The sequence below is a fragment of the Bradyrhizobium sp. genome (assembly GCF_035935975.1).
Taxonomy (GTDB): domain Bacteria; phylum Pseudomonadota; class Alphaproteobacteria; order Rhizobiales; family Xanthobacteraceae; genus Bradyrhizobium.
In genome coordinates, this window is sequence record NZ_DASYWN010000009.1 from 1 (window position 1) to 55,961 (window position 55,961).

The 55,961-nt window shown below is 65.8% G+C and carries 48 protein-coding genes, 1 tRNA gene and 1 pseudogene (1 of these 50 running past the window's edge); 33 read left to right on the forward strand and 17 right to left on the reverse strand.

What is annotated here, in order from left to right:
* The 11 genes and pseudogenes from cpsB to VGR99_RS03260 form a co-directional block, all read left to right on the forward strand.
* Positions 1-154, forward strand: a pseudogene (gene cpsB, locus VGR99_RS03210) (mannose-1-phosphate guanylyltransferase/mannose-6-phosphate isomerase); the annotation flags it as partial.
* Positions 155-336: 182 nt separating this feature from the next.
* Positions 337-1,341 carry a Gfo/Idh/MocA family oxidoreductase gene (locus VGR99_RS03215; RefSeq protein WP_326896858.1) on the forward strand — a complete coding sequence of 335 codons (1,005 nt, stop codon included), beginning with the start codon at positions 337-339 and terminating at the stop codon, positions 1,339-1,341.
* Positions 1,342-1,351: 10 nt separating this feature from the next.
* Positions 1,352-2,539 carry a DegT/DnrJ/EryC1/StrS family aminotransferase gene (locus VGR99_RS03220; RefSeq protein WP_326896859.1) on the forward strand — a complete coding sequence of 396 codons (1,188 nt, stop codon included), beginning with the start codon at positions 1,352-1,354 and terminating at the stop codon, positions 2,537-2,539.
* A gap of 47 nt (positions 2,540-2,586) precedes the next feature.
* The gene (murJ, locus tag VGR99_RS03225) at positions 2,587-4,113 is read left to right on the forward strand and encodes a murein biosynthesis integral membrane protein MurJ (protein WP_326896860.1); all 1,527 of its coding nucleotides are present in this window, start codon (positions 2,587-2,589) and stop codon (positions 4,111-4,113) included.
* A 262-nt stretch (positions 4,114-4,375) separates the two neighbouring features.
* Complete coding sequence (locus VGR99_RS03230) at positions 4,376-4,774, forward strand: DUF1127 domain-containing protein (RefSeq protein ID WP_326896861.1); 399 nt, start codon at positions 4,376-4,378, stop codon at positions 4,772-4,774.
* A 98-nt stretch (positions 4,775-4,872) separates the two neighbouring features.
* The gene (locus tag VGR99_RS03235) at positions 4,873-5,397 is read left to right on the forward strand and encodes an N-acetyltransferase (RefSeq protein WP_326896862.1); all 525 of its coding nucleotides are present in this window, start codon (positions 4,873-4,875) and stop codon (positions 5,395-5,397) included.
* A 200-nt stretch (positions 5,398-5,597) separates the two neighbouring features.
* Positions 5,598-8,330, forward strand: coding sequence for a helix-turn-helix transcriptional regulator (locus VGR99_RS03240; RefSeq protein WP_326896863.1), 2,733 nt, complete (start codon positions 5,598-5,600; stop codon positions 8,328-8,330).
* Between the two features lie 146 nt (positions 8,331-8,476).
* The gene (locus tag VGR99_RS03245; RefSeq protein ID WP_326896864.1) at positions 8,477-9,463 is read left to right on the forward strand and encodes an alpha/beta hydrolase; all 987 of its coding nucleotides are present in this window, start codon (positions 8,477-8,479) and stop codon (positions 9,461-9,463) included.
* 216 nt (positions 9,464-9,679) lie between these two features.
* Complete coding sequence (locus tag VGR99_RS03250; RefSeq protein ID WP_326896865.1) at positions 9,680-11,989, forward strand: xanthine dehydrogenase family protein molybdopterin-binding subunit; 2,310 nt, start codon at positions 9,680-9,682, stop codon at positions 11,987-11,989.
* 131 nt (positions 11,990-12,120) lie between these two features.
* The gene (locus tag VGR99_RS03255) at positions 12,121-12,567 is read left to right on the forward strand and encodes a c-type cytochrome (RefSeq protein ID WP_326896866.1); all 447 of its coding nucleotides are present in this window, start codon (positions 12,121-12,123) and stop codon (positions 12,565-12,567) included.
* Between the two features lie 256 nt (positions 12,568-12,823).
* Complete coding sequence (locus VGR99_RS03260) at positions 12,824-14,107, forward strand: cystathionine gamma-synthase family protein (protein WP_326896867.1); 1,284 nt, start codon at positions 12,824-12,826, stop codon at positions 14,105-14,107.
* Between the two features lie 7 nt (positions 14,108-14,114).
* On the opposite strand, the gene VGR99_RS03265 is transcribed toward VGR99_RS03260, so the two are convergent.
* Positions 14,115-14,504, reverse strand: a complete 390-nt coding sequence (locus tag VGR99_RS03265) for a VF_A0006 family four-cysteine protein (protein WP_326896868.1) — start codon at positions 14,502-14,504, stop codon at positions 14,115-14,117.
* 90 nt (positions 14,505-14,594) lie between these two features.
* On the opposite strand from VGR99_RS03265, the gene VGR99_RS03270 reads away from it, so the two are divergent.
* Positions 14,595-14,819 (forward strand): hypothetical protein, encoded by a 225-nt coding sequence (locus tag VGR99_RS03270; RefSeq protein ID WP_326896869.1) that lies wholly within the window; start codon positions 14,595-14,597, stop codon positions 14,817-14,819.
* A gap of 125 nt (positions 14,820-14,944) precedes the next feature.
* Here the strand turns inward: VGR99_RS03270 and VGR99_RS03275 are convergent, their stop codons facing one another.
* Complete coding sequence (locus tag VGR99_RS03275; RefSeq protein WP_326896870.1) at positions 14,945-15,361, reverse strand: CHRD domain-containing protein; 417 nt, start codon at positions 15,359-15,361, stop codon at positions 14,945-14,947.
* Between the two features lie 154 nt (positions 15,362-15,515).
* On the opposite strand from VGR99_RS03275, the gene VGR99_RS03280 reads away from it, so the two are divergent.
* Complete coding sequence (locus VGR99_RS03280) at positions 15,516-16,445, forward strand: c-type cytochrome (protein ID WP_326896871.1); 930 nt, start codon at positions 15,516-15,518, stop codon at positions 16,443-16,445.
* Between the two features lie 78 nt (positions 16,446-16,523).
* Here the strand turns inward: VGR99_RS03280 and VGR99_RS03285 are convergent, their stop codons facing one another.
* Positions 16,524-16,769, reverse strand: a complete 246-nt coding sequence (locus tag VGR99_RS03285) for an Lrp/AsnC ligand binding domain-containing protein (RefSeq protein WP_061878884.1) — start codon at positions 16,767-16,769, stop codon at positions 16,524-16,526.
* Between the two features lie 130 nt (positions 16,770-16,899).
* A complete protein-coding gene (locus tag VGR99_RS03290) occupies positions 16,900-18,879 on the reverse strand; it encodes a PAS domain S-box protein (RefSeq protein WP_326896872.1) in 1,980 nt (659 codons plus the stop codon).
* 206 nt (positions 18,880-19,085) lie between these two features.
* Between VGR99_RS03290 and thiD the strand changes: the two genes are divergently transcribed.
* From thiD to VGR99_RS03310, 4 genes are all read left to right on the forward strand, one after another.
* Entirely contained in the window at positions 19,086-19,886 is an 801-nt protein-coding gene (gene thiD, locus VGR99_RS03295) for a bifunctional hydroxymethylpyrimidine kinase/phosphomethylpyrimidine kinase (protein WP_326896873.1), read from the forward strand.
* Positions 19,887-20,103: 217 nt separating this feature from the next.
* Positions 20,104-20,916, forward strand: coding sequence for a UDP-2,3-diacylglucosamine diphosphatase (locus tag VGR99_RS03300; RefSeq protein ID WP_326896874.1), 813 nt, complete (start codon positions 20,104-20,106; stop codon positions 20,914-20,916).
* Complete coding sequence (locus tag VGR99_RS03305; RefSeq protein WP_326896875.1) at positions 20,916-21,959, forward strand: glycosyltransferase family 1 protein; 1,044 nt, start codon at positions 20,916-20,918, stop codon at positions 21,957-21,959. Before VGR99_RS03300 ends, VGR99_RS03305 begins: the two co-directional genes overlap by 1 nt.
* Before the next feature lie 64 nt (positions 21,960-22,023).
* Positions 22,024-23,007: a threonine/serine dehydratase gene (locus tag VGR99_RS03310; protein WP_326896876.1), complete on the forward strand. Its 984-nt coding sequence runs from the start codon at positions 22,024-22,026 to the stop codon at positions 23,005-23,007.
* A gap of 254 nt (positions 23,008-23,261) precedes the next feature.
* On the opposite strand, the gene VGR99_RS03315 is transcribed toward VGR99_RS03310, so the two are convergent.
* The gene (locus VGR99_RS03315) at positions 23,262-25,031 is read right to left on the reverse strand and encodes a caspase family protein (protein WP_326896877.1); all 1,770 of its coding nucleotides are present in this window, start codon (positions 25,029-25,031) and stop codon (positions 23,262-23,264) included.
* A 186-nt stretch (positions 25,032-25,217) separates the two neighbouring features.
* On the opposite strand from VGR99_RS03315, the gene VGR99_RS03320 reads away from it, so the two are divergent.
* A complete protein-coding gene (locus VGR99_RS03320) occupies positions 25,218-25,661 on the forward strand; it encodes an RbsD/FucU family protein (protein WP_326896878.1) in 444 nt (147 codons plus the stop codon).
* Here VGR99_RS03320 and VGR99_RS03325 read toward each other — a convergent pair.
* Positions 25,654-26,040: a glyoxalase gene (locus VGR99_RS03325; RefSeq protein WP_326896879.1), complete on the reverse strand. Its 387-nt coding sequence runs from the start codon at positions 26,038-26,040 to the stop codon at positions 25,654-25,656. The genes VGR99_RS03320 and VGR99_RS03325 overlap by 8 nt on opposite strands.
* 147 nt (positions 26,041-26,187) lie before the next feature.
* Between VGR99_RS03325 and VGR99_RS03330 the strand changes: the two genes are divergently transcribed.
* Positions 26,188-26,547: a hypothetical protein gene (locus tag VGR99_RS03330; RefSeq protein WP_326896880.1), complete on the forward strand. Its 360-nt coding sequence runs from the start codon at positions 26,188-26,190 to the stop codon at positions 26,545-26,547.
* 360 nt (positions 26,548-26,907) lie between these two features.
* Here the strand turns inward: VGR99_RS03330 and VGR99_RS03335 are convergent, their stop codons facing one another.
* Positions 26,908-28,329, reverse strand: coding sequence for a hypothetical protein (locus tag VGR99_RS03335; RefSeq protein WP_326896881.1), 1,422 nt, complete (start codon positions 28,327-28,329; stop codon positions 26,908-26,910).
* Between the two features lie 75 nt (positions 28,330-28,404).
* On the opposite strand from VGR99_RS03335, the gene VGR99_RS03340 reads away from it, so the two are divergent.
* Positions 28,405-29,601, forward strand: a complete 1,197-nt coding sequence (locus VGR99_RS03340) for a major facilitator superfamily domain-containing protein 6 (RefSeq protein WP_326896882.1) — start codon at positions 28,405-28,407, stop codon at positions 29,599-29,601.
* Here VGR99_RS03340 and dgcA read toward each other — a convergent pair.
* Positions 29,571-30,566 (reverse strand): N-acetyl-D-Glu racemase DgcA, encoded by a 996-nt coding sequence (gene dgcA, locus VGR99_RS03345; RefSeq protein ID WP_326896883.1) that lies wholly within the window; start codon positions 30,564-30,566, stop codon positions 29,571-29,573. The genes VGR99_RS03340 and dgcA overlap by 31 nt on opposite strands.
* A 134-nt stretch (positions 30,567-30,700) precedes the next feature.
* On the opposite strand from dgcA, the gene VGR99_RS03350 reads away from it, so the two are divergent.
* The 3 genes from VGR99_RS03350 to VGR99_RS03360 are packed head-to-tail and all read left to right on the forward strand — an operon-like array spanning position 30,701 to position 33,511.
* Complete coding sequence (locus VGR99_RS03350) at positions 30,701-31,834, forward strand: ABC transporter permease (RefSeq protein ID WP_326896884.1); 1,134 nt, start codon at positions 30,701-30,703, stop codon at positions 31,832-31,834.
* Between the two features lie 2 nt (positions 31,835-31,836).
* Positions 31,837-32,619, forward strand: a complete 783-nt coding sequence (locus VGR99_RS03355) for an ABC transporter ATP-binding protein (protein WP_326896885.1) — start codon at positions 31,837-31,839, stop codon at positions 32,617-32,619.
* A 16-nt stretch (positions 32,620-32,635) separates the two neighbouring features.
* Complete coding sequence (locus tag VGR99_RS03360; protein ID WP_326896886.1) at positions 32,636-33,511, forward strand: MlaD family protein; 876 nt, start codon at positions 32,636-32,638, stop codon at positions 33,509-33,511.
* A gap of 361 nt (positions 33,512-33,872) precedes the next feature.
* On the opposite strand, the gene VGR99_RS03365 is transcribed toward VGR99_RS03360, so the two are convergent.
* Positions 33,873-39,653 carry a negative regulator of septation ring formation gene (locus tag VGR99_RS03365; protein ID WP_326896887.1) on the reverse strand — a complete coding sequence of 1,927 codons (5,781 nt, stop codon included), beginning with the start codon at positions 39,651-39,653 and terminating at the stop codon, positions 33,873-33,875.
* Positions 39,654-40,052: 399 nt separating this feature from the next.
* On the opposite strand from VGR99_RS03365, the gene VGR99_RS03370 reads away from it, so the two are divergent.
* Entirely contained in the window at positions 40,053-40,427 is a 375-nt protein-coding gene (locus tag VGR99_RS03370) for an Hpt domain-containing protein (RefSeq protein WP_326896950.1), read from the forward strand.
* A 175-nt stretch (positions 40,428-40,602) separates the two neighbouring features.
* On the forward strand, positions 40,603-40,923 hold the full coding sequence (locus VGR99_RS03375) for a 2Fe-2S iron-sulfur cluster-binding protein (protein WP_008143731.1): 321 nt from the start codon (positions 40,603-40,605) through the stop codon (positions 40,921-40,923).
* A 50-nt stretch (positions 40,924-40,973) separates the two neighbouring features.
* Here VGR99_RS03375 and VGR99_RS03380 read toward each other — a convergent pair whose 3' ends face one another.
* Positions 40,974-41,441, reverse strand: coding sequence for a thioesterase family protein (locus VGR99_RS03380; RefSeq protein ID WP_326896888.1), 468 nt, complete (start codon positions 41,439-41,441; stop codon positions 40,974-40,976).
* Between the two features lie 182 nt (positions 41,442-41,623).
* On the opposite strand from VGR99_RS03380, the gene VGR99_RS03385 reads away from it, so the two are divergent.
* Positions 41,624-42,652 (forward strand): NAD(P)/FAD-dependent oxidoreductase, encoded by a 1,029-nt coding sequence (locus VGR99_RS03385; protein ID WP_326896889.1) that lies wholly within the window; start codon positions 41,624-41,626, stop codon positions 42,650-42,652.
* Positions 42,653-42,776: 124 nt separating this feature from the next.
* On the forward strand, positions 42,777-43,382 hold the full coding sequence (locus VGR99_RS03390; RefSeq protein ID WP_326896890.1) for a DUF2147 domain-containing protein: 606 nt from the start codon (positions 42,777-42,779) through the stop codon (positions 43,380-43,382).
* A 491-nt stretch (positions 43,383-43,873) separates the two neighbouring features.
* On the opposite strand, the gene VGR99_RS03395 is transcribed toward VGR99_RS03390, so the two are convergent.
* Together VGR99_RS03395 and VGR99_RS03400 are read right to left on the reverse strand one after the other, a co-directional pair.
* Positions 43,874-44,914, reverse strand: a complete 1,041-nt coding sequence (locus tag VGR99_RS03395) for an IS110 family transposase (protein ID WP_326896891.1) — start codon at positions 44,912-44,914, stop codon at positions 43,874-43,876.
* 204 nt (positions 44,915-45,118) lie between these two features.
* Positions 45,119-45,574 (reverse strand): SRPBCC domain-containing protein, encoded by a 456-nt coding sequence (locus VGR99_RS03400; RefSeq protein ID WP_326896892.1) that lies wholly within the window; start codon positions 45,572-45,574, stop codon positions 45,119-45,121.
* A gap of 100 nt (positions 45,575-45,674) precedes the next feature.
* On the opposite strand from VGR99_RS03400, the gene VGR99_RS03405 reads away from it, so the two are divergent.
* Positions 45,675-46,769, forward strand: a complete 1,095-nt coding sequence (locus VGR99_RS03405) for an adenylate/guanylate cyclase domain-containing protein (protein ID WP_326896951.1) — start codon at positions 45,675-45,677, stop codon at positions 46,767-46,769.
* 89 nt (positions 46,770-46,858) lie between these two features.
* Here the strand turns inward: VGR99_RS03405 and VGR99_RS03410 are convergent, their stop codons facing one another.
* The 4 genes from VGR99_RS03410 to tsaD all read right to left on the reverse strand — a co-directional run bounded on the left by VGR99_RS03410 (position 46,859) and on the right by tsaD (position 50,664).
* On the reverse strand, positions 46,859-47,272 hold the full coding sequence (locus tag VGR99_RS03410) for an EVE domain-containing protein (protein ID WP_326896893.1): 414 nt from the start codon (positions 47,270-47,272) through the stop codon (positions 46,859-46,861).
* 103 nt (positions 47,273-47,375) lie between these two features.
* On the reverse strand, positions 47,376-48,491 hold the full coding sequence (locus VGR99_RS03415; RefSeq protein WP_326896894.1) for an alpha/beta hydrolase: 1,116 nt from the start codon (positions 48,489-48,491) through the stop codon (positions 47,376-47,378).
* 116 nt (positions 48,492-48,607) lie between these two features.
* Complete coding sequence (locus VGR99_RS03420) at positions 48,608-49,588, reverse strand: NAD(P)H-dependent glycerol-3-phosphate dehydrogenase (RefSeq protein ID WP_326896895.1); 981 nt, start codon at positions 49,586-49,588, stop codon at positions 48,608-48,610.
* Positions 49,589-49,590: 2 nt separating this feature from the next.
* Positions 49,591-50,664, reverse strand: a complete 1,074-nt coding sequence (gene tsaD, locus VGR99_RS03425; protein ID WP_326896896.1) for a tRNA (adenosine(37)-N6)-threonylcarbamoyltransferase complex transferase subunit TsaD — start codon at positions 50,662-50,664, stop codon at positions 49,591-49,593.
* A gap of 151 nt (positions 50,665-50,815) precedes the next feature.
* Here tsaD and VGR99_RS03430 point away from each other — a divergent pair, with 151 nt between their 5' ends.
* The 5 genes from VGR99_RS03430 to VGR99_RS03450 all read left to right on the forward strand — a co-directional run bounded on the left by VGR99_RS03430 (position 50,816) and on the right by VGR99_RS03450 (position 55,458).
* On the forward strand, positions 50,816-51,562 hold the full coding sequence (locus VGR99_RS03430) for a uroporphyrinogen-III synthase (protein ID WP_326896897.1): 747 nt from the start codon (positions 50,816-50,818) through the stop codon (positions 51,560-51,562).
* 65 nt (positions 51,563-51,627) lie between these two features.
* Positions 51,628-52,875, forward strand: a complete 1,248-nt coding sequence (locus VGR99_RS03435; protein WP_326896898.1) for a hypothetical protein — start codon at positions 51,628-51,630, stop codon at positions 52,873-52,875.
* Between the two features lie 35 nt (positions 52,876-52,910).
* Positions 52,911-54,713, forward strand: coding sequence for a heme biosynthesis protein HemY (locus VGR99_RS03440; RefSeq protein ID WP_326896899.1), 1,803 nt, complete (start codon positions 52,911-52,913; stop codon positions 54,711-54,713).
* 101 nt (positions 54,714-54,814) lie between these two features.
* Positions 54,815-54,890: transfer RNA gene (locus VGR99_RS03445), tRNA-Thr, on the forward strand.
* Positions 54,891-55,053: 163 nt separating this feature from the next.
* Positions 55,054-55,458 carry a hypothetical protein gene (locus VGR99_RS03450; RefSeq protein WP_326896900.1) on the forward strand — a complete coding sequence of 135 codons (405 nt, stop codon included), beginning with the start codon at positions 55,054-55,056 and terminating at the stop codon, positions 55,456-55,458.
* Positions 55,459-55,536: 78 nt separating this feature from the next.
* On the opposite strand, the gene VGR99_RS03455 is transcribed toward VGR99_RS03450, so the two are convergent.
* Positions 55,537-55,961, reverse strand: partial view of a polysaccharide deacetylase family protein gene (locus VGR99_RS03455; protein ID WP_326896901.1) — the end only. The gene runs 637 nt beyond the window's last position; 425 of the gene's 1,062 nt are visible here — the last part of the coding sequence; the start codon falls outside the window, past its right edge; the stop codon is at positions 55,537-55,539.

Genomic DNA, 55,961 nt, shown 5'->3' on the forward strand with positions numbered 1-55,961 from the left:
GCATGAGAACGAGTCGATCTACATCCCGATGGGCGCGGTGCACCGGATGGAGAACCCCGGTAAAATCATGCTGGAGCTGATCGAGGTCCAGACCGGCTCCTATCTCGGGGAAGACGACATCATCCGGATTGAAGACGACTATCAAAGGTCGTAACCAGCAAACTCCGAATCACGCGATCCGGGCCTGAAAGGCCCGCTTTCTGCGGCCTAAGGCCCGGAGAACGTGTAACTTTTTGAATCAAATCGTGTCCGGGCAATCAGGCCGGCATTCGCCACAAATGTGGCACCCGTGCTAGAAGCGGCCCGGGGATTTGCGTTGAATCGGGGTTTGCTCAGATGAGTTCCAAAGGGTCACAACCGGCAAAGGCCGGCTTGCGCGTCGGCGTCATTGGCGCGGGCGTGATGGGCAGCAACCACGCGCGGGTGCTGAGCGGTCTTCCCGGCGTCACCCTCGTCGGCGTGGTCGATCCGTCGCCGGCGCACCTGACGCGCACCATCGAGCTTGCGAGCTGCCAGGGGTTCGAGACGCTCGACCAGCTCTTCGCCGCCGGCGTCGATGCCGTCACCATCGCGGCGCCGACCCATCTGCATCATGAGGTCGCGCTCGCCTGCATCGCCAAGAACATCCACGTGCTGGTCGAGAAGCCGATCGCCTCGACGGTCGAGGAGGGCCGCGAGATCGTCGCCGCCGCACAGAAGGCCGGCGTGACGCTGATGGTCGGCCATGTCGAGCGCTTCAATCCGGCCGTCGCCGCCGTCAAGCAGGCGATCGCGGGCGAGGACATTCTCTCGATCGCGATCACGCGCGTCGGTCCGTTCCCGCCGCGCATGTCCAATGTCGGCGTCGTCATCGACCTCGCCGTGCACGACATCGACTTGATCCGCTGGTTCACCGAATCCGACATCGTCGAGGTGCAGCCGCAATTGTCGAGCGCGGTCGCCGAGCGCGAGGACATCGCGCTGCTGCAGTTCCGCACCGCCAACGGCGTGTTGGCCCACATCAACACCAACTGGCTGACGCCGTTCAAGGCGCGCAGCGTCACGGTCGCGACCCGCGACAAATACGTGATGGGCGATCTGCTCACGCGCCAGGTCACCGAATGCTTCGGCTTCAAGCCTGACGGCAGCTACTCGATGCGGCATCTGCCGGTCGGCCATGACGAGCCGCTCCGCGCCGAGCTGATCGCGTTCCTCAAGGCGGTGCGCAACGGCGAGACGCCGGCGGTCACCGGCGACGAGGGTGTTGCCAGCCTCGAGATCGCGACGCAGTGCCTCGAAACACCGTCGCGGCCCGCAGCCAAATCGGCCGCCCTCAAGGGCCCGCGCCGCATCGCCGGCTAAAATCCTTTTCATGTCGACCACGCAAGAAGGCGCCAAGAAAGAGGCCATGAACCAGCATCTGCGTTCCGAACCCATTCCCTTCATCGACGTCGCCTCGCAGCGCCGCCGGCTCGGCGACTCGCTCGATGCCGCCGTCAAGCGCGTGCTCGACCATTGCCAGTTCGTCAACGGCCCCGAGGTCTTCGAGCTTGAGAAGCAGCTTGCGGCCTATAGCGGCGCCAAGCACGTCATCGCCTGCGCCAGCGGCACCGACGCGATCCTGATGGTGATGATGGCGAAGAATGTCGGGCCCGGTGATGCCGTGCTGTGTCCGTCCTTCACCTTCATCGCGACCGCCTCGCCGGTGGCGCGGACCGGCGCGACGCCTGTTTACGTCGACGTCGACGAGACGACCTTCAACATGAGCCCGGCCTCGCTCAAGCGCGGCATCGCGACCGCGAAGAAGGCGGGCCTGAAGCCGGTTGCGGTGATTCCGGTCGACTTGTTCGGACAGCCCGCCGATCACGACGCCATCGCCGAGATCGCCAATGCCGAAGGCCTGTTCGTGCTCGACGACGCCGCGCAGGGGTTTGGCGCGAGCCACAAGGGCCGCAAGCTCGGCACCTTCGGCCTCGCCACCGCGACCAGCTTCTTCCCCGCAAAGCCGCTCGGCTGCTTCGGCGACGGCGGCGCGATCTTCACCGATGACGACGAGCTCGCCGCGACGCTGCGCAGCATCCGCGTGCACGGGCAGGGCGTCGACAAATACGACAACGTCCGCCTCGGCCTGACCGGCCGGCTCGACACCATGCAGGCCGCGATCCTGATCGAGAAACTGAAGATCTTTGACGACGAGATCGCCGCCCGCAACAAGGTCGCCGAGCGCTACGCGCGCGGCCTGTCCAACGTGGTCACCGTGCCGCGTCTGGCTCCGGGCAACACCTCGGTCTGGGCGCAGTACACGATCCGTCTGCCCAAAGGCACCGACCGCGACGGCTTTGCTGCCGCGCTGAAGGCCCAGGGCGTGCCGACCGCGATCTATTACGGCAAGTCGATGCATCAGCAGACCGCCTACAAGCAGTATCCGGTCGCGGACGGCGGCCTGCCGGGTTGCGAGAGCCTGTCGCAGGACGTCATCAGCCTGCCGATGCACGCCTATTTGACCGAAGCCGACCAGGAGCGAATCATCGCGGCCGTCCGCGGCGCGCTGGCGGGCTGATCTGCCCTGATTTTGCAGCGAGCCGTCTCTTCCTCTAGAAGGGACGCATGCTCGGACGCATTTTCACGGTCGGTGGTTACACGCTGCTTTCGCGGCTGACGGGATTTGCCCGCGACATCATGCTCGCGGCGATCCTCGGCGCCGGCCCGGTGGCCGACGCCTTTTTCGTGGCGCTGCGGCTGCCCAACCATTTCCGCGCGATCTTCGCCGAGGGCGCGTTCAACGCCGCCTGGGTGCCGGCCTATGCCCATGTCCATGGCGAGCGCGGGGAGGGGGCGGCAAAACTGTTCGCCGACCGCATCTTCACGCTGCTGCTGGCCTCGCAGATCGTGCTGCTGATCGTCGCCTGGCTGTTCATGCCGCAGGCCATGAGCATCCTGGCGCCGGGCTTCTCCGAGGATGCCGAGCAGCGCAAGCTCGCGATCGAGCTGACCCGCATCACCTTTCCCTATCTGCTGCTGATCACGCTGGTGACGCTCTATGGCGGCATGCTCAATGTAATGCAGCGCTTTGCCAGCGCCGCCGCGGCGTCGATCTTCCTCAACGTCGCGATGATGATGACGCTGGCGCTCGCCGCCTGGTTTCCGACCGCCGGCCACGCCGCGGCCTGGGGCGTTCTCATTTCCGGCTTCCTGCAATATTTCCTGCTCGCCGGCGATCTCGCCCGCCATGGCGGCCTGCCGCGCTTTGCCCCGCTGAAGCTCGACGAAGACGTTCGTAGCTTCTTCAAGGCGCTTGGACCGGCGACGCTGGGCTCGATGGGTACGCAGGTCGCGCTGTTCGCCGACACCATCATCGCGACCTTCCTGCCCGCCGGCGCGCTGTCGGCGCTGTACTACGCCGACCGCCTCAATCAATTGCCGATCGGCGTGATCGGCATCGCCATCGGCACGGTGCTGCTGCCGGAGATGTCGCGGCGGATCACGGCCAACGACCATGACGGCGCGATGAGGGCGCAGCGCCGCGCCTTCGACTTCACGCTGCTGTTCTCGGTGCCGTTCGTCGCGGCCTTCCTCACCGTGCCCGACGAGATCATGCGCGCGCTGTTCGCCCGCGGCGCGTTCTCGAAGGCAGATGCGCTTGCCGCAGGCAGCACGCTGTCAGCCTATGCGATCGGCCTGATCCCCTTCGTGCTGATCCGCAGCGCGGTCGCGACCTTCTATGCGCGCAAGGATACGGCGACGCCGGTGCGAGCTTCGCTGACCGGCATCGCGGTCAACGTCGCCCTCAAGGTTGCCTTGATGGGATCGCTTGCCCAGATCGGCCTGGCGCTGGCGACCGCCATTGGTGTCTGGACCAATCTGCTGCTGGTGCTGTTCTTCGCCGTGCGACGCGGCTTTCTCGTGCTGGACCGCGCGTGGCTATTGTCGCTCGCCAAATTCCTGCTGACCGGCATCATCCTCGCCGCGGCTTTCTGGCTGATCGCGCGCGTCAGCGGTTCTGCGCTGGGCGCGATGCGCTTCCACGATGAAGCGACGCTGGTCCTGCTCGCCGTCGGCGGCACGATCGTGTACGCGCTCGCGATCCTCGTGTTGTTCGGCCGTCGCTGGCTTGTCTCGCTGGTGCGCGGCTAGGCGCTGGCGAAGCTCTCGCCTCCAGGGTGTAACCGACCTCTGCACATCCCTTGATTTTGTCCGCTTGCCGTGCTATCGGCACCGCATGATCAAATCGTCGCGCCATCTCAACCGCATCAACATGACCCGCTTCGGCTGGGCCGTGGGAGGAGTCGCGCGCTAGGAATTCGACGACGACATCTTTCCACAAGGGCCCCGCCGGCATCGGACGGGGCCTTTTCTTTGGCCACGCTCCCTGCCGGCACAACAGCAGGAGCATACGATGCCACCACAACTGACGGACATCTCACCCGGGATTGAAGGCGACGCCGCAAGGCGTGGCTTCAACCTCTCCATCGTGTCCGCGAAGAGCGCGGTCGACCAGGCGTTGGCAGCACGTCTCAAGGCGTCTGCTGCCGCGCTGGAGGGCGCGTTGCCGGACAAGGCAACTGCCGAACCCGCGACCGAATCGACGCAAAGCGTCTTCGGTCTGCTCAAGCGATATTGGAGTGCGTTTCGGCAACGGCGCCAGGGCTCGCGGCTCACCTTGGAGGATTTGAGTGACAGGGAGCTGAGGGATGTCGGCCTCACGCGCGGCGAGATCGACTACCTCACGCCGCAGCGAGCCATCGATACGCTGAGAGATAACACGATGTATCTATGGAGCCGTCGTGGAATGTAACCGATCGAGCCTCAGCAGCGGGCATGCGCTTTGGGAACGAGCATGACCGCTTCTGCGCCCGACGATCCTACACTATGGCAATAGAAGAGGCGGACATCATGACGTCGAACGCGGTCATTCCCCAGGCGGACATGGACATCCGACGGCTGACTGTCGATGATCTGGATCTTTTCCGCGAAATTCGCGCGGAGGCGCTTCAGACACACCCTCAATCGTTCTGGTCTCCTGAAGAGGACGAAGGCGGCGATGCGATTATGGCGGCTTATCGCCATTGGCTGAATGGAGCTGTCTTTGGCGCCTTTGGACGCAGGGGCTTGATCGGGGTCGCGGGCTTCTATGTGTCAACGAACAAGAGATCGAAGCACAGGGGCCATATCTTCACGGTCTATGTGAGGGAAAATGATCGAGGTCGGGGCGTCGGAGATCGGCTCATCAAAGAGCTTATTACCCATGCCGAGCCACGTGTTGAACAGGTGCATCTCGCCGTTCTGCTTACAGCGACAGCTGCAATCAAGACCTACAAGCGTAACGGGTTCGAGATCTACGGCACGGATCCTCGTGTCGTTCGCATCGGGGATACCACTTATGACCAGTGCCTCATGGTGAAGAAATTCAGCCGTTAACGCCGGTCTGGTATGCTGCGGTTGACGGGAGATGCCGGAAGCAGCCATCACGTATACGGGGTCTCCTCTGTTTCCCGGTACATGCTAACGTTAGACCTCGGCCAAGTTCGAAAAGGTGTGGTGCCACCAACGGTTATGCGATGACCAGACGGGCGAAAAAGACAGCTTCGCCGCCGAAAGGGCGCGGTGGTGCTGCCCTTATGTCCCCAAGCTTGCAGGGCCGAGCGCAGGACATTACCCTGATCGATCACCTGATCGAACGGATCGAGCAGGGTGGGTCCACGCTTGTGGTCAGCGGCGAGCCCGGCATCGGCAAATCTGCGCTCCTCGATGTGGCCAGGCACAAAGCCGGTGAACGCGGCTTCACCGTCCTGAGCATGACCGGCGTCCTCGCCGAAGTGCATTTGCCGTTTGCCGCACTTGAACAGGCCCTGCGCCCGCTGATGAAGGGGGCCGCAGGCCTTGTTCCTCGCCAACGATCGGCCTTGCTCGCTGCTTTTGGCATGCATGATGACGCGGGGCCGCCCGATATTTTCCTGGTTGCGCTGGCGACGCTGTCTCTTCTGAGCGAAAGGGCGATACGCGAGCCTCTGTTGCTTGTTGCCGACGATGCCCAATGGCTGGATCAGGCGACCTATGAGGTGCTGGCCTTCATCTCGCGCCGATTGAGCTCTGACCCGATCGTTCTTGTGGTCGCCATGCGCGATGACTTCAAGAGTCCGTTTGGCGATGCTTCTACCCGGAGGCTGCGACTGTCGGGGCTTGACGAGGCCGACGCCGAGCATTTGCTGGACGCCAATGCGCCGGGCCTGCCGGTGGAACTGCGCAGCCGCTTCCTAAAGGAAGCCTCGGGCAATCCTCTGGCCCTTGTCGAGCTGCCCCGTGGAGAACGAACCGCTGGAGACGCGCCGTGGCTTCCGCTGACTGACCGGCTGGAGCGTGCATTCTCCAGTCGCTTGTCCGACCTGCCGCATATCGCGCGATTGCTCTTGTTCGTGACGGCAGAGAACGACGGGACATCGCTTCACGAAATCCTTTCCGCCGCCGAAGCGGTGTTGGGCGAGCACGTGGGTATCGATGCCATGGCGCCCGCGGCTGCCGCAGGGCTGATCGAAATCAATGGAATGGAGGTGCGGTTTCGGCATCCGCTGGTTCGCTCGGCCATGCATCAGGCCGCAGACCCCGCGACCCGTCAAAGAATCCACGCCGCGCTTGCTGCCGTGATTCACGATCAGCTCGACCGCCAATTATGGCATCGTGCCGCGGCGACGATCGGACCTGACGACGAGCTCGCTGGCGAATACGACCGGATGGCGGCGCGGGCGTTGCGGCGAGGCGCCGTGGCCATGGCGATCGAGGTTCTGGAAGGCGCGGCGCGTCTGAGCAGCACGGCGAACGCCAGAAGCGACCGGCTGTTGCGGGCGGCCGAACTCGCCGCCGATCTGGGCCAGCCGGAGCTCATGGAGCGCCTGCTGCGGCAGGCCGACATCGACGAATCCAACCAATTGGCGCTGGTCCGGATCGCCTGGTGTCGCGAGGTCAGCCAGCCTCCGGCAGTGAGCGATCCCGCGAAGATTCTCGCTCTGGTCGGGTTCGCCGCGCGAGCCCACGCCGCTGGCGCGATTGATCTGGCCGGCAATCTTCTTTGGCGAGCCGCGCAACGCTGCTGGTGGAGCAGCGCAAGCGATGAACTTTGCACAAGGGTTCACGATGCGGCGGCGCGGCTGGAGTTGCCCGAGACGGATCCTCGCCTGATCGCGATATCCGCTTACGTCGAGCCGCTGCGGCGGGGCGCCGATGTGCACCTCAAGCTCCAGGGGCTCGCCGGAGCTGCGCACAACGATCCCACCGCAGCGAGCATCCTCGGCAGCACCGCCAATGTCGTTGGGGCCTTCGACATCGGCGTGACCTTTCTCGCCGAGTCCAGCGCCGCGCTCCGCACGCAAGGACGGCTCAGCGATCTCGCCCGGGTGCTGTTCGCCCACGGGTGGGCGGAAACGGAAGTCGGTGACTGGCGAGGAGCCATGAGGGAGGCCGAGGAATCCGCTCGGCTCGCCGAAGAGACGGGCGGGTTGCCGTGGATTGCCGCGGCCACGATCCTGAAAGCGAGGCTCTCGGGGATGCAGGGCAATCTGGAGCAATCCGAAGCCTATGCGGCGCAGGCGGAGGCCTTGGCCCTGTCGATCGGCGCCAGCTTCCTGCTGGCCATGTTGCAGATCGCGCGCGGCGTATCCGCGATCGGCGCGGGCCGTCATTGGGAGGCCTTTGAGTATCTGCGACGTCTGTTTGTGCCAGCCGACCCCGCGTTCAATTTCGGCGTTCAGTTCTTTGGGCTCGCGGATTTCGTGGAGGCCGCCGTTTCGTCCGGCAATGCGGAGGTGGCGAGCCGCGTGCTTGATGAGATCGAGCGTGCCTCGGCTCCGACGCCGGTGCCATGGGTCGGAACGATGCTGCAATATGGCAAGGCGTTCCTCGCGGCGCCGGAAGATGCCGAACAGTTCTTCCTGCAAGGTCTTGGGCCGTCCGCGAAGAAATGGCCGTTCCTGCGCGCCCGCTTTCTCCTGGCCTATGGCGGATGGCTGCGCCGCCAGCGGAGATCTGCCAATGCGAGAGCCCCGCTCCGCGAGGCGCGCGACATGTTCGACGCGCTCGGCGCTTCGCCCTGGAGCGATCGGGCCCGGGAGGAATTGCGTGCTGCAGGCGAAACCAGCCGCCGACGAACCGAGCAGGTGTGGGAAACGCTGACCCCGCAGGAGCTTCACATCGCTCAACTCGCCGCCGAAGGTCTCTCGAACAAGGAGATCGGCGCCAGGTTGTACCTGTCCCACAGAACCGTCGGGTACCACCTGCACCGGATCTTCTCGAAGGCCGGAATCACCTCGCGGTCCGGGCTGCGCCCCGTTCTCGCCAGCATCAGCCGCCCCGCGGACTGACCGCCGTTCCGTCATCGGACTGGTCATTTGACAGAAGCGGCTGCCCGCCCGCGCGGGCTAGCTCTGCGTTTGTGTCTACCCCCAAGCAAAAGTTGACCATGAAACTGTTCTCTTCACTTGCAATCTTCAGCCTCGGAGCAATCCTCATGACCCAAGCCGTCGACGCGGCCCCGGACGCCAGCACCGATCCCCGGATCGATCCTCAGGTTCGCGCCTTCCTGCGCGAGATCAACAAGGATCCGAGTCCGTTCTGGGAGCTCCCCCAGCCCAAGCCGCAGGAGATCCTGACGGAGCTTCAGAACAAGACCGCTGTCGACATGTCGGGGGTGAGCACGACCGAGCAGACCATCACCCAGGATGGTCAGGCCGTGAAAATCTACATCATGAAGCCCGAGCGCGTGACCGGAAAGCCCGGCGTGCTGCTGTTCATTCATGGCGGCGTCTGGATCGTCGGGAATTTCCAGAACCATCAACGTCTGTTGCGAGACCTTGTCGTCAACTCCGGCCAGATCGGGGTGTTCGTCGAATACACCTCGTTGCCCAAGGCGCGCTTCCCCACTCAGCTCGATCAGTCCTATGCGGTGCTGAAGTGGGTGGCAAGCCACGCCGAGGAGTTCGGCGCGGACGGTAGCCGGATCGCAGTCGCCGGCAATTCGGTTGGCGGCAACATGACCGCGGCATTGACGCTGATGGCCAAGGACCGCGCCGGTCCCAAGATCAGCTATCAGGTCCTGATGATCCCGGCGACCGACGCGAGCGTTGACACCGCATCTTATCACGAATACGGCACCAGACGGTTTCTGGCGCGCGCCTTCATGAAGTACGGCTGGGATTTGTACGCGCCGGATGCATCGCTGCGCAACAACCCATACGTCTCGCCGCTACGCGCCAGCCTGCAGCAATTGAAGGGACTCCCCCCGGCGATGGTCATCACCGCAGAGAACGACCCGCTGCGCGACGAGGGCGAGGCTTACGCGCGCAAGCTCAAGGAGGCCGGCGTTTCCGTGATCGCGACCCGCTACAACGGGATGATCCACGACTTCGTCCTGCTGAACGGCATCCAGAGCGACCCCGAGCCCCAGGCCGCGATTCGCCAGATGTCGGCGGAGATCAAGGCGCATCTCGCGCCCTGATCCAGCCTCGGAAGCGCAGGTGGCGATAGTCGCCGCCTGCCGCTGTGTCCCGGCCGCTCCCGAACTTATGACTTCGGCGTTTTCGCGCAATTCCGCTGCGGCGGATGACCGGTGCTTTTCTTCACCCGCGATCGCCGAGCCCGCCTAAACCCGTTTGCCTTGCCACTTTTTCCACGGCAATATGCCGGCAAAACAACCATAGGACGGGCGAGAAAAATGGCGGCTCCCATCAAGTTCGGCGTTGGCCAAAGCGTGCTGCGCAAGGAGGATGACGCGCTCATCCGCGGCAAGGGCCGCTATACCGACGATTATGCGCCGCAGGCTGCCCTGCGCTGCCTGATGCTGCGCTCGCCGCATGCGCATGCCAAATTCACCATCGATGCCGGTCGTGCCCGCGGCTTGCCCGGCGTCGCGCTGATTCTCACCGCCGATGACGTTGGGGATCTCGGCAATCTGCCCTGCCTGTTCAACCTGGAGACAGATCCCTTCACCGGCCCGCCTTACCCGATCCTGGCCAAGGACGAGGTTCGGCATGTCGGCGATTCCATCGCCTTCGTCGTCGCCGAGACCATCGACCAGGCTCGCGACGCGATCGAGGCGATCGACGTCAAATGGAGCCCGCTGCCGTCGGTGACCGGTGTCGTCAACGCGGTGAAGAAGGGCGCGCCGCAGGTCTGGCCGGACAAGCCCGGCAACGTGCTGTTCGACGTTGGGATCGGCGACAAGGCGGCGACTGATGCCGCGTTCGCGAAAGCCCATGCGGTCGCCGAAATCTCCATCGTCAATCCGCGCGTGGTCGCGAGCTTCATGGAGACGCGCGCCGCGGTCTGTGAATACGACGCCAAGAACGACCATCTGACGCTGACCGTCGGCAGCCAGGGCAGCCACCGGCTGCGCGACATCCTGTGCCAGAACGTGCTGAACATCCCGACCGAGAAGATGCGGGTGATCTGCCCCGATGTGGGCGGCGGCTTCGGCACAAAGCTGTTTCCGTACCGGGAATACGCGCTGATGGCGGTCGCGGCGCGCAAGCTGAAGAAAGCCGTGAAATGGGCGGCCGACCGCTCCGAGCATTTCATGGGTGACGCGCAGGGCCGCGACAACGTCACCACCGCGAAGATGGCGCTGGCCGAGGACGGCAAGTTCCTCGCGATGGATTGCGACCTGATGGGCGACATGGGCGCCTATCTCTCGACCTTCGGCCCCTACATCCCGCATGGCGGCGCCGGCATGCTGCCGGGCCTCTACGACATCCAGGCCTTCCACTGCCGGGTGCGCACCATCTTCACCAACAGCGTGCCGGTGGATGCCTATCGCGGCGCGGGCCGCCCTGAGGCGGCCTATGTCATCGAGCGCCTTGTCGATGCCTGCGCGCGAAAACTCGACATGACGCCGGATGCCATCCGTCGCAAGAATTTCATCCAGCCGAAGGCGCTGCCCTACAAGACGGCCACGGGCAAAGTCTATGATTCCGGCGACTTCGCCGCGCATCTCAAGCGCGCGATGGAGATCGCCGACTGGAAGGAATTTTCCAAGCGCGCCAAGGCGGCCAAGAAGAATGGCCTGATCCGCGGTATTGGCCTTGCGAGCTATGTCGAGGTTTGCGGCACCATGGGTGAGGAGACCGCCAATGTGCGGATGGACCCCAACGGCGACATCACGGTGCTGATCGGCACGCAGTCGAGCGGGCAGGGCCACCAGACCGCCTATGCGCAGATCGTCGCCGAGCAGTTCGGCGTCGCGCCGGAGCGCGTGCACATCCACCAGGGCGACACTGCGATGATCGCGACGGGCCTCGGCACCGGCGGCTCAGCCTCGATCCCGTCGGGCGGCGTCAGCGTCGAGCGCGCCACCCGCGAGCTCGGCCAGAAGCTCAAGGAGATCGCGGCGCAGGCGCTGGAAGCCAGTGCCGGCGACCTCGAGATATCGGAAGGCGTGGTGCGCGTTGCCGGTACCGACCGCTCGATCTCGTTCGCCGATCTCGCCAAGCGTCCCGGCGCCGATCCGTCGAAGCTGAATGCGAGCGCGACCTTCGCCAGCGCCGACGGCACCTATCCCAACGGCACCCACGTCGCGGAGGTCGAGATCGATCCGGCCACCGGCATCATCAAGATCGTCAATTACGTGATCGTCGATGATTTCGGCAAGACGCTCAATCCGCTGCTTTTGGCCGGCCAGGTGCATGGCGGCGCCATGCAGGGCATCGGCCAGGCGCTGATGGAGCAGGTGGTCTATGGTGCGGGCGACGGCCAGCTCATCACCGCGACCTTCATGGACTACGCGTTGCCGCGCGCGGCCGATGGTCCCGCCTTCGTGTTCGAGACCAACAACATCCCCTGCAAGACCAATCCGCTGGGGGTGAAGGGCGCGGGCGAGGCCGGCGCGATCGGCTCCTGCCCGGCGATCGTCAACGCCATCGTCGACGGGCTCTGGCGCGAATACAAGATCGACCACATCGACATGCCGGCGACCCCGGAGCGGGTGTGGATCGCCATCAACGAGCACCACCGCCGTCACAGCCTGTAAGCTCAAGCCGAACCAGAACATCCCAGGTGCGACGATCGATCGCCGCGCCCGGGATGGAATGAAACCTGTCTAACGGTGTTGGCCTCAGGTGGGGTCAGCACGATCCTGTCTCAGCGAAAGGGATTTTGCGAATGAAGCGAGTGTTGGTTGTTGCGGGCGCGCTGCTGCTCGGTGTGGGTGCCGTCTGGGCGCAGCAGGACTCCGTCAAGGAGGTCCAGGCCCTCATGAAGGGCAACGGCAAGAACGCCGGCGCGGTCGCGGCGATGGTCAAGGGCGAGAAGCCCTACGATCAGGCCACCGTGGACAGCGCGCTGGCGCAGTTCGAGGACACCGCCAAGAAGCTGCCGAACCTGTTTCCGGCCAGCGCCAAGGGCGTGAAGCCCGAGGGCGACTACTCGACCTCGCCGAAGGTCTGGGAGGACAAGGCCGGCTTCGACGCCAAGGTCGCCAGCTTCGCCAAGGTCGTCGGCGAGGCCAAGGGCAAGATCAAGGATCTGGATTCGCTCAAGGCGTCGTTTCCCGCGGTCGGCAAGGAATGTGGTGGCTGCCACGAGACGTTCCGCGTGAAGAACGGCTGACGTTTCGGGCTACAGGCTGATACGAAAGGGCGGTTGCGACAGCAGCCGCCTTTTTTAGTTGCGCGACAGCGGCCGCGAGTCGCAACGGAGCGCCGCACGAATTTCTGTTTGCAAGGCCTGACGGATCGCAGCCGGAGCCGCTATCTTTGCTTCAGCCGCCGCGGCATCGATCTGAGCATCCTGCTCCCGATGGCCTCATGACGTCAGGAGCTCGAATGCGCGGCGAGCACCTGAATCAGGAGCAGCGAGACAGGCCATGGTAAAACCGTTCCCCTCGAAGACGCATATCGGCAACCATATGCTGCATCCGGAAACCCTGATGCTGACCTATGGCTATGATCCGCAATTGTCGGAAGGTGCCATCAAGCCGCCGGTGTTCCTGACCTCGACCTTCGTGTTCAGGACCGCCGAGGACGGGCAGGACTTCTTCGATTTCGTCGCGGGACGGCGGGAGCCGCCGGAAGGGATGGGCGCGGGCCTGGTCTATTCGCGCTTCAATCATCCCAACAGCGAGATCGTCGAGGACAGGCTCGCGATCTACGAGCGCACCGAGAGCTGCGCTTTGTTCTCGTCCGGCATGGCGGCGATCTCGACCACGATCCTGGCGTTCGTCCGCCCCGGCGATGTCATCCTGCACTCGCAGCCGCTCTATGGCGGGACGGAAACCCTGCTGACCAACACGCTGGCGCGCCTGTCGATCGGCGCGGTCGGATTCGCCGACGGCATCGATGAAGCGGCGGTCGCGCAGGCCGCGGAGGAGGCGCTGGGCAAGGGCCGGGTTTCGATGATCCTGATCGAGACGCCGGCGAACCCGACCAACGGCCTCGTCGACATCGCGATGATCCGCCGCATCGCCGATTCCATCGGCAAGCGCCAGGGACACACGCCGATCATCGCCTGCGACAACACGCTGCTGGGCCCGGTGTTTCAGCGGCCGATCGAGCACGGCGCGGATGTTTCGCTGTATTCGCTCACCAAATATGTCGGCGGTCATTCCGACCTGATCGCGGGCGCCGCGCTCGGCGCGAAGGCGGTGGTGAAGGGCATCAAGGCGCTGCGCGGCGCCATCGGCACCCAGCTCGATCCGCATTCCTGCTGGATGATCAACCGCTCGCTGGAGACGCTGAGCCTGCGCATGGAAAAGGCCGATGCCAATGCGCGCCTCGTCGCGGCTTATCTGCGCGATCATCCCAAGGTCGCCAAGGTCCACTATCTCGGTCATCACGATGAGGCTTCGCCGGCGGGGCGCGTGTTCGCGCGGCAATGCCTCGGCGCCGGATCGACGTTCTCGTTCGACATCGTCGGCGGCAAGGACGCGGCGGTGAAATTCCTCAACGCGCTGCAGATCCTCAAGCTGGCGGTGAGCCTTGGCGGAACGGAGTCTCTCGCGAGCCTGCCCGCGACCATGACCCATTCCGGCGTTCCCGCCGACATCCGCCGGAAGATCGGCGTACTCGATTCCACGATCCGGCTGTCGATCGGGATCGAGAATCCGTCGGATCTGATCGCCGATCTCGCGCAGGCGCTGAACGCGGCCTAGGCGCGATTCAAAGCGGATTGGACGCGCGGCAGGCCGACATGATCGCCGCGGCGGCCTCGTTGCTCTGCGCGCCCGAGAGCTGCCGCACGAGGCAGACATAATAGCCCTTGCTGGACTCATTCAGCAGGGAATCGCTGTTGACGACGAGCCAGTTGCAGGCGGAGCGGATGTACTGCACGGCCAGGGGCGATCGCGTGTCGCGGATCGCGGACAGCTCGCACTGGGCCTGTCTTTCGATGTCGGATTGCGCGACGGCCGCTCCGGAGAATGAAAGAACCGTGGCTGCAACGGCGACGCCAGCCAGAATATGCGAAGGTGCGCGAACGGGCTCCAGGCGGCTCCCATGGTGCGATAGTTTGTCAACGAAGGCGGGATAAATCTCGTTGGGAGTGGTCATGTTGCGTCCCTTTGCTCGGGAGGCGATCATAAAGCGTCAGATCGGCGGCACAATGGTGGGTCTCGTCGCACAACCAAGGTGCTGCCTTTCATGAGCGAGTCCTCCCGGCAGGCGCAGCTTCGCGCGCGGGTCGTCGAGCTGGCGCGGGCCCAGGACCCCTATGCGCACATCTATGCAGGCAAGGAGTTTCGGCGCGACTACGTGGCCGGCCGCACCATGGAATGGAGCGCGCTGTTCGAGGACATGCGCGACACGACGACTGGGGTGCTGGAGATCGGCTCCAAGGAGGGGCGGTCCGCGCTGATGCCGAACTGATCCTGAAGAGCCATCAGGTCGCGGTGCGCAAGCGTCCCGCCTGAGACAAGCAAGCAGCCGGAATCGAAAAGGCCGGACGCTCCCTCCTTGCGTCCGGCCTTTCCGCGACGACGTGGCGTTTTCGCCTACTTCGTCACCTGACCGCGGATCTCGCCGCCCGGATTCGCGGCGGTGTGGATGTTGACGTAAAGCTTGCCGGCGAGCAGGTCGGCGGCCTGTGCGTCGGTCAGCGTCGCCGAGCCCTCGACCGGGCTGTTGGCGGCGCCCGGGATCGGGATCGCGACGCCGGCATTCTTGCCGGCCTCGGCCGGGCCGTGGAAATGCGCGGCGGTGGCGGGGCCGGACAGCCCGGAATAGGTGACCTTCCAGGACAGTTTCTTGCTGGCGGCGTCATAATCCAGATCGGCCGTTCCGGTGCCGCTGCTGGTGGTGGCCGGCACTTCGGCCTTGCCGTCGAGCGTTGCTTTCAGCTTTTCGGCGCTGGCCGGGGCTGCAAAAGCCATAGTGCCGAGCGCGAGGACGGCGATCACGGTCTTGTTCATGAACATTCTCCCTGGTGACCTCGTTGGGCTGCCAAACTTCCAACAGTCGCGGTTTCAGTTTATTCCCGTCGCCGCGGGGTACGGGCTAAATTCTTCGTGGCTGGAGCCACGCGGAGATGGGTCATAGGCTTACCGCAACGCGTGGATGGACCGAATGTTGCGAAGAACAATCTGGGTGGCGCTGCTCGCAGCGATTGTCGGTGCGGGCGCCTATTGGTGGCTCAGCGCGCCCGTGGTGGCTGCCGTGAGCCCGGGATCCGCCCATGCGGCTGACCTCGCCAATGGCGAGGTGATGTTCAACGCCGGCGGCTGCGCGTCCTGCCATGCCGTCCCCGACCAGCCCGATCGTCTCAAGCTCGGTGGCGGTGTTGCGATCAAGTCGCCGTTTGGAACGTTTTATGCCCCGAATATCTCCTCCGATCCGACCTACGGCATCGGCAAATGGACCGAGGCCGAGTTCGTCAATGCTGTGATGCACGGCGTCTCACCTAGCGGGCAGCATTATTTTCCGGCCTTTCCCTATACGTCCTACCAGCATGCCAAACGCACGGACGTTCTCGATCTCTTCGCCTATCTGAAAACGCTGCCGGCCGTTGCAGGCAAAGTGCGTGACCACTATGTGGGCTTTCCGTTCAACATCCGCCGCAATGTCGGCATCTGGAAATTCCTGTTCATGGACGGCAAGCCGTTCGTCGCCGACGGCACCAAATCGCCGCAATGGAATCGCGGCGCCTATCTCGTCAACAGCTTTGGTCATTGCGCCGAGTGCCACAGCCCGCGCAATGCGCTGGGCGGCATCATCTCGGGCGAGCGCTTTGCCGGCGGGCCCAATCCGGAAGGCGAGGGCTGGGTGCCCAACATCACACAGAAGCGCCTCGGCGAGTGGAGTGCGAAGGATATTGCCTATTTCCTCAAGACCGGTGAACTGCCCGACGGCGACAGCGTCGGCGGCGCGATGACGCGCGTGATCAAGAACACCTCGCAATTGCCTGAAGCGGACATTGCGGCGATGGCGGACTATCTGAAGTCGCTGCCGCCTGTGGATGGTCCGCCGCGACCGAAGCGGAAAGAGGGCGGCGCGTAAGGCAGGAACATGGCGGCGAGATCCGGCGCGGCAAAGCCGAGACACAACCACCATACGACTGAGGTCGATTGCGGGCAGCTAGCCCGTGCCGAACGCCTTGAACGTGATGATGGTGAGGGTGTCCTGGATGCCCGGCAGCACCTGCACCTTCTCGTTGACGAAATGGCCGATGTCGGTGTCCTTGTCGACGTAGAATTTCACCAGCAGGTCGTACTGGCCGGCCGTGGAGTAGATCTCGGAGGCGATCTCGGCTTCGGCAAGCGCGTTGGCGACCACATAGGACTGGCCGAGCTTGCATTTGATCTGGACGAAAAAAGGTACCATTGCAGTCACTCCGAAAGCGCGTTCTTTGCGGCTAATAGGCCAAAACCGGCAAGGCTTGGCAAGCGAACTTGGCTTGGCAAGCGAACTTGCCGTCGCGCGGGCCGCCAAAAAGCCGCTCCTGAGAGCGCTTCTAGGACGGCAGGGGCGCGCCGGCAAATGCCTCCCGCAGCCGCCGGGCCAGCTCGGCGTTGCGATAGGGCTTGGTCAGGACGATCGCTTGCGCCTGGACGCGGCCCTGCTCGACCAGGGTCTCCAGCGCGTAGCCCGACGAGAACACGACCGGCAGGCCGGGGCGGATGCGCCGGGCCTGGTCGGCCAGCTCCCAGCCGCTCATCCCGCCTGGCATCACGATGTCGGTGAACAACAGGTCGATGGCCGGATTGTCGCGAAGCTGCTGCAGGGCCTCATCGCCGTTGACGGCTTCGACCACGCGATATCCCAGCGCCTCGACGCGCAGCGTGACGGACGAGCGGACGAACGGATCGTCCTCGGCGACCAGGACCGTTTCGTGGCCCCTCGGCACTGCCTCCTCGCGTGCCGCGATATCGGCGAGCGATTGCTCGCCGCCGGCATGCGGCAGGTAGATCCGGACCGTCGTGCCGAGGCCCGGCTCGCTGTAGATCGAGATATGCCCGCCTGACTGCTTGGCGAAGCCATAGACCATGCTGAGGCCAAGGCCGGACCCCTTGCCGACCTCCTTGGTCGTGAAGAACGGCTCGAAGGCGCGCTCGATGATTTCGGGCGTCATGCCTTCGCCGTCGTCGGTCACCGAAATCAGGGCGTAGCTGCCGGACTCCACCTCCGGATGCTGCACGCGGTAGTGCTCGTCGATCGCGGTGAGCTCGGTGCTCAGGGTCAGATGCCCGCCCGACGGCATGGCGTCCTGCGCGTTGAGCGCGAGATTGAGCACGGCGGATTCGAGCTGGGCGCGGTCGGCGAAGGCCAGGATGGAGCCTGGGCCGAACGCCGTCTTGATCTCGATGTTCTCGCGCAAGGTGCGCTTGAGCAGCTTGTGCATGGAGGTCAGGAGATCGCGGCACTCGATGGCGCGCGGTTGCAACAATTGGCGGCGGCTAAACGCCAGCAGCCGCTGCGTCAGCTCCGCGCCGCGCTCGCCGGACTGGCAGATGTCGTCGGCGAAGCGGCGCAGGTCAGGGCGCGCGCGGAGCTGCTCGCTCAGAAATTCCGCGTTGCCGATGATGACGGTAAGCAGATTGTTGAAGTCGTGGGCGATGCCGCCGGAGAGCTGGCCGACCGTCTCCATCTTCTGCGCCTGCTGAAGCTGCTGCTCGGTCAGCTTGCGCGCGGTGAGGTCGTGGACGATGCCGACATAGATCAGCTCGCCGTCCTCCCAGGCCTGGCCTACCGATAGAGCCATCGGAAAGCGCGATCCGTCCTTGCGCAGGCCGAAGGCTTCCCCGGTCGAGAAACCCCGCTTATGGCCCGCGGGGGAGGGCCTCTCCTCGTCGGACATCAGCATGCCGATGTCGTGATTCATGACCTCATCGGCGCGATAGCCGAACAGCCGTTCGCAGGCGGGATTGAACAGGAGAATGCGGGCTTGCGCGTCGAACAGGATGACGCCGTCGACGGCCGTCTCGACGATTGCCGTGAGGCGCGTCATGCTCTCGCGCATCGCGCGCTGGGCGTCGCTGACCTGCCGGAGCAGCTGGGCGGCGTCCCGGTTCTTGGTCTCCTCCTCCTTGAGCGCGGCCCGGACCTGCAGCAACTCGAACGGAGAGGGCATTTTCAGAATCTTCGGCAACAGTGGCCAGAGCGCGATAGCCGTGAAGATCGAAGCCACGGCCGTCATCGCCTTGACGAGGCCCTCGATGCCGTAGATCGGAACCCAGAGCGTGTAGATCGAGAGCACATGCGTCAGGCCGCAGGCCATGATGAAGGCGGCGAAGGCCCAATAGACCCAGCCGAATTGGAGATCGCGTCGCTTGATGACGAAGATCGCAAGCGCAAACGGGATCGAGAAATACGCGGCCGCAATGCAGGCGTCGGAGACGACGTGGAGCCAGATCAGCTCGGGTTCCCACAGCAGGCAGATGCCGTGCGGCGAGAGCATCGAGGAGTCGAGAAGGCGTTCGAAGTAGGCCCACATGGCATAATCCCGAGAGGGTGAGGGCCGGGACCGGCCCGCACCAAGGCGTCGCTGACGAATCCGTCAACGTTTCACTTATTCGGATGGACGACAATGCCGCGCGGCCCTGCCTCCGCCTGATTCGCGGCTTGCTGGCGCTCCGGGCGCGCGCTAGGACAGGCCATGATCTCGCAAAGCTCGGCCTCGATAACCCGGAAAGCCGCCCCATGACGACGCCCGTGGCGCTCACCATTGCCGGCTCGGATTCCAGCGGCGGCGCGGGCATCCAGGCGGACCTCAAGACCTTCGCGGCGCTCGGCGTCTATGGGGCGTCCGCGATCACGGCGCTGACGGCGCAGAACACGCGCGGCGTCACCGGCATTCACGCAGTGCCGGCCGAATTCGTCACCGCGCAGATCGACGCGGTGTTTTCCGATCTCGATGTCGGCGCGGTGAAGATCGGCATGGTGGCCCAGGCCGCCAGCATCGACGCGATCGCGGCCGCGCTCTCCCGTTTGAAGCCGCGCCATGTGGTGCTTGATCCCGTGATGGTCGCAACCTCGGGCGACCGCCTGCTCGCGTCCGAAGCCGTCGAGGCGCTGCGCGCCAAATTGATGCCGCTGGCCTCGGTGATCACGCCGAACCTGCCGGAGGCCGCGGCCCTGCTCGACGAACAGATCGCGCGGAGCGAGACCGAGATCGAAAGCCAGGGGCGCCGCCTGATGGCGCTCGGCTGCCGCGCCGTGCTGATCAAGGGCGGGCACGGCGAGGGCGCCGAGAGCACCGACTATCTCGTCACGCCCGAGAGCACGATCGCGCTTGCTGCGCCCCGCGTCGCTACCCGCAACACCCATGGCACCGGTTGCTCGCTGTCCTCGGCGGTTGCCGCAGGTCTCGCCAAGGGTGAGGACCTCGAGCGCGCCGTGCGCAGCGCCAAGGCCTGGATCAGCGCCGCGATCGCGGCCGCCGACAGCTTCAGTGTCGGTCACGGCCACGGGCCGATCCATCATTTCCACAAATATTACTGACGAGAGGCCCCTGCGCTGCGCGCTGGACGCTGCCGTTAACCAATAGGGCGGTGGGAGCGGGCTCTTGCGGACAATCATTGCGGCTTCATGTCGCCTGATTGTCGCATGCGACTGATATTCGCGGGGAGGGCGAGGCAAGGCGTGATTCGTATCTGAAGGTGCCTCATAGGTTCAATTGGTCATCCCCCTGTCACGGGATATTGTTACAGGCTGGCGCATGGGAAGTTACGATGTGAGTGACGAGAGCCCGGAGCGGCGCTTTCGCACGTTGTTCATCTCCGACGTTCATCTCGGAGCCCGCGGTTCTCAAGCCGACCTCTTGCTGGACTTCCTGCGCTACCATGACGCCGACACGATCTATCTCGTCGGCGACATCGTCGACGGCTGGGCGCTGAAATCGAGCTGGCACTGGCCGCAATCGCATAACGACCTGGTCCAGAAGCTGCTGCGCAAGGCGCGCAAGGGCGCCAAGATCATCTACGTGCCCGGCAATCACGACGAGTTCCTGCGCAATTATTACGGCACGCATTTCGGCGGCATCGACGTCGTCGAGAACACCGTCCACACCGGCGTGGACGGCAAGCGCTATCTCGTGATCCACGGCGACATCTTCGATCTCGTGGTGCAGAACGCGCGCTGGCTCGCCCATCTCGGCGACAAGGCCTACGACTTCGCGATCCAGATGAATCGCTTCGTCAACTTCTTCCGTCGCATGTTCGGCGTGCCCTATTGGTCGCTGTCGCAATGGGCCAAGCAGAAGGTCAAGAACGCCGTCAACTATATCGGCGCGTTCGAGCAGGCGCTCTCCGCCGAAGCGCGGCGCCATGACGCCGACGGCGTGATCTGCGGCCACATCCACTACGCCGTGATCCGCGACGAGAACGGCATCCGCTACATGAATTGCGGCGACTGGGTCGAGAGCTGCACCGCGCTGGTCGAGCACGACGACGGCCATTTCGAGATCATCACCTGGGCGGATCATTTGCAGAAGCCGGCGCAGGTTCCGCAGGTGGCAGCAAGGGCAGCCTGATGCGCATCCTGGTCGCGACCGACGCCTGGCACCCGCAAGTCAACGGTGTGGTTCGGACGCTGACCAAGCTCGCTGAGGCCGCCAAGGGGTTTGGCGTCGAGTTCACGTTCCTGACGCCGCAATCGTTCCGCACCTTCGCGATGCCGAGCTATCGCGACGTGCGCCTGGCGATGCCCCGCCCGGCCAGAATCGCGAAGCTGATCGAGGAGGCGCGGCCCGACAGCATCCATATCGCGACCGAAGGGCCGATCGGCCTGATGGTCCGCCGCTATTGCCGCCAGCGCAAGCTGCCGTTCACGACCAGCTTCCACACCCGCTTTCCTGAATATGTCCGCGCTCGCGTCCCGGTTCCGGGCTCGCTGATCTGGCGGGCGCTGCGCCGCTTCCACAGCGCCAGCAGCGCCGTGCTGGCCGCAACGCCGGCGCTTGCCCGCGAGCTGACCGACCGCGGCTTCGACAATGTCCTGCTGTGGCCGCGCGGCGTCGACACCGGCCTGTTCCATCCCCGCGCCATCGACCTCTGCCTGCCGGCCCCGGTGTTCCTCTCGGTCGGCCGTGTCGCCGTGGAGAAGAATCTCGAGGCGTTCCTCGACCTCGATCTGCCCGGCACCAAGGTGATCGTCGGCGACGGCCCGGCCCGGGCCTCGCTCGAGGAGGCCTATCCGGACGCGATCTTCCTCGGCGAGAAGCACGGCGAGGCGCTGGCGGAGATCTATGCGGCCGCCGACGTGTTCGTGTTCCCCAGCAAGACCGACACGTTCGGCCTGGTCCTCTTGGAGGCGCTCGCCAGCGGCCTGCCGGTTGCGGCCTTCCCGGTGAAGGGCCCCCGCGACGTGATCGGCGATGCGCCGGTCGGCGCCCTCGATCACGACCTGCGCAACGCCTGTTTCACGGCGCTCGGCATCTCCCGGCAGGACTGCGTCGAATTCGCCGCCAACTACACCTGGGAGGCCTCGGCGAGGGCCTTCGTGGACAGCATTTTAGCGGTCGGCGCGGTGCTATCGGGCAGGAATGGGGCGGAGCCCGTTAGTTTCGTAGCCTGAAAGCCACGGTTCATCGCGCGGAGGTGTCTTGCCGGGCTCGCGGCTGACGCGATAAAGTTCTGGCATGACCGAACAGCTCCTCCCGATCGGCCCCGCCGATATCGATGCCGCAGCGCGCGTGATCGCGCCCTTCGCCATCCGCACCCCGCTGTTGTCCTTTCCCGTGCTCAACGAGCGCGTCGGTGCCAAAGTGTTCCTGAAGCCGGAGATGCTGCAGCGCACCGGCTCCTTCAAGTTCCGCGGCGCCTTCAACAAGGTGTTCTCGATTCCGCAGGACAAGCGCGCCGGCGGCGTCGTCGCGTTCTCCTCCGGCAACCACGCCCAGGGCGTGGCGGCGGCGGCGAAAATCCTCGACATGCAGGCCACCATCGTGATGCCGGCGGACGCGCCGCTGTCCAAGCGCGAGCGCACCAAATCCTACGGCGCCGAGGTCGTGCTGTATGACCGCTACAATGACGACCGCGAGGCGATCTCGCGCGGCATCGCCGAGAAGCGCGGCGCGACACTGGTCAAGCCCTATGACGATCCATTCGTGATCGCGGGGCAGGGCACTGCCGGCCGCGAGATCGCGGAAGACATGGCAACGCTCGGCCTTGCCCCCGACATCGTGGTGGCTCCAGCCTCTGGCGGCGGCCTGATCGCGGGCGTCGCGACGGCCGTGAAGGCGCGTTATCCGCGAGCCGAGATCGTCGTGGCCGAGCCCGAGGCGTTCGACGATCACGGCATTTCGCTGACCGCCGGCCATCGCGAGCCGCACCCGCCTGCGGGGCGCACCATCTGCGACGCGCTGATGGCTCTGATCCCGGGCGAGATGACTTTTGCGATCAACAGCAAGCTGCTCGCGCGCGGCGTCACCGCCTCCGACAAGGAAGTCGGCGCGGCCGTGTCGTTCGCCTATCACGAGCTGAAGCTCGTGGTGGAGCCGGGCGGCGCGGTGGGTCTTGCCGCATTGCTGGCGGGACGTCTCGACGTCGCCGGCAAGAACGTCGTCATCGTGCTCTCCGGCGGCAATGTCGATGCGGATCTGTTTGCCGAGCTGGTGGCCTGAGAGAGGCTCCCCTGTGGCCCATCCTTCGAGACGCCCGCTTTGCGGGCTCCTCAGGATGAGGTTGGAGTGTACGGCGGCAGTCTCAACCGGCACCGATGCTGAGTAGCCTCATCCTGAGGAGACCGCGAAGCGGTCGTCTCGAAGGACGAGGCGTGTGCTCAGGCAGCGCCAAGGGATCGTGTCCCATTCCCTGACATAAAAAGGGGCAGAGCGTTTCCGCTCTGCCCCTTGTCGTGTGTGAGTGCGTTGCGCGATCAGCGCATGAAGCCGCCGCGATGGTTGTTGCCGCCGTTATTGCCCTGCGCCTGGTTCATCGACTGGCGGAAGTTGTTGCCGCTATTGTTGACGATGCGGTTGGTCGGGGTGAACTGCGGGCGGGTGTTCTGCTGGTTGTTCTGGACCTGCACTTTGTTCACGGGGTTGTTGCTGATCTTCGCGCCGTTGTTGATGCGGATCGGGTTGGTCTGCGTCTGGACGACCGGCTTGGTGTCGACAGTCGTGCCGCCCTTACCGACGTTCACCGGCATGCTGACGATTTTGCCAGGAGAGCCGTTGGTGGTGCCGTTGTTCGTGCCGGCATTGTTGTTGCCATTCTGGTTGTTGGTCGCGGGCAGGGTCACGATCTTGCCCGGGGTCTGCGACGGCGTGCCGTTCTGCGGGTTCGGCTGGTTGTTGCCGGCCGGCAGGTTGACGATCTGGCCGCCATTGCCGAGCTTGCCGGTGACGTTGCTGTCGACCGGCTTCTGCACGACCGGCAGGTTGCCGTTGATCTGCGAACCACCACTACCCTGCTGCATCAGCGGGATGTATTTGGGCTGGCCGAGATTGCCGATCTTGAAGGTCGGGTTGATGTTCTGCGGCGCCAGGAACTTGGTCGCCTGCATCAGCGGGATCAGCTTCGGCTGGGTCTCGAGCTTCAGCGCGGATTGCGCATAGGGGCTGTTGCCGTAGCTGTCGTAGAAAGTCTTGTAGCCGATCGGCGAGTTCGCCAGCACCGCCTTGTGCCAGGCCTGCGAGAGCAGGAGGTTCGACAGCAGCCAGCGGATGTGGTCGCACAGCGGGTCGTGCGGGTACATCTGGATGAACTCCTGATAGTACTCCGGCCGGCCCTCCGACACGACGTAGTCATAGGCCTGGCGCGTCGAGCGGCTCGGCAGGTTGGAGGCCATCTGCACGACGGGCGTATTCACCGGGGCGCGGTTGGCGGCAACCGCGGTGTCGCCGAAGAAGGTGAAGTCCGAGGTCAGCGAGGAGCTCTCCCACGGGATCTGCGCGCCGCTGGTGGTCTGGTTCACCTCGAGGCGCACCCGCTTGAACAGCTGCTCGATCGGCACGTTGGGCTCGCGCGCGACGTTCAGGAACGCCTGGGTGTAGGGGCTGTGGCCATTGGTGCCGTCGAGCGCTTCGGCGCCCGGCGCTGTGGAATAGCCGACGATCGAGCCGTTCGGCGCGTCGACGATGGCAAGGCCGCGGCCGGCATCATTCACGTTCGGGAACGGGTTGTTGCGGCAGGCATCGAGGATGACGATGCGCATGCGGCTCGGGATCGTCTCTAGCGTCGACATCACGTCGACGAGGCGCACCGAGTTGTTGACGAGCTCGGTCTGGCTCGAAACCTTGGCATCGACGGGAACGAGATAATTCTCGCCGGCGAGCTGCACGCCGTGGCCGGCGTAATAGACCATCGCCACCGTGTTCGGACCGCGCGCGGAAACCTTCGCGGAAAAATCCTGCACCACGCGGAGCATGTCGTTCTGGCTCAGATCGGTCGCGGCGACCACCTCGAAGCCGGCCGAGTTCAGGAACTGCGCCATCGACTGCGCGTCATTGTCGGGGTTCTGGAGCTGCGGCGCGTTCTGGTAGTTCGAATTGCCGATCACCAGCGCCACGCGCTGTTCCGGGCCTTGCAGGGCGGTGGGCGCAGGCGCGACCGGGGCAATTTGCGCGGCAACAGGGCCGCAGGCGAAGCCTAACAGGCTTCCCAGCAGGCCCGCAGTTCTCAGGAGAGGCGTTAGGCGGAACATGGCGTGCTCCTCTGGCACTGATCTCGATGCGAGATTGGTTGCGAGGAAGCCTGGCCCCGTTCGAACCGGGGGTCCGTGATCGCGATCACCATGCTACCCTGCGTGATCTGAATCACGCTCGGAACCTGCTATGCTGAGCGGGCCGGTTTCGCCGGCCAATGACATGCCCAGGGGAAGTGCCGTTACATGCTGAAATCGATCGACCCGATCCTGACGCCCGATCTGCTCTGGCTGCTGGCCTCGATGGGCCATGGCGACGACCTCGTCTTCGTCGATGCCAATCACCCGGCCGCCCGCATCGCGCAGAGCACGACATCGCAGCGCCTGATCCAGCTGCCGGGCATGCTCATGGAGACGGCCATCCGCGCCATCATGTCGGTCTACCCGCTCGACGATTTCGATCCGGATCCGGTGCGCGTGATGGCGCCGGTCGACGATCCCGACCGCGTGCCGGACGTGCAGCGTGCGGTGCTGGCGGAGATCGAACGTGCCGTTGGCGGCGCGGTTACTCCCGGCAAGCTCTCGCGACCGGACTTTTATCGCGCGGCGGCGGCCGGCTTCGGTGTCGTGCAGGTCGGCGATAGCAGGGGCTACGGATGCTTCCTGATCCGCAAGGGCGTGATCAGCTAGAGCGACGCATCAGCTCCGAAGGCCAGCCGATCCGGACGAGAAGACCGTCGGGACCATTGATGCCCACCTCATACATCCCCCATTCGCGGTGGCGCAGCACGCCGCCGGGGCGGATGATCAGATCGTCCACGCGCGCGGCAATGGCATCGACATCGGGTGTGCGAATGAAGACGCCGAAGGGATTGTGCTCGGGCACCCGCCACGGGCCGTCGCCGGCTTGCGTGAGATGCACCTCGCATCCCCAGCCCCGCATGATGACGTAATTGGCGTCGCCGCCCGCACGCGCAAGACCAAGACGCTCCCAGAACGGAATCGCAGCGGCAAGGTCGTTGCTCGGAACGATGGCGAATGCGCCGACGGCAGGCGTGGTTTCGGACATTCGCTCACTCCGGACGATGCAGATGGCCTGCGCAGATCCTGCTGCGCCTTGCGAGCTTATCGGGAGGTGCCTTCGAGGCGAAGCGGCGAAACGTCCCGCACTCGAATTTGAATGGCCTTCCCGCAGGCGATTCTCTATGGTCGATCCATGTCTCGCCTTGTGTGTCTATTCTTTGCTGTCATCCTGTCGCTGCTGCCCGCTGTCGCGCCTGCTGAGCCCGTTCAGAAGCGTCCGAAGCCGGTCTGGCACGGTTATGGTTTCCTGCCGGGCTATCGCCAGCCGCTGAGCAACAGCATTCCGCTCTACAAGCAGAAGGACGCGATGCGGCGCCTCGCGCGCAACGACCGTCGCCATTGGTACATCGATCCGGTCCCGCAATATTACGGCTGGGACGGCGAGTGGCGCTATTTCGGCCGGCCCGGTTTCGGCGGCGGCCGCTACAATGGCGGCAGCTTTGGTCCGTGCTGGACGCGGACCCCGATCGGTGCGGTCTGGAATTGCGGCTGATCGTTTGATCGCAGCGTCCTCGCCGGTGACGGCGGTGTCGTCATTGCGAGGAGCGAAGCGACGAAGCAATCCATAATCTTTCCGCGGAAGGATTCCGGATTGCTTCGCGGAGCCTGTCATCGGGCCGCGCTTTGCGCGGACCCGGTGGCTCGCAATGACGATGTGGCGAGAGCGTGCGCGGCATTCGTGCTCGTGCCCCGGACGCAGCGCAGCGTCTCTTCGACGGTGCGCTGCAGAGCCGGGGCCCATCTCACCGCATCGTCCCGTGTCGCTGGGTCCCGGCTCTGCGCAGCAACGCTCGCGCGTTGCAGCGCGTCCGGGACACGAGAGTGAACGAATTGGCGAAAGAGTCTGCGACCCTTACGAGAAGAACGCGATCTTCTCGGCCTGGGTCATGCGGCGGATTGGTGCGAGCGGGTCGTTCGCGGCCGCGCGGGGCTTTTGCAGCATGCCGCTGGCGAGGATGGTGGCGCCGAGCGAGGGCGCGGGCGCTGATGCGGGCAAAGGCGAGGGCATCGGCAGCGTTGCTGTCGGGGCCGCGCCGAATGTCGCCGTGGCGGCCATGGCCGGGGCGGGCTGCTCCATCACTTCGGCTGCGGCTTCGGCAATGGCATCGGTGAGGCGCGCCAGCGAGTCCATCGCGATCGGCGCGTCCTCGGCGGGCTCCTCCACGACCCGTGCGACGACGGGCTGCGGCGCGACCGGTTCCGGCGTCGCGGCAGCAACCGGGGCTGCGACCTCCGCGGCCATCGGTTCCGGAGCAGCCGCTGCCATCTCGACCGGCTCGATGATCTCGTCGAACTCCGGATCGGGCGCGGCCATCTCCAGCGCGATGGCATCGAGGATGGCTTCGTCCTCGGCTTCTGCGGCGGCGTCGAGCGAGAACTCGTCGGTCACCTCCGCGAGGGCGACAGGTTCGGTGGCCGGCTCTTCAACCCGGACGTCTTCGAGTGCGCGTTCGAGCGTGGCACTATCAAGCGCGGCGGTGTTTTCGGCAGCGATCTCGGGCGCGGCGGCAACGGCGATCGCCTGCTCGGCCATCGCCGACACTTCGGTGGTGTCGGCGGTCTCGACCGCGGCTTCGGGCTCTGGCGCCGGTGCGATGTCCTGCGGCTTCTCCGTAAAAGCCACGGGTGCTTCGCTCGCCATTGCGGGCGGCGCGGTCTCGACAGGCGCAGCTTCCGCGACGGGGGCTGGCGCTTCCTGAACCGGTGCCGGCGCGGGACGCTCCGCCTGCGGCGTTGCGTCGCCGGCGGTCTGGTCGATCCGATCCTTGAGCAGATCGAATGCGGCCTTGAGCTCACCGCGGGGGTCGATGGTCGAAATCTGTCCGCAGGCGGCCTCGATCGAGGCGAGCTGCGAATCAATCAGGTCGCAGATTCGCCCGTCGGCACCGATCTCGCGCCAGCGCCAGGAGATCTCCTTGATGATGCGCACGCCGCGCGGGATCGGCGCGAGGCTCGCCTCGATCGCCGAAGGATCGAACGCCGCGATCGCGATCGTCTCGGCCTCGCGGATGGCGCGGCGGATCTCGATCAGCGCCTCGGGCAGGCGGTCCTCGACGACGGGTTGTCGCTGCGCTGCAAGGGTTTCTTCGATTTTCGCGACCGCATCCAGCACCATGCGGGTGTCGGCGTTGCGGTTGCGCTTGGCATATTCGCCGAGGAACCAGCGGCCGCGCGCGGTCTCCATGAAGGCTTCGCGGATCGCGTCGTAATCCTGCTCGTTCGGCTCGGCCGCGCGGGCAGACATGGGCGAGAGGGCGAATGCTTCGTTGGCCATGACAATCTCGTCGCGCAAATCAGTGCGCGTTACAGTAACGATCACCACGATATCGACCGAATCGCAATTGGTTTGATGAAGACCGAATCACAAATCCCCATCGCGACGTCAGTGAAGCGGCGATTCGCCGTGAGTCTGGCGCTGTTCTATTCGGCGGTGTTCGCGGTGTCGGGCACGCATCTGCCGTTCTTTCCCGTCTGGCTGAAGGCGATCGGGATCGACGCGAGCTGGATCGGCCTCATCAACGCACTGCCGGCGATCACGCGCTTCACCACGCTGCCGCAGATCACCGCCTTTGCCGAAAAGCGCCATGCCATTCGCGCCGGCATGATGCTGTCGGTGCTGGCCACCGCGATCGGGTTCACCGCGGTCGGCCTGCAGCATCAGCCGCTGGCGCTGTTCCTGATCTACGCGCTGACCTGCGTGATGTGGACGCCGACGACGCCGCTGACCGATGCCTATGCGCTGCGCGGTGTCGCCCGCTACGGGCTCGACTACGGGCCGTTGCGGCTGTGGGGCTCGGCGGCCTTCGCCGCCGGCTCGCTCGCCTGCGGCTATCTCGTCGACGTCATCGCGGCGCGCGACCTGATCTGGGTCATCGTCGCCTGGGCCGTCATCGCGGTCGCCGCGAGCCTTTTGCTGCGACCGCTCGAGGACGTCAGACGGAAAACGACCGAAACGCAGGCCGGCAAGGCGCTGCTGCGCGACGCCGGCTTCTGGGCCGTGATCGCTTCGGCCGCGCTGATCCAGGGCAGCCACGTCGCCTATTACACCTTCTCGGCCATCAACTGGCAGCTCCATGGGCTCGGCGGGCTGACGATCGCGGGGCTGTGGACGCTGGGCGTGATCGCCGAGATCGTCGTGTTCGCGCTGTCGCCGCGCTTCTCGATGCATCCGTCCACGATGATCGCGATCGGGGGCTTAAGCGCCGTGGTGCGCTGGATCGTCACCGCCAACGAGCCGCCGCTCGCGCTGCTCGCGATCGTGCAGCTCGGCCATGGTCTCACCTTCGGCATGACCATCGTCGGCACCATGAACCTGCTGGTGCAGCGCGTGCCGTCGCATCAGATCGCGCGCGGGCAGGGCTATTACGCCGCGTGCAACGGATTGCTGGGGGCTGCGACCTCGATCGCGTCAGGCGCGATCTACGCCCGCATCGGCGACAATCTCTATTACGTCATGGCCGCAATGGCCGCCGCCGGCGCGCTTGTCATCTGGTCGGCGCGGCACCGGCTGATCGCTCAGCCCCAGAGCGAGGCATCCGGCGGATAGACCAGGCTGCCGTCGTAGCGCAGGGCGTGATCGCGATCGCGCGCCAGCAGCAGCGGGCCGTCGAGATCGACGAAGCGCGCCTGCGGCGTCACCAGCATCGCGGGCGCCATCGACAGCGAGGTCGCGACCATGCAGCCGATCATGATCTCGAAGTCGAGCGCCCGCGCCGCATCGGCCATGGCGAGCGCCTCGGTCAGGCCGCCGGTCTTGTCGAGCTTGATATTCACGGCGTCGTAGCGTGCGCGGAGCGGCGCCAGCGAGTTGCGGTCGTGCACGCTCTCGTCGGCGCAGACCATGAGCGGCCGCTTGATCCGCGCCAGCGCGTCGTCCTTGCCGGCCGGCAGCGGCTGCTCGACCAGGGTAACGCCGACGGCGTCGCAGGCGGCAAGGTTCTGCTCCAGATTGGCCTCGGTCCAGGATTCGTTGGCGTCCACGATCAGCTCGGACTCAGGGGCCGCCTTGCGGACGGATGCGATCCGCGCAGCATCGCCGTCGCCGCCGAGCTTGATCTTGAGCAGCGGCCGGTGCGCCGCCTTGGCGGTCGCCGCCGCCATGGCCTCGGGGGTGCCTAACGAGATCGTGTAGGCCGTGGTGCGCTCGCCGGGGATCGGCCGGTCGAGCAGGCTCCAGGCCCGCAGGCCGGCCGCCTTGGCCTCCAGGTCGATCAGGGCGCAATCCAGCGCGTTGCGGGCAGCCCCCGGCGGCATGGCGGCTTGCAGGGCCTGCCGGGTGAGCCCGCCGGCCACGGCCGCCTGCATCGCCTCGATGGCGGCCAGGGTCGCCTCAGGCGTCTCGCCGTAGCGGGGATAGGGCACGCATTCGCCGCGGCCGATGAGGCCGTTTTGACTCACTTCGGCCACGACCGTGACCGCCTCGGTCTTGGCGCCCCGGCTGATCGTGAAACTTCCGGCGATGGGAAAGCGCTCGATTCGTGCGGCGAGGGCGGGAACTTTGCTGGAAGTCATTTTGAACTCTGGCGAAATCTGAACCTGCTGGTTACCTCTAACAACTAACATTAACCAGTTGGGGATACCTTTTCCGGGTAAGGGCGTGTGCGCAACTATCTGATTTCCTCCGCCCCGCGACGGGAGCGGACATCTTGAGCGGCGAGCCCAAGCTGGAACGGATTGCCAAGGGCAATGCGCTGGCTCTCTGCGCGACCGGAACCTGGACCGCGAGCTTCGCGCCGGTTCTGGAGCGCATGGTGGCCGACGCCGAGAAGCTCGCCAGCAGTTCGCAAAGCATCTTCATCGACGTGTCAGAGGTCGGAAAGCTCGACACTTTCGGCGCCTGGCTGATCGAGCGGCTGCGCCGCAGCCTGACCCAGGGCGCCGTCGAGGCCCAGATCGCGGGCCTGTCCGCCAACTATTCGAGCCTCGTGGACGAGGTGCGGCGGGTCAGGGCGACGGCCGTGGTCGACAGCAGCACGATCACCATATCAGGCATGCTGGAGCAGATCGGCCGCGCCGTGGCCGGCATCGCCGGAACGGTGGCGAGCCTCGTCGACATGCTCGGCGCGGTGCTGGCCGCCGGCGGACGCGTGCTGATCCATCCGCGCTCGTTCCGCCTGACCTCGACCGTGCACCACATGGAGCAGGTCTGCTGGCGTGCGGTGCCGATCATCGTGCTGATCACCTTCCTGATCGGCTGCATCATCGCCCAGCAAGGCATCTTCCATTTCCGCCGCTTCGGCGCCGACATCTTCGTCGTCGACATGCTCGGCGTGCTGGTGCTGCGCGAGATCGGCGTGCTGCTGGTCGCGATCATGGTCGCGGGCCGCTCGGGCAGCGCCTATACCGCCGAGCTCGGTTCGATGAAGATGCGCGAGGAGATCGACGCGCTGCGCACCATGGGCTTCGACCCGATCGAGGTGCTGGTGCTGCCGCGCATGCTCGCGCTGGTGCTGGCGCTGCCGATCCTCGCCTTCCTCGGCGCGATGGCCGCGCTCTATGGCGGCGGGCTCGTCGCCTGGCTCTATGGCGGCGTCGATCCCGAGGCGTTCCTGTTGCGCCTGCGCGATGCGATCTCGATCGATCATTTCATCGTCGGCATCGTCAAGGCGCCTGTCATGGCCGCCGTGATCGGCATCGTCGCCTGCGTCGAAGGGCTCGCCGTGCAAGGCAGTGCGGAATCGCTCGGGCAGCACACCACGGCCTCGGTGGTGAAGGGCATCTTCTTCGTCATCGTGATGGACGGCGTGTTCGCCATCTTCTTCGCCTCGATCGGGATGTGACGATGGCGCAAGAAGCTCACAACGGGATCCAGGACCCCATCATCCGCGTCCGCGACATCACCGTGCAGTTCGGCGCGACGCGCGTGCTCGACGGCCTCAATCTCGACGTCAGGCGCGGCGAGATCCTCGGCTTCGTCGGCCCGTCGGGCGCCGGCAAGTCGGTGCTGACGCGCACCATCATTGGCCTGGTGCCGAAGGTCGCGGGCTCCATCGAAGTGTTCGGCGTCGATCTCGATTCCTCCAACAGCGCCGAGCGCCGCGGCGTCGAGCGGCGCTGGGGCGTGCTGTTCCAGCAGGGCGCGTTGTTCTCCTCGCTGACCGTGCGGCAGAACATCCAGTTTCCGATGCGCGAATATCTTCGCGTGTCGCAGCGGCTGATGGACGAGATCACCATGGCCAAGCTGACCATGGTCGGCCTCAAGCCGGAGGTTGCCGAGCGGTTTCCCTCGGAACTGTCGGGCGGCATGATCAAGCGCGTGGCGCTCGCACGCGCGCTCTCGCTCGATCCGGACCTCGTGTTCCTCGACGAGCCGACCTCGGGCCTCGACCCGATCGGCGCCGGCGATTTCGACGAGCTGGTGCGGACGCTGCAGCGTACTTTGGGGCTGACCGTTTTCATGGTAACCCACGATCTCGACAGCCTTTACACAGCATGTGACCGCATCGCCGTTTTAGGGAACGGTAAGATCATTGCGGCAGGGTCGATCGCCGACATGCAGGCCTCGCAGCATCCCTGGCTGAGGCAATATTTCCATGGCAAGCGCGCTCGCGCGGTGATGGGCTGAGGTGCCGGAGTAACCGATGGAAACGCGGGCAAATTACGTACTGATCGGATCGTTCACGCTGGCGGTGATCGCCGCGGCGATCGGCTTCGTGCTGTGGTTCCAGTCGCTGCACACCACCAAGCAGCGCAGCCCGTTGCGCGTCGTGTTCGAGGGCCCGGCGGCGGGCCTGCGCAATGGTGGCAGTGTGAATTTCAACGGTATCCGGGTGGGTGAAGTGGTCTCGGTGAAGCTGGACAACCCGCGGCGGGTTGTCGCACTCGCCATGATCGAGAACAACGCCCCGATCCGCAAGGACACCCTGGTCGGCCTCGAATTCCAGGGCCTGACGGGCGTTGCCGCAATCTCGCTCAAGGGCGGCGAGGAGGCGGCTCCGGCGCCGCCGCTCGACCAGGACGGCATCCCGACGCTGACGGCCGATCCCAACAAGCTCCAGGACGTCACCGAGGCGATCCGCGGCACGCTGCAGAACATCAACAAGATCGTCGCCGACAATCAGGAGTCGGTGAAGAACTCGCTGAAGAATCTCGAGACCTTCACCAACTCTCTGGCGCGCAACTCCGAGAAGATCGACGGCGTGATGGCCAAGGTCGACGGCGTCATGCTCAAGGCCGACAATCTCATGCTCGGCCTCAACACGCTGGCCGGCGGCAAGGACGGCGGCGAGCTGTTCCAGGCGGTGAAGTCGATCCGCGAGCTCGCCGACGATTTCGACAAGCGCTCCGGTGCGCTGATGGCCGACGGCCGCCGTACGCTCGGCGATATCAGCCGCGCCGTGAACAATTTCGACCGCAACCCGACCCGCGTGCTGTTCGGCGCCAGCAACTCATCGCAAGCCGCCCCGCCGCCCGAGCCGCCGAGGGCGGCGCCTCCCGCGAGCGGCAGGCGGCAGTAGGCGCTGGTCTCTCCTCCGTCGTTGCGAGCGAAGCGAAGCAATCCAGTGTGCCTCCTCGGGGACAGTCTGGATTGCTTCGTCGCCAGCGCAAAATTGCTTCGCAATTTTGTCGCGGGCTCCTCGCAATGACGGTGTGGAGAGAGTGTACGCCACCTTCGTAGCCCGGATGGAGCGAAGCGTAATCCGGGATTCTTGGCTTGGCCCCCGCATTCCGCTTCGCTCCATACGGGCTACGACCGCGCCTCGCACCGACACCGCTGCACTCCATGCAGGCTACGATCGTTCCCCGAATGATGCGCTCAAACAAAAACGGAGGCCGTGAGGCCTCCGTTCGCATTTGATTGTTTGCGAGCTTTGCTGCTTACCCGAGCCGGCCCGCCGCGTGTGCGAGCAGGGTGTAGACCAGGCCCGTCTCCGAGGTCAGGTGGCTGCGCAGCTCCTGCGGGCCGCGGCCGTCGCGGGCGACTTCGTCGAGCAGGCGCTCGAACTCGGCGACGTAGCGGTCGACCGTGCCCTTGAAGTTGCGGTCGGCGCGGTACTTGCGGGCGACCTCGTCAAAGGCCTTCTGGCCGGCGGGCGTGTAGAGGCGCTTGGTGAAGGCCTTGTTCTCGCCGCGCTGGTAGCGGTCCCACATCTCGGCGGCGAGGTTGCGGTCCATCAGCCGGCCGATGTCGAGCGACAGCGACTCCAGCGGATTGCTGCTGGCCTGCGGGGCCTGCGGCTGCGGCGCGGGTGCCGGGCGACTACGGGGAGCCTCACGGCCGGTCGGGGCGCCCTGGTTGGCGTCCGTGCGGTTGAGAAGGTCCGACAGCCAGCCGTCGCGGCCCTGGTCGCTGTTGCCCGGTGCGACCGGCGGCGCTTCGGTGCGGCGCGAGGGAGCGGGCATGCCGAGGTCCGGCGGCGGCAGCGTCGAGGCGCTGCCGGTGTCGCGTATGCGGGTCTCGGTGCTGCGCACGCCGACGGTCGCCATCATCGGCTCGTCCTGGCGCTGGACGGCGGCGGACGCGCGGCCCGTCGTGGAGACGTCGAGGCCACGGCCGTGCTGGGCCACGATGCGGTTGAGCTCGGCGAGGGCCTCGATCTGGTCGACGATCACCTTGCGCATCTGCGCAGTGCTCTCGGCGGCCTCCTGCGGCATCTCGAGCACGCCGCGGCGCAGCTCGTTGCGGGTGGATTCGAGCTCGTTGTGCATCTCGAACGCCATCTGCTTCATGCTGGAGACGAGGTTGGTGAACTTCTCCGTCGACTGCTTGAACATCGCATCCGCTTCATCCGTGGTGGTGCGGTAGATGTCGTGCATCGCCTCGATGGTCTGGCGGTGCTCCTCCTCGGAGGCCGCGCGCACCGCCTCGAACTGGCGGGTGATCGCGGCCGAGCCTGCGCCGGCGGTCTCCGCGACGACGCGGGCGATGTCACGGGCACGCTCTTCGGCGGCGGCCAGCGATTCATCGAGCAGGCCGGTGAAGCGCGACAGCCGCTGGTCGAGATCGGTGGTGCGCAGGTCGATGGTGGTGACCAGCGATTCCAGCGCCGCCTTGCGCTCGGCAAGCGAGGCGGTGGTGTTCTTGTTGCTCTGCTCGACGACCTGGGCGGCATCGACCAGCGCCTTGCCGTGGGCGTCGAACTGGGTCGACAGCTCGCCGAGATCCTGCAGGGCCCGCGTGGTCTTCGTGTTGAAGACGTTGAGCTGATCTTCCAGGTTCTGGGTCGCGGCGCCGTTGCGCGAGGTGACGTCGTTCATCGCCGAGACGAAGTCGGCGACACGGGTCACCAGTGCACGCTCGAGCGAGTTGAGGTTGTCGTGCGCACCGGTCAGCACCTCCTGGAGGAGGATGTTGCCTTCGCGCAGACGCTCGAACAGGGCGACCGTGTCGGTGCGCAGGATCTTGCTGGTCTCCTGCATCTCGGTGACGGCCGCGATCGAGACCTGGCGCGACTGGTCGATCGCCGAGCGCGAGGCCTGCTCGAGGTCCTTGAGCGACTTGTTGACCGCACCGGTCGCCATCTCGCTCGCCGCGTTGATGGTGCGGGCGACTTCGGAGCCGTTGCCCATCATGGTCTGCGAGAAGGCATGGCCACGCGTCTCGATCGACTTCAGCGCGTCGGACGTGACGCGGTCGATGTCGAGCGTGAGCTGGCTGGTCTTCGAGCCGATCGCATCGACGAGCGCGCCGCGCTTGGCGTCGATCATGTTCGACAGACGTTCGGACTGCTGCTGCACATAGGTGACGATCTCGTCGGTCTTGCCGGTCATGGCCTGGCCGAAGCTGGAGCTGGCCGCGAGCACCGAACGCTCGACGTCGGCCGAGCTGGTCTTGACCCGCGAGCTCGCCTCGTTGGAGGCGGAGATCAGCGCGTTCTGGGCGTTGAGCGCGCTGGTCTGGATGTCGTTGGTCGCATTCGCGGTGGCCGTGCTCAGGGCGCGCTCGATCTCGGTCGAGATCGTTCGGATCTGGCTCGCGGCATCCGCCGAGGTCGAGGTCAGCGACGTCTGCGCCTCACGCGCGCTGCTGAGGATGGTCGAGGCGGTGTCGGCGCCGACCGCGGTCAGCGTGCGCTCGATGTCCGTGGTCAGCGACTTGATCTGGCTCGCCGCGTCGGTCGAGGCTGATATCAGCGTGCCCTGGGCCTCGCGGACACCGCTGGTGAGCGCCTCGATGGTGGCGCCGCCGGCGGTCGCCAGCGCGCGCTGCATCTCGGCCGCGAGCGAACGGACCTGGCTGGTCTGTTCGGCCGAGACCGCGAGCAGGGTGGTCTGGGCGTCGCGGGCGCTGGTGGTAATCGTCTCGGCGGTGGTCTGGCCGACCTGCGAGAGCGAGCGATGCACTTCGACCGCGAGCGACTTGACCTGGCTCGCCGCATCCGAGGAGGCGCTGACGAGCGTGCTCTGGGCCTCGCGGGCGCCGGTCATGATGGTCTCGGCGGTCGAGGTGCCGGCCATCGAGAGCGAACGCTGCACGTCCGAGGACAGCGCCTTGATCTGGTTGGCGGTCTCGGTCGAGGCCGCGATCAGCGCGCCCTGCGCGTCGCGGGCACCGGCGGTGATCGATTCCGCCGTGGTGGTGCCGGCCAGCGACAGCGAGCGCTGCACGTCGGCGGTGAGCGTCTTGACGTGGTTGGCCGCGTCCGAGGAGGCCGTGACCAGCGTGGTCTGCACCTCGCGGGCGCCGGCCAGGATCGAGGCGGCGGTCGCCGAGCCCGCTGCGGACAGCGTGCGTTCGACGTCGGCGGCGAGGCCCTTGATCTGGTTGGAGGCATCGCCGGAGGCCGCGACCAGGGACGACTGCGCTTCGCGGGCGCTGGTCAGGATCGAGTTCGCGGCACCGGTGCCGACCGCGGTCAGCGCGCGCTCGACCTCGGCGGAGGTCATCTTGAGCTGGGCGTTGACGTCGGAGGAGACCGTCATCAGCGACTGCTGGGCGGTGCGCGCACCGGTCTGGATCGTCTCGCTGGTGTTGACCACGAGGTTGGTGAGCGAGCGCTCTGCGTCCTCGACATGCGAGCGGATCGCGGTCGAGATCATCTCGGCGCGGGACATCATGTCCTCGCTGGCCTGGCGGCCGCTGCTCTCGATGCGGCCGGCGACGGCCTCGACACGCGAGCCGAGCAGGTCCTCGAACTGCGCCACGCGCACGTCGATGTCGTTGGCGACCGAGCCGACCTTGGTCTCGATGGCCTGCTGGATGTCCTGGAAGCGCGCCGTGACAGAGTCGGTCAGGTGCGTGCTGCGGCCGTCGATGAGATCGGCGACGCCGGTGATGCGGCGGTCGACCGCCTCGATCGCCTGCGCGGTGCCGTCGGTGAGCGTCGAGGTCAGCAGCGTCAGGCGGGTGTCGATCGACTGCACGGCCTGCTGGGCGCCGTTGGTCACTGCGGTCGACAGATAGGTGAGGCGGGCGTCGATGGATTCGAGCGCCTGCGTGGCGCCGCCCGTCAGCGTCGTCGTCAGATAGGTCAGCCGCGAGTCGATCGACTGGATCGTCTGCGCGGCGCCGTCGGTCAGAGAGCTCGACAGATGGTTGAGGCGCCCATCGATCGTCTCGATGGTCTGCGCGGCGCCGTCGGTGAGCGACATCGTGAGGTGGCTGAGGCGGGACTCGATGGATTCGAGCGCCTGCGTCGCGCCACCCGTCAGCGTCGTCGTCAGGTGGGTCAGGCGGGTATCGACCGACTGGATCGCCTGCGCGGCACCGTCGGTGAGCGACGTCGACAGCGTGTTGAGGCGGTCGTCGATGGTCTCCGTCACCGACCTGGCGCGGGTGTCGAACGACTCCTCGAGCGCGGCGACGCGGCCGACGAGCTGGTCGTCGAAGGTCTTGATGTGGCCCTCGATCGTGCTGTCGAGGCCGGCGATCTTGCCGTTCAGCGAGGCGTCGAAGTTGGAGACGCGTTCGCCGATCGTGGTCTCGAACTGCACGAGCCGCTGGTCGAGCACAGCGGTGATCTCGCCGCCGTTGGAGGTGAAGCGGGTGTCGAAATTGTCGACGTAGGTCTTCAGCGAGTCGTGGATGTCCTGCGTGCGCTGGCCCATGCGCTCGACGATCTCGCCGCCGAACGTCTTCACGGTGCGGTCGAATTCGGAGATGTGGCGGGTGATCAGCGCGCCCAGCGTACCGGAGTCGCGGGCGAACTTCTCGACCAGCTCGGAGCCCTGGTTCTTCACCAGCTCGTCGAACGCGCTCATCTGCAGCGACAGCGAGTCGTGCGCGGTCTCGGTCTGGGTCACGACCTTGGCGACGAGCGTGTTGACGGTGGCGTCGAGCGCTTCGCTCGCTTTGTCGCCGGAGGTCATGATCTGGGTGGCGAGCCGGTGGCCGGCGTCGTCGATCTTGGCGGAGATGTCGTTGGAGCGCAGCTCGAGCTCGAGCAGCAGCGAGTCCGACGAATTCTTCAGGCTGTCGTGCACCTGCTCGGTGCGGTCGGAGATGCCGTCGACGATCGCCGAGGAACGCTGCTCGAACTCGCCGGTGATGCGGTCGATGCGCTCGTTCAGCATCTCGTGGACGCGGTCGGCGAGGTCGACGAACTCGTCGTGGACGTGGCCGGTCTTGAAGTTGAGGCTGGTGGTCAGCCGCTCGCTGGCATCGAGCACGGCGCGCGTGGTCTCGTTGCTGGCTTCCTCGAGGCGGTCGAGCAGGTCGCCGCCGCGTTCGCCGAGCGCCAGGATCATGTTGTCGCCGGCATTGCTCAGCGCGCTGGTGATGTGGGCGCCGCGCTCTTCGAGAGCGCCGGTGATGGACTTGGCGACCTCGTCGACGCGCGAGGCGATCGCATCCGAGATCAGCGCGATGTCGTGGCGCAGGTCGATCTGCACGCCGGAGATGGCGCTGCGGACCTGCTCGGCCTGGCCGACCAGGTTGTCGCGCTGATGCGCGATGTCCTGGAGCAGGGCGCGGATGCGCACTTCGTTGTCGCTATAGGCGCGCTCCAGCGCCGCGACCTCGTTGGCGACCAGCGTCTCGAGCTCGCCGGCGCGCGCAATCGCGCGCTCGATGCCGTCGCCCATGGCCGCGACCTCGCGGCGGATGGCCTGGCCGACGGTGACCATGGAATCGGAAGCCGAGCCTTCCGGCTCGGAGAAGCGGATCGCGACCTGCGCCATCGCCTGCGCGACTGCGCTCATTTGCTGGCCGCGCCAGACGAGGCTCGCCAGGAAGAAGAACAGCATGATCGGGGCGAAGAACATCGTGACGAGGCCGGCAATTGCCAGCACGCCGCCACTCTGGCCCATCGCCGCCTGGATCGAGGGCAGGAAGCCGACGGTCAGCGCGGCGCACGCCGCGAGCCAGATGACGGTGAAGATCGTTGCGCCGGTATAGATGTTGCGGGAGGGGCGGCTCGTCTGCAACGTCTGCAGGAGCTGGCCGATGGTCGCACGGTCGTCATTGGCGGCCCGGCGCGTCGCGCGCGGCTCCTCGATCGTATCGAACACGGTGGCGCGCTCGTTGGCGGCAGGGCGCGGCTCGAAGTCCGGTTCGTCGAAGATCGGGGGCGGGGGCGGTGCGACCGAGGGCGCCGTTTCGTTGCGCATCGCGGCGTTGCGGCTGGTGTCGGCAGCCGTGTCGCTGATGTTGAGGGCTTCCTGGATCGCAGAAAGCGCGACTTCTGTGGGGTCTTTGACCTTTTTGGGAGTGTTGGCCATGATCAGTCCGAGCCCTCGTTACTTGTACGCGTCCCCCCGCGAGCCCTGCGCCCTACTTGCGCAAGCCCACAGTCCGGAACATGCCGCTTGCGCGGATTTCCGAGCCGTCCCCACCCGGACGGCTTGTCCGCTAATTTCCGCAACATCCTATTGGCAGAGCGTCGCGAATGAAATGCCTGCGATTAAGACAATCTTAATCATCGTTAACAGGATCACGGCGTAACGCCTTAGCAATAAATGTAATTCTCCACCGAACCCGGCCGATTGCGGCAACTTTTCGTCAATAAACGGGCGGATTTGCGTAAAACGGCCCCAACAATTCGTTAACCATTTCCATGCTTGGGTGAGGGAACCTGACCGCCGGACCGGCGGCCAATGCGCGATGCCGGGGCCTGCGCCATGACGCCTGAACTGCAACGGATGGACTGGATGCCCTCGCCCCCGCTTGCGCCCATCGACAGCCCGCTCGATCTCGACCACCTCTCCCGGATGACGCTCGGCGATGCCGAGCTCGAACAGGAAGTGCTGGCGATGTTCGCCGAGCAGGCCGTCCGCCTGCTCGCGGCGATGACGGCAATGCCGGCCGAGACCGGCGCGCTCGCGCACAAGCTCAAGGGCTCGGCCCGCGGGATCGGCGCCTTTGCCGTCGCCGATGCGGCCGCCAGCCTCGAGACGGCGATCCGGACCGGCCATAACGGGCCGCATGCCCTGGCCGCGCTGAAAGAGGCGGTGGCCGAGGTCCGTGCCGCGATCGCGACGATCCTGAAACACTAGGCCGGCGGATCCCGCGGACATGCGGGGCGCTAGCCAGTTGTTTTGACGCGTTTTCTTCGCGCGAACCCGGGTCCATCTGGCATCAAAACGCTATGGCGCCGGGCGGACCGACCCGTTATAGGACAGCCCAGACCCTCCTTTAGTCCTAACCAGCACCGCGGCAGCACGAGCACACATGGCCAAGATTCACTTTGTCGACCACAAGGGCGAAACCCGCACGGTGGAAATCGAGAACGGCGCAACCGTGATGGAAGCCGCCATCCGCAACAGCATTCCCGGCATCGAAGCCGAATGCGGCGGTGCCTGTGCCTGCGCGACCTGCCACGTGTATGTCGACGAAGCCTGGCGCGAGAAGGTCGGCAGCCCGACGCCGATGGAAGAAGACATGCTCGACTTCGGTTTCGACGTGCGCCCGAACTCGCGCCTGTCCTGCCAGATCAAGGTTTCCGACGAGCTCGACGGCCTCGTCGTGGCGACGCCGGAACGCCAGGCCTGATTTTCAAGGCCTGGTCTTCAAGGCCTGGTCTTCCAGGCCTGATCTCTTTGCTATGTACTCGGCGGCGCGACCTCGATGCCGCGCTTGTGCCAGGGCCTGAATTTCTCGATCACCTCTGCGGTCAGCGGTGCCGGCCGTCGTGTCGCCTCGTCGAGCAAGACGCCGACCGACGTCGCCGAGGCAATGCACTTCCCATTCGAAAACACGACCTGCTCGAACGTCACCGAGGTCCGTCCGAATTTCACCACGCCGAGGCCGAGCTCGATCGTGTTCGGCCAGTGCAGCTCGGCGCGGAAATGCATGTCGAGCCGCACCATGATCCAGGCAAGTCCGGCCGGGGTCAGCCCGTATTCGGGAAGCTTCATCAGCGTGACACGGCCGGTCTCGAAATAAGTGGCGTAGACCGCGTTGTTGACGTGCTGGTTCGGATCGAGATCGCCGAAGCGGACATTGTCGCTGAGGCGAAAGGGGAAGTCCTCAAGGCGCGGCGTCGTGTCGAGGCGGCTTGGTGCGTTCACCGATTGATCTCCGTCATATCTTTTCTCGTTACAGCCCAGTTATCCTGACCCGGCAAGTAGGCGCGGCCGCGGGGCGCTACCGCTTTTATGCCTTCCCTGATCCATCCCCGTTGGCTAGACAGGCAGGGTCACTTCTGCCCACCGGGCGCCGTCCAACCGATAACGATCGATAAAGAGACGACATGAGCGACGTGATCAAAACCGATGTGCTGATTATTGGCGCGGGCCCGTGTGGCCTGTTCGCCGCCTTCGAGCTCGGCCTTCTCGACATGAAGGCGCATTTCGTCGACATCCTCGACAAGGTCGGCGGCCAGTGCGCCGAGCTCTATCCGGAAAAGCCGATCTACGACATTCCCGGCATTCCGCAGGTGTCGGGGCAGGGCCTCACCGAGGCGCTGATGGAGCAGATCAAGCCGTTCCACCCGACCTTCCATCTCGGCGAGATGGTCGAGACGGTCGAGAAGATCGGCGATCCCGCGTTCCGCTGCACCACCGACGCCGGCAAGGTGTTCGAGTGCAAGGTGGTGGTGATCGCGGCCGGCGGCGGCTCGTTCCAGCCGAAGCGTCCGCCGGTGCCGGGGATCGAAGCCTATGAAGGCACCTCGGTGCATTACGCCGTGCGCAAGATGGAGACGTTCCGCGACAAGAACGTGCTGATCGTCGGCGGCGGCGATTCCGCGCTCGACTGGACGCTTAATCTGCATCCGCTGGCGAAGCGCATCACGCTCTTGCACCGTCGCGACGATTTTCGCGCCGCGCCCCACAGCGTCGAGCAGATGCGCGCGCTGGTCGCCGACGGCAAGATGGATCTGCGGCTCGGCCAGGTCACCGCGCTCACGGGTGCCGACGGCCAGCTCACCGGCGCCACCGTGAAGGGCAACGACAACAACGTCAGCGACGTCGCCTGCGATACCATGCTGCCATTCTTCGGCCTGACCATGAAGCTCGGTCCGGTTGCGAACTGGGGCATTGCGCTGGAGAACAATCTGGTGCCGGTCGAGACGTCAGCGTTCGAGACCAACGTATCAGGCATCTTCGCCATCGGCGACATCAACACCTATCCGGGTAAGATCAAGTTGATCCTGTGCGGCTTCCACGAGGGCGCACTGATGTCGCAAAAAGCCCATCGCTACGTCTATCCGGAGAAGCGACTCGTGTTCCAGTACACGACCTCGTCCTCCAGCCTGCAAAAGAAGCTCGGTGTCAACTGACCGCGAGGGGCGTCAAGGCGATGCCCCATGTTTCTGGTGCTGGAACCGTTCGCGAAATCGCCGTAGTCTGCGGCCATTCCAGTTTTGGCTTTGGCAAGGCGATTGGCTTAGCAAGGTGATCATAATGCGGAATCTCATTCGGCTGCTCTCGCTCCTCGCGCTGGCGCTGTCGATCGGCACGGTGAGCCCGGCTGCGGCGCAAGTCCCGGCTGCGACGTCGGCCCAGCCAACCGCCGCAGGGCTCTGGCAGAAGGTCGAGGACGGCAAGACCGTGGGCTGGTTCCTCTTCGTCGACCACAACGGCATCTTCGAGGGCGTGATCGCAAAGACGTTTCCGCGCCCCGGCGACGATCCGAACGAGGTCTGCGCGAAATGCACGGACGACCGCAAGAACCAGCCGGTGCTCGGGCTCTCCTTCATCCGCGACATGAAGCGCGACGGCTTGAAGTATGACGGCGGCAACGTCGTCAATCCGCGCGACGGCAACATCTGGAAGGCCAAGATGACGGTGAGCCCCGATGGCCAGACCCTGACCATGCGCGGCTTCCTCGGCATCTCCCTGTTCGGCAAGGACGAGACCTGGACGCGCCTGCCGGATGCCAACATCGCGCAGGTCGATCCGGCGATCGTGGCGAAGTATCTGCCCGCGCAAGCGACCGCGGCGACCAAGCCCGCACCCGCGCCCGCGAAGAAGGGCGGCGCGATGATGGCGCCGGCGCCGAAGCAGTAGGCTGCTTTCGTCAACTCGGAATCGTTCGCACGGCTCCCCTCACACACCGCTGTCATGCCCCGGCTTGACCGGGGCATCCAGTACGCCGCGGCCTCTCCGTATCCACGCACTGCCTCTGGAATACTGGATCGCCCGCTTTCGCGGGCGATGACAGTCGAGGGTGTGGTGCGTGCGTATCTCGATCGCGTCGTTGCACTTGTCCCGGGTGTCGCTGCGCTCACCCGGGCTTCTGTAACGGGCCTCGGTTAGTCAATCCCTTTTTCGCGTCATCCTCTCACCGGGAACCTGCTTCTGTACGGGATCGGCGCTATGGCCGTCGCCTGATGGGGTTCTAAGGAGGAACAGGCCGGCCAATCTACGGAAGCGTGATCGCATCGTTGGATGCGTCGACAACCCGGATGACGACCTAACCTGATCCATCGTCCCGGCGAAGGGACTTCGCTTCGGGAAGGCTGGTGTCGAACCCGCCCGAGAACCTGTTCGCTCCTGTTTTAGGTTGCCATGGCGGTCGCCTTGGCAGTCGCATTAAAGGGCACGTTGTCCTTGAGCATGCGCAACATGATCACGGCGAGCTTGCGCGCCAGCGCCACCTTGGCCTTGTTTATGCCGGCGCGCCTGGCGATTCGCATCGCCCAACTCTTGAGCTGCGCACAGCCCTTGATCGGCTTGGTCAGAATGATGTGAGCCGCCTCATAGAGCGCTTCGCGCACGGAAGCGTCGCCGTTCTTGCTGATCCGGCCGGAGTAGTCGGTCTCGCCTGACTGATGCTTTTTCGGCGTCAACCCGAACAGCGGCCCAGCCCGCTTCGACGAGGTGAAGCGGCCGGGGTCATCGATGGCGCTGGCATAGGTCAACGAGATGATCGGTCCCACGGCCGGGATCGACATCAATAGCTTGGCTTTGGCATCCAGCAGGGACATCGCCCGCATCCGCTTCTCAAAGCCGTTGAATTCGCGCAGTAGCACTGTGTGAACCGCAAGCGTCGCCGTCGCGATGGCTTCGAGCGCCGGATGGCCGGCCACCAGCTCGTTGATCCGTGCCGCAAAGCCGCGCTTCGTCGTCTTGCCGACCTTCAAGCCGAAGCCTCGCAAGATCCCCCGCAAGCTGTTCTCGACGTCCTGCAGCTTGCTCTGGATCAGCTTGCGCGCGGTCAGCATTGCGCGGGTCTCCTGTGCACTCATCGATTTGCAATGCACCGGCCGGAACCAGCCGAGCCGCATCAACTGTGCGATGTTGCGGGCGTCGTTGCGATCCGACTTCACCGGCATCGCCTTGAAGGCATCGCTCACGTGGCGCGTCTCCAGAAGCTCGACCGCAAGGCCGGCCTTCTTCATCGCCGCGTAGAGCCACTGTGACAGCGGTCCTGCCTCGAGCCCGATCCTGGCAAGCTCGAACCCAAGCGATTGGAACCAGGCGATCAGGGCCTCCGGCTCGCTTGCCGGTTTGGCCTCCCGAACGATCTTCCCGGTTGGATCAACAATGCACACGCTGGAGCATTCCAATGACACATCGATTCCGGCATAATGGTCCATGGTCGTCTCTCCTCGATGCTTGGAGCAAGGCCTAGCCTCGACTCCGTTACACCATCAATGTGAGGGACGACCGCCAACCTTCCAGTCAAGCCGCGCGACGCGCGCCACCAAACAGCGCCGTAGCTAGCGCGGCTTCGCTGGAAGGCCCCGGGGGGGGCCCGTTACCCCATCTACGGCAGCGACGACTACAAGAACGACCCGTCGCTATGCCTTGTCCGACACACCCTTGTCCGGACCTGGATCGCCGCCCGCGGCCACGATCGTGAGCCGTCCGAGATAATGCGTCCATCCTTTCGCGTGCGCCGCCATCTGTTCCTCGGTCGGCAGCCCGCTATGGGTCATGCGCAGCAATGTGCCGCCGTCGCGTTCGATCAGGTCGATCTCGATCAGGCTCGAGCCCGGCGGTACTTCCTGGCCGCCTTCCCAGCCGAACGTGTAGGCCAGACGATGCACCGGCACGACCTCGCGGAACGCGCCGCGGGCGACGCCGCTGCGCGGGCCAATTCCCTTGAGCAGATAGAGCCCGCCGGGATGCGGCTCGGTGGTCGCATCCGAGCCCATCCAGCTCAGGATTTTCTCGGGGTCGGTCAAATAGGCGAAGACGGTGGCGCGCGGGGCTGCGATCTGGGTCTCGCGTCGCACTACGAACGGCTCGGTCATGGGCGATCATCCCTAAGCTGAGATGGGACATGGCGGCGCCAAGGCGGGCCGTCAAGGATTGCCCGTGACAAAGGCGCTCCATCTTCGCCATCATCGGGCCATGCACCTCTCTCCGACCCTCGCCTGGCTGGTCGATGCCGCCTCCGATAGTTCCGGGGCCGACCGCCTGCTCGCGGAACTCGGCGCACATCTGATCGCCGACGGCATGCCGCTTGCGGCAGGCAGCCTGACGCTGGAGGTGCCTCACCCGCTGATCGCGAAGCGGACCTGGCTGTGGCGGGCGGACAACGGCCGGGTGATCGAGGCGCTCGGCTTTGCACCGGGTGGTCTTGCGCCCGATCCGCCCAACGATGCCGGGCGGCGCTGGCTGCGCGATATCGCGGGCGGCGACGTGCACGAAGACGTCGTCGGACGACAGGATGGCCCGCTGCTCGGCTGGATCGGTCCGCGCCTGTTCACATCGGACGAAATCGAGCAACTGCGCCAGGCCGCGCGCTTTGCCGCGACCCCGCTCGCCGTGCTCGCTGCGCGCGCCACGTTGCGCGCGACACTCGATGCCTATCTCGGCAAGCGCAGCGCGGAGCGTGTGCTGGCGGCACCGTTGCGGCGCGATCTTGGCGAGACCATTCAGGCCGCGCTGCTCTACGCGGATCTGCGCAACTTCACGTCATTGTCCGAAGCCACCCCGCCCGCCGATGTCATCGCTGCGCTCGATGCCTGGTTCGATCGTATCGCCGGTGCCGTTCACGCCTTCGGCGGCGAGGTGCTGAAGTTCATCGGCGACGGCGTGCTCGCGATCTTTCCGGTGGTCGGGGCGTCACCGCGCCGCGCCTGCGAGGCGGCTTTGCGTGCGGCGGCCGCAGCCGAAGCCGGGATGGCGTATCTCAACGCGGAGCGCAGCGCGCAAGGATTGCCGCCGCTCGCGTTCGGCGCGGCGCTTCATCTCGGCGAGATGTTGTGGGGCAATATCGGCGCCGCCAACCGGCTCGATTTCACCGCGATCGGTCCCGCCGTCAATCTCGCCAGCCGGCTCGAAGGCTTGTGCAAGCCACTCGGCCGGACCGTGCTGGTGTCGGGGGCGCTTGCGGCGGAGACGGAGATGCCGCTCGTCGCGCTCGGATCGCATTCGCTCCGAGGTATTGTTGCGCCGTGTGAGGTGTTTGCGCTGCCGGAGACGCAAGCGCGGACATCGTAGCCCGGATGGAGCGCAGCGTAATCCGGGACAGTCTTTCCGTATGCGCCAATCCCGGATGTCGCTGCGCTCCATCCGGGCTACGGCAGCTCCTACACCCCGCCCATCTTGCAGACGAGCTTCCACTCTTCCGCCGTCACCGGCTGCACCGAGAGGCGCGAATATTTCACCAGCGCCATGTCGGCGAGCTTCTTCTCGGCCTTGATCGCGGCCATCGTCACCGGGGTCTTCAGGGGCTTGTCGGCCTTGATGTCGACGCAGACGAATTTTTCGGTCTTGTCGGTCGGATCAGGATAGGCCTCCTTGATGATCTCGGCGATGCCGACAATCTCCTTGCCCTCGTTGGAATGATAGAAGAAGGCCTTGTCGCCCTTCTTCATGTTCACGAGATTAATGCGCGCAGTGTAATTGCGCACGCCGGTCCAGGCCTCGCCCTTGGCGCCCTTCGCCACCTGCTGGTCCCAGGACCACACCGACGGTTCGGATTTCACCAGCCAGTAGTTCATCGCTCGCCCGCCCTGTTATGGATACGCCATGTCGCCTGCCGCGATGTTTAGGGCAGGCGGATGCCCGCGACAAGCGCGGGCATCCGGTATCCATCGCAGGCGCTCATTCCTTCAGATGGCGATCGAAGAATTTTGCGATATCGGTGAAGGCTTCCTTCGTCTCCGGCGCATTGACGTTGAACTGGTACTGCGCGTGCGACTGGCCTTCATAGACATTGAGATCGGCGATCACGCCGGCGCGGCGCAATTTGCGATGGGTGCGAACCGTGTTGCTGAGGAACAGGTCGCGCGTGCCCGATGTCAGAATGGTCGGCGGAAAGCCTTTGAAGTCGCCATAGATCGGCGAGATGTAGGGCGTCTTCAGGTCCGTGCCGTTGGCGTAGAGCCTTGCGGCGCGGCCGAGCCAGCCGTCCCAGGTCACCAGCACGTTGTCGACCCACTCGTTGCTGGCATAGGTGTCGCCGACCTTGTCGATGTCGGACCACGGCGTGCCTGGTGCGATCGCGGCCGGCTTCGGCAGCTTCTCGTCCTTGGCCCGCAGCACCATCGCCAGCGTCATCGCACCACCCGTCGATGTCCCGAAGATCGCCATCCGGCGAGCGTCGTGGTTCCTGGTGATCTCCTTCCAGACCGCCATCGCGTCGTCCATCGCGGCGGGATAGGGGAAGTCGGGCGGCATGCGGTAGTCGACCGAGATCACCTTGAAGCCGCCAAAGCCCGCCATCATGATCGCTTCCGGCAACGCGGCCTCGCCGGGCCCGAACACATAGCCGCCGCCATGGACGTGGACCAGAAGGCGGCGCCGGTTCTCAGGCGGGATCCTGTTCGGCGTCACGATGAAGCAATGCACGCCGGCGATTTTGGTGTCCTCGACCTTGACGCCGAGCTTCTCCTTCATCGCGGGAACGCCTGAGATCGACAGTTTTGCGCGGCGATCGATCAGCTCCTTCCATTCCGCCGGGGTTTTCGGATCTGCATTGAAATGCGGCGGAAACGGCGCGCCGATCATGGCCTGCATGTCGGAGCTGACGTCGCTGGCGGGATTAGCTATCGATTTGATTGGTGCGACCCGCTTGCCGTTGTCGGCATTGGCGGCCGCCTCGGATTTCGCGAGCTCGTCATAGGAAACCGCAGCCTGTGTGTAGGCAGCGGTGGGCAGAGCAATTGCGGCAAGTGTGATGATGGCGATCGAAACGATCGCGCGATGCGGTTTGCGCATGCGGTTTCCCCTGGGATCCGTTTCGTTGTTGTTGGACCGGGATCCTGCGGTGTGGCGCTAGGCTAGACCAGCGTGTGCGGACCGTGAAGTGCTACCTGCGATGCGCGACGCTGCGGCTATTGCTCGGCCTTGAACGGCCGCGTCAGCAGCGCTTCGATCGCGGCGTCGATCGTCAACCTGCCGTCGAGGATGGCGGCGACCGCCTGCGAGACCGGCATGTCGACGCCTCGCGCAGCCGCGAGCTCGACCAGCACCGGCGCGGTGAATGCGCCTTCCGCAAGCTTGCCGGCGGGCGCGGCCTCGCCGCGACCGAGCGCGATCCCGAGCGCGAAATTGCGCGACTGCGCGGTCGAGCAGCTCAGCAGGAGGTCGCCGAGACCGGAGAGACCGGACAGCGTTTCCGTGCGCGCGCCGCAGGCACGGCCGAGCCGCGCCAGCTCGCTGAAGCCGCGCGTGGTCAGCGCGGCGTGGGCGGAGGCGCCGAGCTTGCGGCCGACCACGATGCCGGCGGCGATCGCCAGCACGTTCTTGGCCGCGCCGCCGATCTCGACGCCGCGGATGTCGGTGGAGTGATAGGGACGGAAGGTCGGCGAGCCCAGCGCCTGCACCATCGCGCTCGCCAGGGTCTCATCCTTTGCCGCAAGCGTTACTGCAGTCGGCAGGCCGCGCGCGACGTCGTCGGCAAAGCTCGGCCCCGACAGGATCGCCGGCTGCGCGTGCGGCGCCGCCTCCGCGATGATGTCGGTCATGAATTTATGGGTGCCATGCTCGATGCCCTTGGCGCAGGCGACGATCGGCACCGGCTTCGCCAGATGCGAGGCGAGCATGTTGACCGCGCCGCGCAGATGCTGCGCCGGCGTGACGATCAGCAGCATGTCGGCGCGTGCGGCTTTCGCGAGCTCGTGCGTGACGACGATCTCCGGCGCGAGCTTCACGCCGGGCAGCCGCGGATTGTCGCGGGTCGATGCGATGCGCGCGGCGTGCTCTGCACTGCGCGCCCAGAGCGTCACGTTCCGTCCGGCCCGCGCCGCCACGGTCGCGAGCGCCGTGCCCCAGGCGCCGGCCCCGATCACCGCGACGGACTGGAACGCAGCCATGGCTAGTATCCCGCCCGGGTCTTGCCGTAGCCTGCGGGTGCCGTCGCGTTGGCGTCGAGCAGCCAGCGGGCGCGGGGCTGGGCTTCCATCGTGTCGGTCAGGCCGAGCGCGAGGCGTTCGGCGCCGGCCCAGGCGATCATCGCGCCATTGTCGGTGCAGAGCGCGGGCGGCGGCATGATCAGCTGCGTGTCCGCCTCGCGCGCGACGGCGTAGAGGGCGCCGCGGATCGCATGATTGGCCGCGACACCGCCGGCCGCCACCAGCGCATTGGGTGCACCGAACCGCTCGCGGAAAAGTCGGAGACCGACGTTGAGACGGTCGGCCGTCGAGTCCAGCACCGCGGCCTGGAAACTCGCACAGAGATCGCAGACGTCCTGCGGTGTGATTTCGGCCAGCCGGCTCGCCTCGGTGCGGACCGCCGTCTTCAATCCCGAGAGCGAGAAGTTGGCATCGGGACGTCCCTGCATCGGCCGCGGAAACGCAAAGCGCGCGGCATCGCCGTTTTCCGCCGCGCGCTCGACCTGCGGTCCGCCGGGATAGGGCAGGCCCAGCATCTTCGCGACCTTGTCGAAGGCCTCGCCGATGGCGTCGTCGACGGTGGTGCCGAGCCGCACATACTGGCCGACGCCGGTGACGGCGACGATCTGGGTATGGCCGCCCGAGGCGAGGAAGAGGCAATAGGGAAATGCGATGGCGTCGGTGAGGCGTGGCGTCAGCGCATGCGCTTCGAGATGGTTCACCGCGACCAGCGGCGTGTCGTGCACCATCGCGATCGCTTTCGCGGTGGTGAGCCCGACGATGACGCCGCCGATCAGGCCCGGCCCCGCCGCGGCGGCGACACCGCTGAGCTGGGCGTAGTCGATGCCGGCCTCGTGCATGGCGCGGTCGATGATGCCGTCGAGGACATCGACATGCGCGCGCGCCGCGATCTCCGGCACGACGCCGCCGAAGCGGGCGTGCTCCTCGATCTGGGACCGCACGATGTTGGACAAAATCCTGCCGACCCCGTCGGGTGCGCGCTCGATCACGGCCGCGGCGGTCTCGTCGCAGGTGGTTTCGATGCCCAGCACCAGCATTGGTGAATCGTTATCCAATTTGGGCCCTTGCGCTCATCCGTAAAGCAGAGTTCTGGTACGTCCGGTAGCATTCCGGGGTCGGCCTGCGCAATCGTCACGCGCAGCCGTTCCGGTGAATGCGTCACCGTCACGCGGTCCGGGAACACACGCGATGTCCATTCTTGTCACACGGCCGCATCCCGACAATGAGGCGACGGCGGAGAATTTGCGCGCGCGGGGTCATGTGGTGCTGCTCGCGCCGGTGCTCAAGTTCGAGCCGGTCGCTTTTCATGACGAGAGTGAGGCGGGCTACAGCGCCATCATTGTCACGTCGGCCAATGCAATCCGTGCCGTCGCGCCGCAATTGGCGGACCTCGGCCTTTTGGAGCTGCCGCTGTTTGCGGTCGGCGAGCACACTGCGACTGCCGCGCGCGATGTCGGCTTCGCGGAGGTGATCGTCGCCGGCGGTGATGCCGCTTCGCTGCGCGACAAGGTCATTCAAAGTGCGCGCGACAAGGTGCTGAAGAAGAAGGGTACGCTGCTTTATCTTGCGGGGGCGGACCTGTCGCGCGACCTCGGCGGCGAGCTCGGCGCCGAAGGATTCAACGTGGTCACGCAGACCACCTATCGCATGGCGCCGGTCAAGCATCTGCCGCGCGAGGTCTGCGAGGGCTTTGCCGCCCATGGCGTCGAGGCGGTGTTGCATTACTCCCGCCGCAGCGCGCGGGCCTTCCTGGAGGCGGCGCGGGACGAAGGTGTCGAAATCTCGGCGCTGGCGATCCCGCAATGCTGCCTGTCCGAGACGGTCGCGGCGGTGCTGCGCGATGCCGGTGCGTCGCAGGTTCTGGTGGCGGCGTCGCCGGACGAAAATGCCTTGTTTGGCACCTTGGAGCGTGCTTTGCGGACCCGTTTGGCGTAAGAGGTCGGGCCGAATCCGACGCAATCGGGTCCGTTTTGGGCATGTAAGTGTGAGGAACCGTCACGATGGCCGACGACAAGCCTGAAGACGCAGGACTGGCCCCCGAATCCGGCCGCGCCAAGCGGACGCCGCCCACCATCGACCTCGAGGCGACCGAAGTCTCCACCCAGCCGCAGGAGACGCCCGCTGCGCCGGAGGCCCAGCCGGGGTCTGAGCAGGCTGCCGTTGACGAAACCAAGTCCGAAAAGGTCGAGGCTGAAGAGGCCAAGTTGGACGAGGTGAAGTCGGACGAGGTCAAGTCCGAGTCGCAGCCCGAGCGCGCCGAGGAGCAGCCTTCCGTTGCGGCCGCGCCGGTTTCGCCGTCGATTTCCCCCTGGGTCATTGCGCCGTTCTCGGGCGCTGTCGCAGCCGCACTGGTGATCGGGGTCGGCTGGGTGCTGGGCTGGCCTGCCGTGCAGGAGCCGCCGGCAGCGCCGCAAGTGACGAGCGCGACGGTCGACGCGCTGAGCGGCCGCGTTGCCGCGGTCGAAGCCAAGGCCGGAAAGCCCGCGGCCGATCCGGCCATGGCGGCGCGGATCGACGCGCTGGAAAAATCAGCGAGCGCCCTGCGCAGCGACATCGCCAATCTGCGTGCGCAGTCCGACAAGACCGCGACTGCTCTGAACGATCCCAAATCTTCGTCGGCCCTTGCCGCGCTGAGCGATCGCATTGCCCAGCTCGAGCGTGCCAGCAGGTCCGAACGCGCCGAGCTCGCGCAACAAGGCGAGAAGATCGCCGATGCAAAGGTGATGGACGACAAGCCGCTGCGCTATGTGGTCGTCGCCTCCCTGCTCGACGTGGCCGTACGCCACAATGATCCCTATGAGGCGCAGCTCGCTGCCGCGCGGGCGCTCGCGCCCAAGCCCGACATGCTGAAGCCGCTCGATGTGTTCGCGTCCGCCGGCATCCCGACGCCGGTCGCGCTGAGCCGCGAGCTGCTCAACATCGTGCCGAAATTGACGCCGCCTGCGGAAGCGCCGAGCGCCAACGCCGGCATCGTCGAGCGCCTTCAGGCCGGAGCCTCGAAACTCGTCCGCATCGAGCGCACCGACGGGGTCGGCAACGACCGTGGCGCCATTGTCGCGCGCGTGACGGCGGCGGCGCTTCGCAATGATTTCACGGAGGCGCGGCGCGAGCTGAAGACGCTGCCCGAGGCTGATCGCGCACCGGCCCAGGCCTGGCTCGACAAGACCGATGCGCGAGACGCCGCGCTCGCGGCCTCCCGCAAATTCGCCGACGATGCCATGGCTAGTCTGACCAAGCCTGCTCAATAAGATTCGCGCAACGAACTGCGCGTATAGGGGTTGCCATGCTTCGCATCGTCCTCTTCCTCGTTCTGATTGCGCTCGCAGGCGCCGGCGCGGCCTGGATTGCCGATCAGCCCGGCGATGTCGTGATGACCTGGGGCGGTTATCGGGCCTCACCGAGCATTCCGGTGTTCGTGCTTGGCCTCGGCATATTCGCCGTCCTGATCGTCTTGTTCTGGAGCCTCGCGACGATGCTCTGGCGCGCGCCGGGGCGTCTGCGCCGCCGCAGCCGTGAGAAGCGCCACGCCCGCGGCCGCCACGCCATCACCCACGGCCTGCTTGCGATCGGTCATGGCGATACCGCGCTGGCCCGCCGTCACGCCGATACCGCACGGCGGCTGGCCGCAAACGATCCGCTTGCGCTGCTGCTGCATGCGCAGTCGGCTCAGCTCGAAGGCAATCGCGACGAGGCCCAGCGCGTCTTCCGCGTCATGGCCGAGCGCGACGACACCCGCCTGCTCGGCCTGCGCGGCCTGTTCATCGAGGCGCAGCGCGCCGACGATGCGGTCGGCGCCGTCATGATCGCGGAGGAAGCGATCAAGCTGTCGCCGTCCTCGACCTGGGCCTCCCATGCGGTGCTCGGCTTCCGCTGCGCGCGCGGTGACTGGAGCGGTGCGCTCGCGATCCTCGATTCGAACCTGTCCGCGGGCCAGATCGACAAGCGGGCCTATCGCCGCCAGCGCGGCGTGCTGCTGACGGCGCGTGCGCTTGAGCTGCAAACCATGGACCGCGACGTCGCGCGCGAGAGCGTGATGGAGGCGATCAAGCTGGCGCCGACCCTGGTGCCGGCCGCCGTGCTCGCCGCGAAGTTCGAGAGCGAGGCACATCAGGTGCGCCGCTCCATGAAGCTGGTCGAAGCCGCCTGGCTCGCCAATCCGCACCCCGACCTCGCCGACGCCTATGCGCATGTCAAACTCGGCGATTCCGCGCGGCAGCGTTTGCAGCGGGTCGAGACGCTCGCGGCCAAGACGCCCGCCGACAAGGCCGGTCATGTCGAGGGCCAGCTCGCGATCGCGCGCGCAGCGATCGACGCCTCCGAGTTCGCCCGCGCGCGCGCCGTGCTGGCGCCTTACGTCAACGATCCGACCCAGCGCGTCGCGCTGCTGATGGCCGAGCTCGAGCGCACCGAGCATGGCGACGGCGGTCGGGCCCGCGCCTGGACCTTACGCGCTGTGCGCGCCCGGCTCGATCCGGCCTGGACCGCGGACGGCTATGTCAGTGACCGCTGGCGCCCGGTCTCCCCGGTCACCGGCCGCCTCGATGCCTTCCAGTGGCAGACGCCGGTGGCGAGCCTGCCGTCCGACAAGGGCACCACGATCGAATCCTCGGCCTTCGAGGAAGCCATGCTGGCCGCCCCGCCGCCGAAGCGGGTGGCCGCGGCCCCGAGCGAAAGTCCGGTGGAACCGGTCGTGATCGCTCCGGTGCCGGCGGCACAGGACAATTCGCCCCCTGAGGCCAAGGAAGGTCCCACGGAAGGTCCCAAGGAAGCTGCCAGGGAAACGGTCAAGGAAATGGCCAAGGAGGTCGTCAAGGAAGAGCCGGTGGTTGCGCCCGTCGAGCCGGTCAAACCGGCCTCCGAGGCCGCCGAATCATCGCCGGTGGCGGCAACGCCGGTGTTCCGGACCCGCGCCGACCTCGGCAAGCCCGCGCAGGCCCCGATCCAGACCGTCATCCCGATCATTCGCGCCCCCGACGATCCCGGAATTGACGACGACGGCCCGAGCGATGAATTTACGGAACAAATCGGCACGCCAAAGGCCCAGGCCGGCGGCTGGCGCGGTTTCTGGTCCCGCTGGGGCGCGTAAGGGGCATTTCGCCTCCCGCTTCTCCTTGCCAATTCGGGCCATGCCCGATATCAGGAGCGCGCGTATCGGGACCGGCATTGCGCAGGGTCCCGGCAGGGTTCGCCGCAATAGCTCAGTCGGTAGAGCACGTCATTCGTAATGACGGGGTCGGGGGTTCGAATCCCTCTTGCGGCACCAGCGCCTCCCCTTCATCCGATCGTCATTTTGCACTGAAGTCGGGTCGCGTGTTGATCGCGGCCCGGCGGGTTCGAGTGGTGCGGCACCCCATGTGATGCCAGTCACATAATCCCGGACGCATCTCCCGTAGTGTCACGGTCACGCAAGCACGGGGAGATTCCACATGCGCAAGATCATTCTGGTTGCCGCCATGGTCCTGGCCTCTGCATCTGCCCATGCGGGCGAGCGCAGCCTGTCGCTGTCGGGGCCGGCCGGGCCGACCGTTGCTTCGCAAGCCACGACGACCGCTGCCTCCGCGACGCAGATCAGCGACGTCGCGCCATCAGTCGAACCGCCGAAATATGTCGATCGTCCGCCGGCGGTGTCGGCGCCTGCACCTGCTGCTGTTTCTGCGCCCGCGCCCGCCGCGGCGACCGCTCCGGCTGCGACCCCGACCACCCCGACCGCAGCGCCGGTCGCGACGACCAAGCCCGCGAAGACCGCAAGGGTGGAGAAGCCGAAGCGCAAGCGCGAATGGACCGAGCGCCGCATCATCAGCGAGCTGCATCGCCACGGGATCTATTGGTAAGCCGCCGTCTCCTCTCAAAAGCAAATGGCCGGGCGTGAGCCCGGCCATGCGCATATTGGAATGGTGATTGAACAGCGCTTACTGCGAGACCGTTTGCACCACGCTCGAGATCGGGCGCGTGGTCGTGGTTGCGGTCGGCACCTTCATGTCCTTCATCAGCGCCTCGTCATATTCCGGCAGCGACTGAAGCGTCGTCTTCGCTTTCATTTGCACAACCTTGTAGCCGCCGGCCTTGAGGCGCGCGAGCAGCGCCGGCATCGCTTCGCCGGTGTGCTTCTGGAAGTCGTGCATCAGGATGATGCCCTTGCCGAGCTTGTCGAGCCGCGTCATCACCGTTTCGATGATCTTCTCCGGCGTCGCGCCCTTCCGGAAGTCGAAGGAGTCGATGTCGGTCGAGAACATTGCGACGTTGCGGGTGCCGAAATAGCTCACGATCGCCGGATTGTGCTGAAGCTGCGGGAAGCGGAAGAACGGCGCCGGGTTGGCACCGAGCGCGAATTTCA

What these genes read in the sequence shown, in the direction of transcription:
- VGR99_RS03215 (WP_326896858.1), top strand. Translation starts at nt 337, where the DNA reads ATGAGTTCCAAAGGGTCACAACCGGCAAAGGCCGGCTTGCGCGTCGGC.
- VGR99_RS03220 (WP_326896859.1), top strand. Translation starts at nt 1,352, where the DNA reads ATGTCGACCACGCAAGAAGGCGCCAAGAAAGAGGCCATGAACCAGCAT.
- murJ (WP_326896860.1), top strand. Translation starts at nt 2,587, where the DNA reads ATGCTCGGACGCATTTTCACGGTCGGTGGTTACACGCTGCTTTCGCGG.
- VGR99_RS03230 (WP_326896861.1), top strand. Translation starts at nt 4,376, where the DNA reads ATGCCACCACAACTGACGGACATCTCACCCGGGATTGAAGGCGACGCC.
- VGR99_RS03235 (WP_326896862.1), top strand. Translation starts at nt 4,873, where the DNA reads ATGACGTCGAACGCGGTCATTCCCCAGGCGGACATGGACATCCGACGG.
- VGR99_RS03240 (WP_326896863.1), top strand. Translation starts at nt 5,598, where the DNA reads ATGTCCCCAAGCTTGCAGGGCCGAGCGCAGGACATTACCCTGATCGAT.
- VGR99_RS03245 (WP_326896864.1), top strand. Translation starts at nt 8,477, where the DNA reads ATGACCCAAGCCGTCGACGCGGCCCCGGACGCCAGCACCGATCCCCGG.
- VGR99_RS03250 (WP_326896865.1), top strand. Translation starts at nt 9,680, where the DNA reads ATGGCGGCTCCCATCAAGTTCGGCGTTGGCCAAAGCGTGCTGCGCAAG.
- VGR99_RS03255 (WP_326896866.1), top strand. Translation starts at nt 12,121, where the DNA reads ATGAAGCGAGTGTTGGTTGTTGCGGGCGCGCTGCTGCTCGGTGTGGGT.
- VGR99_RS03260 (WP_326896867.1), top strand. Translation starts at nt 12,824, where the DNA reads ATGGTAAAACCGTTCCCCTCGAAGACGCATATCGGCAACCATATGCTG.
- VGR99_RS03265 (WP_326896868.1), bottom strand. Translation starts at nt 14,504, where the DNA reads ATGACCACTCCCAACGAGATTTATCCCGCCTTCGTTGACAAACTATCG.
- VGR99_RS03270 (WP_326896869.1), top strand. Translation starts at nt 14,595, where the DNA reads ATGAGCGAGTCCTCCCGGCAGGCGCAGCTTCGCGCGCGGGTCGTCGAG.
- VGR99_RS03275 (WP_326896870.1), bottom strand. Translation starts at nt 15,361, where the DNA reads ATGAACAAGACCGTGATCGCCGTCCTCGCGCTCGGCACTATGGCTTTT.
- VGR99_RS03280 (WP_326896871.1), top strand. Translation starts at nt 15,516, where the DNA reads ATGTTGCGAAGAACAATCTGGGTGGCGCTGCTCGCAGCGATTGTCGGT.
- VGR99_RS03285 (WP_061878884.1), bottom strand. Translation starts at nt 16,769, where the DNA reads ATGGTACCTTTTTTCGTCCAGATCAAATGCAAGCTCGGCCAGTCCTAT.
- VGR99_RS03290 (WP_326896872.1), bottom strand. Translation starts at nt 18,879, where the DNA reads ATGTGGGCCTACTTCGAACGCCTTCTCGACTCCTCGATGCTCTCGCCG.
- thiD (WP_326896873.1), top strand. Translation starts at nt 19,086, where the DNA reads ATGACGACGCCCGTGGCGCTCACCATTGCCGGCTCGGATTCCAGCGGC.
- VGR99_RS03300 (WP_326896874.1), top strand. Translation starts at nt 20,104, where the DNA reads ATGGGAAGTTACGATGTGAGTGACGAGAGCCCGGAGCGGCGCTTTCGC.
- VGR99_RS03305 (WP_326896875.1), top strand. Translation starts at nt 20,916, where the DNA reads ATGCGCATCCTGGTCGCGACCGACGCCTGGCACCCGCAAGTCAACGGT.
- VGR99_RS03310 (WP_326896876.1), top strand. Translation starts at nt 22,024, where the DNA reads ATGACCGAACAGCTCCTCCCGATCGGCCCCGCCGATATCGATGCCGCA.
- VGR99_RS03315 (WP_326896877.1), bottom strand. Translation starts at nt 25,031, where the DNA reads ATGTTCCGCCTAACGCCTCTCCTGAGAACTGCGGGCCTGCTGGGAAGC.
- VGR99_RS03320 (WP_326896878.1), top strand. Translation starts at nt 25,218, where the DNA reads ATGCTGAAATCGATCGACCCGATCCTGACGCCCGATCTGCTCTGGCTG.
- VGR99_RS03325 (WP_326896879.1), bottom strand. Translation starts at nt 26,040, where the DNA reads ATGTCCGAAACCACGCCTGCCGTCGGCGCATTCGCCATCGTTCCGAGC.
- VGR99_RS03330 (WP_326896880.1), top strand. Translation starts at nt 26,188, where the DNA reads ATGTCTCGCCTTGTGTGTCTATTCTTTGCTGTCATCCTGTCGCTGCTG.
- VGR99_RS03335 (WP_326896881.1), bottom strand. Translation starts at nt 28,329, where the DNA reads ATGGCCAACGAAGCATTCGCCCTCTCGCCCATGTCTGCCCGCGCGGCC.
- VGR99_RS03340 (WP_326896882.1), top strand. Translation starts at nt 28,405, where the DNA reads ATGAAGACCGAATCACAAATCCCCATCGCGACGTCAGTGAAGCGGCGA.
- dgcA (WP_326896883.1), bottom strand. Translation starts at nt 30,566, where the DNA reads ATGACTTCCAGCAAAGTTCCCGCCCTCGCCGCACGAATCGAGCGCTTT.
- VGR99_RS03355 (WP_326896885.1), top strand. Translation starts at nt 31,837, where the DNA reads ATGGCGCAAGAAGCTCACAACGGGATCCAGGACCCCATCATCCGCGTC.
- VGR99_RS03360 (WP_326896886.1), top strand. Translation starts at nt 32,636, where the DNA reads ATGGAAACGCGGGCAAATTACGTACTGATCGGATCGTTCACGCTGGCG.
- VGR99_RS03365 (WP_326896887.1), bottom strand. Translation starts at nt 39,653, where the DNA reads ATGGCCAACACTCCCAAAAAGGTCAAAGACCCCACAGAAGTCGCGCTT.
- VGR99_RS03370 (WP_326896950.1), top strand. Translation starts at nt 40,053, where the DNA reads ATGACGCCTGAACTGCAACGGATGGACTGGATGCCCTCGCCCCCGCTT.
- VGR99_RS03375 (WP_008143731.1), top strand. Translation starts at nt 40,603, where the DNA reads ATGGCCAAGATTCACTTTGTCGACCACAAGGGCGAAACCCGCACGGTG.
- VGR99_RS03385 (WP_326896889.1), top strand. Translation starts at nt 41,624, where the DNA reads ATGAGCGACGTGATCAAAACCGATGTGCTGATTATTGGCGCGGGCCCG.
- VGR99_RS03390 (WP_326896890.1), top strand. Translation starts at nt 42,777, where the DNA reads ATGCGGAATCTCATTCGGCTGCTCTCGCTCCTCGCGCTGGCGCTGTCG.
- VGR99_RS03395 (WP_326896891.1), bottom strand. Translation starts at nt 44,914, where the DNA reads ATGGACCATTATGCCGGAATCGATGTGTCATTGGAATGCTCCAGCGTG.
- VGR99_RS03400 (WP_326896892.1), bottom strand. Translation starts at nt 45,574, where the DNA reads ATGACCGAGCCGTTCGTAGTGCGACGCGAGACCCAGATCGCAGCCCCG.
- VGR99_RS03405 (WP_326896951.1), top strand. Translation starts at nt 45,675, where the DNA reads ATGCACCTCTCTCCGACCCTCGCCTGGCTGGTCGATGCCGCCTCCGAT.
- VGR99_RS03410 (WP_326896893.1), bottom strand. Translation starts at nt 47,272, where the DNA reads ATGAACTACTGGCTGGTGAAATCCGAACCGTCGGTGTGGTCCTGGGAC.
- VGR99_RS03415 (WP_326896894.1), bottom strand. Translation starts at nt 48,491, where the DNA reads ATGCGCAAACCGCATCGCGCGATCGTTTCGATCGCCATCATCACACTT.
- VGR99_RS03420 (WP_326896895.1), bottom strand. Translation starts at nt 49,588, where the DNA reads ATGGCTGCGTTCCAGTCCGTCGCGGTGATCGGGGCCGGCGCCTGGGGC.
- tsaD (WP_326896896.1), bottom strand. Translation starts at nt 50,664, where the DNA reads ATGCTGGTGCTGGGCATCGAAACCACCTGCGACGAGACCGCCGCGGCC.
- VGR99_RS03430 (WP_326896897.1), top strand. Translation starts at nt 50,816, where the DNA reads ATGTCCATTCTTGTCACACGGCCGCATCCCGACAATGAGGCGACGGCG.
- VGR99_RS03435 (WP_326896898.1), top strand. Translation starts at nt 51,628, where the DNA reads ATGGCCGACGACAAGCCTGAAGACGCAGGACTGGCCCCCGAATCCGGC.
- VGR99_RS03440 (WP_326896899.1), top strand. Translation starts at nt 52,911, where the DNA reads ATGCTTCGCATCGTCCTCTTCCTCGTTCTGATTGCGCTCGCAGGCGCC.
- VGR99_RS03450 (WP_326896900.1), top strand. Translation starts at nt 55,054, where the DNA reads ATGCGCAAGATCATTCTGGTTGCCGCCATGGTCCTGGCCTCTGCATCT.